This is a genomic window from Streptomyces winkii, assembly GCF_032248595.1.
GTDB classification, from domain to species: Bacteria; Actinomycetota; Actinomycetes; order Streptomycetales; family Streptomycetaceae; genus Streptomyces; species Streptomyces winkii.
The window spans coordinates 344916-401654 of record NZ_JASTTH010000005.1 but is presented as its reverse complement, the minus strand read 5'-3'; the positions used below and the strand labels follow the sequence as shown (position 1 = coordinate 401654).

General features: G+C 72.3%; 52 protein-coding genes (2 of these 52 running past the window's edge). 34 read left to right on the top strand and 18 right to left on the bottom strand.

Translation table 11 applies throughout. The features are described 5' to 3' along the window. The 6 genes from QQM67_RS17415 to QQM67_RS17390 form a co-directional block, all read right to left on the bottom strand. Nucleotides 1–965, bottom strand: partial view of an SLC13 family permease gene (locus QQM67_RS17415; protein ID WP_314174809.1) — the 5' portion only. 442 nt of this gene lie to the left of the window's left edge; 965 of the gene's 1407 nt are visible here — the first part of the coding sequence; it begins with the start codon at nt 963–965; its stop codon lies off the left edge, out of view. 128 nt (nt 966–1093) lie between these two features. After that, nucleotides 1094–1948 carry a class II aldolase/adducin family protein gene (locus QQM67_RS17410; protein ID WP_314174808.1) on the bottom strand — a complete coding sequence of 285 codons (855 nt, stop codon included), beginning with the start codon at nt 1946–1948 and terminating at the stop codon, nt 1094–1096. Then, nucleotides 1945–2742 (bottom strand): 3-(cis-5,6-dihydroxycyclohexa-1,3-dien-1-yl)propanoate dehydrogenase, encoded by a 798-nt coding sequence (gene hcaB / locus QQM67_RS17405; protein ID WP_314174807.1) that lies wholly within the window; start codon nt 2740–2742, stop codon nt 1945–1947. The genes QQM67_RS17410 and hcaB overlap by 4 nt, the downstream gene beginning before the upstream one ends. After that, nucleotides 2739–3005 carry a dihydrodiol dehydrogenase gene (locus tag QQM67_RS17400; RefSeq protein WP_314174806.1) on the bottom strand — a complete coding sequence of 89 codons (267 nt, stop codon included), beginning with the start codon at nt 3003–3005 and terminating at the stop codon, nt 2739–2741. The genes hcaB and QQM67_RS17400 overlap by 4 nt, the downstream gene beginning before the upstream one ends. Beyond that, nucleotides 3002–3661, bottom strand: coding sequence for a 3-phenylpropionate/cinnamic acid dioxygenase subunit beta (locus QQM67_RS17395; RefSeq protein ID WP_314174805.1), 660 nt, complete (start codon nt 3659–3661; stop codon nt 3002–3004). The genes QQM67_RS17400 and QQM67_RS17395 overlap by 4 nt, the downstream gene beginning before the upstream one ends. After that, nucleotides 3658–5115 carry a Rieske 2Fe-2S domain-containing protein gene (locus QQM67_RS17390; RefSeq protein WP_314174804.1) on the bottom strand — a complete coding sequence of 486 codons (1458 nt, stop codon included), beginning with the start codon at nt 5113–5115 and terminating at the stop codon, nt 3658–3660. Before QQM67_RS17390 ends, QQM67_RS17395 begins: the two co-directional genes overlap by 4 nt. 193 nt (nt 5116–5308) lie before the next feature. Here QQM67_RS17390 and QQM67_RS17385 point away from each other — a divergent pair, with 193 nt between their 5' ends. Both QQM67_RS17385 and QQM67_RS17380 read left to right on the top strand, forming a co-directional pair. Continuing rightward, nucleotides 5309–6796: an aldehyde dehydrogenase family protein gene (locus tag QQM67_RS17385; RefSeq protein WP_314174803.1), complete on the top strand. Its 1488-nt coding sequence runs from the start codon at nt 5309–5311 to the stop codon at nt 6794–6796. After that, complete coding sequence (locus QQM67_RS17380) at nt 6789–8564, top strand: thiamine pyrophosphate-binding protein (RefSeq protein WP_314174802.1); 1776 nt, start codon at nt 6789–6791, stop codon at nt 8562–8564. The genes QQM67_RS17385 and QQM67_RS17380 overlap by 8 nt, the downstream gene beginning before the upstream one ends. A gap of 90 nt (nt 8565–8654) precedes the next feature. On the opposite strand, the gene QQM67_RS17375 is transcribed toward QQM67_RS17380, so the two are convergent. Then, the gene (locus tag QQM67_RS17375; protein ID WP_314174801.1) at nt 8655–9053 is read right to left on the bottom strand and encodes a hypothetical protein; all 399 of its coding nucleotides are present in this window, start codon (nt 9051–9053) and stop codon (nt 8655–8657) included. 305 nt (nt 9054–9358) lie between these two features. Here QQM67_RS17375 and QQM67_RS17370 point away from each other — a divergent pair, with 305 nt between their 5' ends. The 4 genes from QQM67_RS17370 to QQM67_RS17355 all read left to right on the top strand — a co-directional run bounded on the left by QQM67_RS17370 (nt 9359) and on the right by QQM67_RS17355 (nt 13736). After that, a complete protein-coding gene (locus QQM67_RS17370) occupies nt 9359–10150 on the top strand; it encodes a hypothetical protein (RefSeq protein WP_314174800.1) in 792 nt (263 codons plus the stop codon). Further along, the gene (locus QQM67_RS17365; RefSeq protein ID WP_314174799.1) at nt 10147–10827 is read left to right on the top strand and encodes a DUF4166 domain-containing protein; all 681 of its coding nucleotides are present in this window, start codon (nt 10147–10149) and stop codon (nt 10825–10827) included. Before QQM67_RS17370 ends, QQM67_RS17365 begins: the two co-directional genes overlap by 4 nt. After that, nucleotides 10824–11462, top strand: a complete 639-nt coding sequence (locus QQM67_RS17360) for a TetR/AcrR family transcriptional regulator (protein WP_314174798.1) — start codon at nt 10824–10826, stop codon at nt 11460–11462. Before QQM67_RS17365 ends, QQM67_RS17360 begins: the two co-directional genes overlap by 4 nt. 162 nt (nt 11463–11624) lie before the next feature. Beyond that, entirely contained in the window at nt 11625–13736 is a 2112-nt protein-coding gene (locus QQM67_RS17355; protein ID WP_314174797.1) for an aconitate hydratase, read from the top strand. Nucleotides 13737–13780: 44 nt separating this feature from the next. On the opposite strand, the gene QQM67_RS17350 is transcribed toward QQM67_RS17355, so the two are convergent. Further along, nucleotides 13781–15025, bottom strand: a complete 1245-nt coding sequence (locus QQM67_RS17350) for an FUSC family protein (protein WP_314174796.1) — start codon at nt 15023–15025, stop codon at nt 13781–13783. A 114-nt stretch (nt 15026–15139) separates the two neighbouring features. Further along, on the bottom strand, nt 15140–15781 hold the full coding sequence (locus tag QQM67_RS17345; RefSeq protein WP_314174795.1) for a TetR/AcrR family transcriptional regulator: 642 nt from the start codon (nt 15779–15781) through the stop codon (nt 15140–15142). A gap of 439 nt (nt 15782–16220) precedes the next feature. Between QQM67_RS17345 and QQM67_RS17340 the strand changes: the two genes are divergently transcribed. Next, a complete protein-coding gene (locus tag QQM67_RS17340; protein WP_314175125.1) occupies nt 16221–17438 on the top strand; it encodes a YncE family protein in 1218 nt (405 codons plus the stop codon). Between the two features lie 105 nt (nt 17439–17543). Here the strand turns inward: QQM67_RS17340 and QQM67_RS17335 are convergent, their stop codons facing one another. Next, the gene (locus QQM67_RS17335) at nt 17544–18032 is read right to left on the bottom strand and encodes a GNAT family N-acetyltransferase (RefSeq protein ID WP_314174794.1); all 489 of its coding nucleotides are present in this window, start codon (nt 18030–18032) and stop codon (nt 17544–17546) included. Nucleotides 18033–18194: 162 nt separating this feature from the next. Here QQM67_RS17335 and QQM67_RS17330 point away from each other — a divergent pair, with 162 nt between their 5' ends. Both QQM67_RS17330 and QQM67_RS17325 read left to right on the top strand, forming a co-directional pair. Then, nucleotides 18195–19208: a pirin family protein gene (locus QQM67_RS17330; RefSeq protein WP_314174793.1), complete on the top strand. Its 1014-nt coding sequence runs from the start codon at nt 18195–18197 to the stop codon at nt 19206–19208. A gap of 183 nt (nt 19209–19391) precedes the next feature. Further along, on the top strand, nt 19392–20246 hold the full coding sequence (locus tag QQM67_RS17325; protein WP_314174792.1) for an NmrA family NAD(P)-binding protein: 855 nt from the start codon (nt 19392–19394) through the stop codon (nt 20244–20246). A 9-nt stretch (nt 20247–20255) separates the two neighbouring features. Here QQM67_RS17325 and QQM67_RS17320 read toward each other — a convergent pair whose 3' ends face one another. Together QQM67_RS17320 and QQM67_RS17315 are read right to left on the bottom strand one after the other, a co-directional pair. After that, entirely contained in the window at nt 20256–21653 is a 1398-nt protein-coding gene (locus tag QQM67_RS17320) for a sulfatase-like hydrolase/transferase (RefSeq protein WP_314174791.1), read from the bottom strand. Next, nucleotides 21650–22960, bottom strand: coding sequence for an MFS transporter (locus QQM67_RS17315; protein WP_314174790.1), 1311 nt, complete (start codon nt 22958–22960; stop codon nt 21650–21652). The genes QQM67_RS17320 and QQM67_RS17315 overlap by 4 nt, the downstream gene beginning before the upstream one ends. Nucleotides 22961–23232: 272 nt before the next feature. On the opposite strand from QQM67_RS17315, the gene QQM67_RS17310 reads away from it, so the two are divergent. Continuing rightward, complete coding sequence (locus QQM67_RS17310; protein ID WP_314174789.1) at nt 23233–24501, top strand: ROK family transcriptional regulator; 1269 nt, start codon at nt 23233–23235, stop codon at nt 24499–24501. Nucleotides 24502–24601: 100 nt separating this feature from the next. Here the strand turns inward: QQM67_RS17310 and QQM67_RS17305 are convergent, their stop codons facing one another. Continuing rightward, the gene (locus QQM67_RS17305) at nt 24602–25480 is read right to left on the bottom strand and encodes a LysR family transcriptional regulator (RefSeq protein WP_314174788.1); all 879 of its coding nucleotides are present in this window, start codon (nt 25478–25480) and stop codon (nt 24602–24604) included. An 88-nt stretch (nt 25481–25568) separates the two neighbouring features. On the opposite strand from QQM67_RS17305, the gene QQM67_RS17300 reads away from it, so the two are divergent. Beyond that, on the top strand, nt 25569–25928 hold the full coding sequence (locus tag QQM67_RS17300; RefSeq protein WP_314174787.1) for a YybH family protein: 360 nt from the start codon (nt 25569–25571) through the stop codon (nt 25926–25928). Between the two features lie 2 nt (nt 25929–25930). Continuing rightward, nucleotides 25931–27088 carry an FAD-dependent monooxygenase gene (locus tag QQM67_RS17295; RefSeq protein WP_314174786.1) on the top strand — a complete coding sequence of 386 codons (1158 nt, stop codon included), beginning with the start codon at nt 25931–25933 and terminating at the stop codon, nt 27086–27088. A 16-nt stretch (nt 27089–27104) separates the two neighbouring features. Here QQM67_RS17295 and QQM67_RS17290 read toward each other — a convergent pair whose 3' ends face one another. Then, nucleotides 27105–27461, bottom strand: coding sequence for a DoxX family protein (locus QQM67_RS17290; protein WP_314174785.1), 357 nt, complete (start codon nt 27459–27461; stop codon nt 27105–27107). 142 nt (nt 27462–27603) lie between these two features. On the opposite strand from QQM67_RS17290, the gene QQM67_RS17285 reads away from it, so the two are divergent. After that, complete coding sequence (locus QQM67_RS17285; RefSeq protein WP_314174784.1) at nt 27604–28416, top strand: arsenate reductase/protein-tyrosine-phosphatase family protein; 813 nt, start codon at nt 27604–27606, stop codon at nt 28414–28416. Between the two features lie 34 nt (nt 28417–28450). Beyond that, nucleotides 28451–28843 carry a VOC family protein gene (locus QQM67_RS17280; protein WP_314174783.1) on the top strand — a complete coding sequence of 131 codons (393 nt, stop codon included), beginning with the start codon at nt 28451–28453 and terminating at the stop codon, nt 28841–28843. 5 nt (nt 28844–28848) lie between these two features. Here the strand turns inward: QQM67_RS17280 and QQM67_RS17275 are convergent, their stop codons facing one another. Then, entirely contained in the window at nt 28849–29673 is an 825-nt protein-coding gene (locus QQM67_RS17275; protein ID WP_314174782.1) for a phytanoyl-CoA dioxygenase family protein, read from the bottom strand. A 124-nt stretch (nt 29674–29797) separates the two neighbouring features. Here QQM67_RS17275 and QQM67_RS17270 point away from each other — a divergent pair, with 124 nt between their 5' ends. Beyond that, entirely contained in the window at nt 29798–30646 is an 849-nt protein-coding gene (locus QQM67_RS17270; RefSeq protein WP_314174781.1) for an AraC family transcriptional regulator, read from the top strand. A 248-nt stretch (nt 30647–30894) separates the two neighbouring features. Here the strand turns inward: QQM67_RS17270 and QQM67_RS17265 are convergent, their stop codons facing one another. Then, nucleotides 30895–31524, bottom strand: a complete 630-nt coding sequence (locus tag QQM67_RS17265) for a hypothetical protein (protein ID WP_314174780.1) — start codon at nt 31522–31524, stop codon at nt 30895–30897. Nucleotides 31525–31665: 141 nt separating this feature from the next. Continuing rightward, nucleotides 31666–32520, bottom strand: coding sequence for an SDR family oxidoreductase (locus tag QQM67_RS17260; protein WP_314174779.1), 855 nt, complete (start codon nt 32518–32520; stop codon nt 31666–31668). Between the two features lie 96 nt (nt 32521–32616). On the opposite strand from QQM67_RS17260, the gene QQM67_RS17255 reads away from it, so the two are divergent. The 6 genes from QQM67_RS17255 (at nt 32617) to QQM67_RS17230 (ending at nt 37122) form a co-directional block, all read left to right on the top strand. Continuing rightward, on the top strand, nt 32617–33018 hold the full coding sequence (locus tag QQM67_RS17255; RefSeq protein ID WP_314174778.1) for a winged helix-turn-helix transcriptional regulator: 402 nt from the start codon (nt 32617–32619) through the stop codon (nt 33016–33018). Between the two features lie 150 nt (nt 33019–33168). Continuing rightward, on the top strand, nt 33169–33513 hold the full coding sequence (locus QQM67_RS17250) for an EthD domain-containing protein (RefSeq protein WP_314174777.1): 345 nt from the start codon (nt 33169–33171) through the stop codon (nt 33511–33513). Between the two features lie 70 nt (nt 33514–33583). Continuing rightward, nucleotides 33584–34033 (top strand): MarR family winged helix-turn-helix transcriptional regulator, encoded by a 450-nt coding sequence (locus QQM67_RS17245; protein ID WP_314174776.1) that lies wholly within the window; start codon nt 33584–33586, stop codon nt 34031–34033. After that, nucleotides 34030–35910, top strand: a complete 1881-nt coding sequence (locus QQM67_RS17240; protein ID WP_399066969.1) for an MFS transporter — start codon at nt 34030–34032, stop codon at nt 35908–35910. Before QQM67_RS17245 ends, QQM67_RS17240 begins: the two co-directional genes overlap by 4 nt. Then, entirely contained in the window at nt 35802–36335 is a 534-nt protein-coding gene (locus tag QQM67_RS17235) for a cysteine hydrolase family protein (RefSeq protein ID WP_314175123.1), read from the top strand. The genes QQM67_RS17240 and QQM67_RS17235 overlap by 109 nt, the downstream gene beginning before the upstream one ends. A gap of 238 nt (nt 36336–36573) precedes the next feature. Beyond that, a complete protein-coding gene (locus QQM67_RS17230; RefSeq protein ID WP_314174775.1) occupies nt 36574–37122 on the top strand; it encodes a GntR family transcriptional regulator in 549 nt (182 codons plus the stop codon). A 61-nt stretch (nt 37123–37183) separates the two neighbouring features. Here QQM67_RS17230 and QQM67_RS17225 read toward each other — a convergent pair whose 3' ends face one another. Next, nucleotides 37184–39919 carry an SAM-dependent methyltransferase gene (locus QQM67_RS17225; protein WP_314174774.1) on the bottom strand — a complete coding sequence of 912 codons (2736 nt, stop codon included), beginning with the start codon at nt 39917–39919 and terminating at the stop codon, nt 37184–37186. A 308-nt stretch (nt 39920–40227) separates the two neighbouring features. Here QQM67_RS17225 and QQM67_RS17220 point away from each other — a divergent pair, with 308 nt between their 5' ends. The 13 genes from QQM67_RS17220 to QQM67_RS17165 all read left to right on the top strand — a co-directional run. Then, on the top strand, nt 40228–41058 hold the full coding sequence (locus QQM67_RS17220; protein WP_314174773.1) for a hypothetical protein: 831 nt from the start codon (nt 40228–40230) through the stop codon (nt 41056–41058). Nucleotides 41059–41392: 334 nt separating this feature from the next. After that, nucleotides 41393–41527, top strand: a complete 135-nt coding sequence (locus tag QQM67_RS30660; protein ID WP_399066966.1) for a putative leader peptide — start codon at nt 41393–41395, stop codon at nt 41525–41527. 232 nt (nt 41528–41759) lie between these two features. Then, nucleotides 41760–42968, top strand: a complete 1209-nt coding sequence (locus QQM67_RS17215) for an LLM class flavin-dependent oxidoreductase (protein WP_314175122.1) — start codon at nt 41760–41762, stop codon at nt 42966–42968. A 19-nt stretch (nt 42969–42987) separates the two neighbouring features. Beyond that, nucleotides 42988–44424 carry an NtaA/DmoA family FMN-dependent monooxygenase gene (locus QQM67_RS17210; protein WP_314174772.1) on the top strand — a complete coding sequence of 479 codons (1437 nt, stop codon included), beginning with the start codon at nt 42988–42990 and terminating at the stop codon, nt 44422–44424. Continuing rightward, a complete protein-coding gene (locus QQM67_RS17205; protein ID WP_314174771.1) occupies nt 44421–44966 on the top strand; it encodes an LLM class flavin-dependent oxidoreductase in 546 nt (181 codons plus the stop codon). The genes QQM67_RS17210 and QQM67_RS17205 overlap by 4 nt, the downstream gene beginning before the upstream one ends. Continuing rightward, on the top strand, nt 44959–46167 hold the full coding sequence (locus tag QQM67_RS17200) for an LLM class flavin-dependent oxidoreductase (protein ID WP_314174770.1): 1209 nt from the start codon (nt 44959–44961) through the stop codon (nt 46165–46167). The genes QQM67_RS17205 and QQM67_RS17200 overlap by 8 nt, the downstream gene beginning before the upstream one ends. A gap of 241 nt (nt 46168–46408) precedes the next feature. Beyond that, nucleotides 46409–47020 (top strand): dihydrofolate reductase family protein, encoded by a 612-nt coding sequence (locus QQM67_RS17195; protein WP_314174769.1) that lies wholly within the window; start codon nt 46409–46411, stop codon nt 47018–47020. 158 nt (nt 47021–47178) lie between these two features. Further along, the gene (locus QQM67_RS17190) at nt 47179–48000 is read left to right on the top strand and encodes an ArsR/SmtB family transcription factor (RefSeq protein ID WP_314174768.1); all 822 of its coding nucleotides are present in this window, start codon (nt 47179–47181) and stop codon (nt 47998–48000) included. A gap of 155 nt (nt 48001–48155) precedes the next feature. Then, the gene (locus QQM67_RS17185) at nt 48156–50093 is read left to right on the top strand and encodes a helix-turn-helix domain-containing protein (protein ID WP_314174767.1); all 1938 of its coding nucleotides are present in this window, start codon (nt 48156–48158) and stop codon (nt 50091–50093) included. Nucleotides 50094–50591: 498 nt separating this feature from the next. After that, nucleotides 50592–51416, top strand: a complete 825-nt coding sequence (locus tag QQM67_RS17180; RefSeq protein ID WP_314174766.1) for a hypothetical protein — start codon at nt 50592–50594, stop codon at nt 51414–51416. Nucleotides 51417–51468: 52 nt separating this feature from the next. Beyond that, on the top strand, nt 51469–52206 hold the full coding sequence (locus QQM67_RS17175; RefSeq protein ID WP_314174765.1) for a Crp/Fnr family transcriptional regulator: 738 nt from the start codon (nt 51469–51471) through the stop codon (nt 52204–52206). 221 nt (nt 52207–52427) lie between these two features. Further along, a complete protein-coding gene (locus QQM67_RS17170) occupies nt 52428–55724 on the top strand; it encodes a hypothetical protein (RefSeq protein WP_314174764.1) in 3297 nt (1098 codons plus the stop codon). 16 nt (nt 55725–55740) lie between these two features. After that, nucleotides 55741–56739 carry the 5' portion of a CHAT domain-containing protein gene (locus QQM67_RS17165; RefSeq protein WP_314174763.1) on the top strand. The gene runs 1872 nt beyond the window's last position, so the window shows 999 of its 2871 coding nt (coding positions 1–999); the start codon lies at nt 55741–55743; its stop codon lies beyond the right edge, outside the window.

Sequence of the window (56739 nt, the reverse complement as noted above, 5' to 3'; positions counted from 1 at the left end):
ATGCGCTTGTCGGCCTGCTCGAAGCGGCCGGGGAAGACCACGTGCAGCAACGCGGCGGCGACGAGGGCGAGGAAGCCGATCTCGAGGTCGAAGACCAGCGCACCGACGGCCACGCCGACGATGGCGGCGAGCGTGATCACCTGGTCGACGCGCAGGGCCGACGCCGGACCGCCCCCGGCGCCGCCCGCGCCCGTACTCGTGCCCGCGCCCGCAACGGTGTGGTCCGGGACCGTGTCCTCGACGGGGGAGGCCGTGCCCGTGCCGCCCGCACTCGCACCCGCGGCGGCGGGCACCGCGGTCGTGGCCGCCGTGGTCGTGGTGGAAGCCGTGGCGGTCGCGAGCGCACCCGCACGGTGCTCCCTCCACAAGGTGCGGCCACCGAAGAAGAGGTAGATGACGACGGCGAGACCGATGTTGTAGGCCGCGTTGCCGAAGAACAGCTCTCCGCCGGAGATCTTGAGCCCGTTCGCCTCGGCCGCCTTGCGGACGATGATGGTCAGGCCGTTGAGCGGCGAGAAGTTCCCCAGGCACGAGCCGTGCATCACCATCAGTGCCGACATCCGCCGGTCGATGCCGTAGCGCGATCCGAGCCGCAGACACAGCGGCGCGAGCATGGCAACGCCCGCCGGGCCCAGGGCGCCGGCCGTGGTCGGAACGGCCGAGAAGACGAAGATCAGCCAGGGCACGAGCAACGGACGGTCGCCGAGCAGCCGTACGGCCCGGTCGATGAGCCACTCGATCGTGCCGTTCGCCGCCGCCAGCCCGAACAGATAGGTCACGCCGACGAGCAGCACGAACAGGTCGGGCGGGAAGCCGGAGAGGATCTTCTCCAGGCTCTCGTGTGCGGCGAGCGTGCCGATGAGGAACGTGCCGACGAGCGCCAGCGCGCCGATGTTGACCGGTCGCAGTGTGCCGACGATGAAGACGAGCGCGAGCGTCACGACTCCGATGACGTGGATGGACATGCCACTTCCTCCGGCCTCGTCGCTGGGCCGCCGGCGTGGTGCCCGCAGGGGGACGGGACGCGAGCCGGGCTATGTCGCAGATTGTTTCTGCATTGCAGAAGCACTTTCTTCACTCTGATCGTGCCCTGTCAAGACCCGTGCACCCGGTTAAGCGGAATCGTCGGTTCCCGTAGTCGTGCCAGTTCGTGCCGCCACGCCGTGGCCGTGTTGAACGCCCCGCCGAGGTCCGGCAGTTCGGCCATGTCGCGCTCCGCGAGGTCGCTCAGCTCGCCGCCCGCGCCGACGACGCGGAGCGAGAGCCGTGCGATGCGGTCGACGCTCAGGGCCTGGAGAACGGACTGCTCCACGCTCCCGGCGGCACTGGTCAGGCCGTGTGCGCGCAGCAGTACGACGGGGCGGTCGCCCATGGCCGCGACCATCTCGGCGGCCAGCCGCCGGTCCCGTACGAGCACGCCCCGCGGATAGACGGGAATCCCGCCGGCCGCGAGACGGGTGCCCGGGATGTCGAAGGCGCCGACGACCGGGCGGATCGCGATGCCCGCGAGGTCGGCGGCGACGACGTCGGGCGGATGGGCGTGCGCGACGGCGGAGACGTCCGAACGGGTGCGCAACACCTCGGTGTGCAGCGGGAGTTCGTTCGGCGGGGCGTAACCGCCGTCGAGTTCGTGCGGCGTGCCGGGCCCGCCGTCGAGGTCGACGAGGCGGACGTCGGCCCCGGTCGTGTACGCGAGGCCCCGTTCCTCCGGGCCGCGGCAGCGCACGAGCAGCCGGCGCGCGTCGACGCGGAGGCTGACGTGACCGAGGATGCCGTCGGCCAGGCCCCGCGCCGCCAGCACGCGGCACGCCTCGGCGATCGCCGTACGCAGCGGGGAGAGTTCGCGGCTCGGTGGCGGCTCCGGCTCCGGCTCCGGCCCCGGGTCCGGCCGCGGGGGCTCCGGGCCCGGGGCCCCCGAGGGTTGCGCGTCCGCCGGTGTTCCGCTCATGCCGAGACCCCCGCTCCGCCGTCGCTGTGCACGACCGAGCCGGTGACGCCGCGCGAGCGGTCGGAGGCCAGGAACACATAGCCCCACGCGTGGTCTTCGCCCGACAGGGCCACCCGCAGCGGGACACGGTTCGCGATCTCCGCCGCCCGGTCCGGGGCCGCCCCCAGGCTCCGTTCGCCGAGCCCGAGGCTGTCCGGCCCGCGCAGATCGGTGCCGACGGTGCCGCCCGGTGCGACGCCGTTGACCCGTACGTCCGGGGCGAGTTCGTGCGCGAGCGCGGTGACCAGCCCCCGCACGGCGAACTTCGACGACACGTACAGCACGCCGCCCCGCCCCGGACGGTACGAGGACGCGGACTCGGTCAGGACGACGGCCGCCGGTCCGCCGCTCTCGCGCAGCGCGGGGAGCGCCGCCTTCACCGAGTGGAGGTGCGACTTGACGTTGACGGCGAAGATCTCGGCGAACGCCTCGTCGATCCGTTCGGCGTCCAGGTCCGCGAGCCCCCGGTAGAAGTCGAAGACACCCACGCAGTTGACCAGGACGTCCAGCCCGCCGAACGCGGAGACGGCGGCCTCTACGGCCTCCTCGTTCGCCGTGCGCGTCGCTGCGTCACCGGCCACGACCGGCACTTCGGGCACGGCGGCGGCGAGCAACTCGCACTTGCCGGCGTCGCGTTCGAGCACGGCCACCCGCGCGCCCTCCGCGCGGAAGGCGTCGACCACGGCCCGGCCGATTCCCGAGCCCGCGCCGACGACGAGGGCCCGCTTGCCCTCCAGCCAGCGGGTGCCCGTCATGACTCCGCCCCCGGATGTTCGCCGTCCGCGTCGTCCTCGAAGAGCGGGCCGAAGGGGTTGCCGAGCATCCGCGAGAACGTCTGCGGGTTCTGCCAGGTCAGGGCCTCGGCCTCGAGCGGGCACAGCGTCACCCACCGGCCCGACTTGGGCGACTCGATCAGCAGCCGCGAACCGTTGCGGGTCTCGATCCGGCAGACGCGCACCTCGGCGAACTCGTTGCCGAGCACGATCGCCTCGCCCCGCTCTCCCGGCCGCGGCGTCACAGGAAGACCGCCAGGTTCTGGGTGCGCAGCACCGAGTCGTCGGCCAGGACCGTACGACGGGCCAGCAGCCATCCCTCGCCGTCGGGCGCGCGGCGCAGCAGGTCCTCGCGTCCGGCGGAGACGAGCGCGGGCTCTCGTACGTCTCCGCGGCTGCGGTAGAGCAACAGGGCCGAATCGACGACGAGATGGCGGGGATCGGCGGTGGCGAAGGTGCGCACGTTCGTCACGTAGTGCCGCAGCCGCGAGGGAGGGTCCTCGGTCCAGGCGTGTTCGGTGGCGAACCTGGCCACCCGGCGTGACAGCGAGTACTTGTTCTCGTCGAAGTGGGCCATGCCGGGCGAGGAGTCGTAGCCCGCGCCGCGCGCCGTGGTGACGCGCACGGGCATGATGTAGTGCACGTCCTCGGTCAGCAGGCCCAGCCACTCGTCGTAGTGCTGCGCGTCGAGTACGTACGCCTCCTCGACGAGCCAGTGGTGCGCCTGGAGATGGCGCTCGTCGGAGAACGGCAGCGACCGTCCGGTCCTCCGGAGCGTGGGCGCGTGCCCGCCCAGGGGTGAATCCGCCGAGTACGGACCGCCGTTGCCGTCCGCCGGGTCCGGCCCGTCCGTGCCGTGGGCCCCGTCCGTCCCTCCGGTCTGGGCGCGCGGAGTGCTCATGCCTTCACCGCCCCGGTGTTCCTGGTGCCGCCTGTGCCTTCGGGCGTAGTGCCTTCGGGCGTATCCGCGCCGGCTCGTGTGCCGCCGGCGCCGGGACGGCTGACCTGGACCCGGCGCACGGGAGCGCCCGGGGTCTCCATATGGTCCGCCCAACGCGCCAGCAGATGGCGCTGGTTGTACTCGCCGTACCCCACGTACGCCTCACCGGGACCGGCGAACTGCCCCTCGCCCAGTGGCGGAACGACGTTGCCGCCGTCCTCCAGCAGCCCCATCCGGCTGTTGAGCAGCAGCCGGCGGGCCATCGAGCCCCCGGCCGTGCTGGTCAGCGAGACCCAGTTCTCCACGTCGTCCTGCTCGAACATCCCGGTGCTGCCGAAGCACATCAGATACGCCTTGTACGACAGGGCCTTGTACTCCTCGGGCGCCTCGGCGTCGACGGCGAACCAGGACAGCACCTCTGTCTCGTCCGGCCCGACGGGCTGCCAGGTCCGCAGCGAGATGAACGGCAGCACGTCCTCGGAGTCCTCGACGCGCGGCCAGTTGTGCACGAGGCTCATGTTCGGGAACACCGAGGCCGCGGAGATCAGGAAGCCGTCGCGGCCGATCAGTTCGAGCTGCGCCGGCGACCAGGTCCGCTTCATCCGCTCGACCATGGCCTCGGGGTAGCCGACGTAGGCCAGCTTCTCCTCCAGCGTCCCGGGCGGCAGTTTGTACGTCGTGCCGCCTCCGTTGCCCGCCCAGTACGTGCAGCCGTCCTTGCGCTTCTCGGCCTTCGGCTCCCGGAACAGCCCGATCTCCACGACGCTCGTGTGGGTGTGCGGCGTGTGGTACATGTCGCCGGCGAAGTTCTCCGCGCCGATCTTCCAGTTGGCCTTGATCCGCCAGCGCTGCGGCCCGCGCAGTTCGATGCCGCTCTCCGACTGCCGGGTGTAGTAGTCGAGATAGAAGGCGAAGTCCCCCAAGTACTCCCGCAGCGGCGGCGCTTCGGGATCGAGGCTGACGAAGATCAGGCCGTTGTACGTGCCGAGGGACGGCGCGGGCAGCAGCGTCTGCCCCTTCCGGCGGAACCCCGCCTCGCCGCCGTATGCGTCGCGGTGGAAGGGCAGTCCCACCAGGCGGCCGTCGTTGCGGTAGGACCAGCCGTGGTAGGGGCACCGGAAGTGCGAGGCGTTGCCCATCTCGGCGCGGCACACCTGCATGCCGCGGTGCAGGCACATGTTGAACAGCGCCCGCACGGTGCCGTCTTCGCCGCGCGAGACGATGAACGAGTCCTCCAGTACGCGGCGCACCACGTAGTCGCCGGGCTGCGGGATCTCCGACTCGTGGCCCACGAAGACCCAGGCGCGGCTGAAGAGCCGCTCGCGTTCGAGCCGGAAGATCTCCTCGTCGTTGTAGATGTGCGCCGGGATCATGCCCCGCCGTACGTCCGCGAAGAGGGTGGCCAGTTCGGTCATGGGCGGTCTCACGCTCCAACCGCGGCGGCGCTCGGCCGCCTGCGCTCTGATCTCTGCTTTGCAGAATCACTCTCCGATAAGGAGAATCACCGTCCCCGTGCGCCGGTGTCAACCCCAGCCGCCCCGTTGACCGGCTCCGGTGGCCGCGGCTAGTTTCTGCTGACCAGAAGGTCCTTCCGCAGAGGGGGCGCACGTGTCGGCTTCGGAAGAGTCGGTGGCGACGGCGGTCGCGGCGGTGGCCGACCGCGAATGGCAGCTGTCCGTGGGCGGGCGCACCCGCGCGGCCGGCGGCGGCAGTTACGACGTCGAGTGCCCCGCCACCGAGGCCCCGATCGCCGCCGCGCCCGACGCGACGGACGCGGACGTCGACGCGGTGGTACGCGCCGCGGCCGACGCGGGCACGGCCTGGGCCTCCCTCGACGTACGAGAGCGGGGACGGCGCCTGCGGGCGCTCGCCGAAGCGGTGCGCGCCCACGCCGACGAGCTGGCCCTCCTCGACGCCCTCGACTCGGGCAACCCCGTGACCGCGATGCGCACCGACGTGGGCTGGGGCGCCGAACTCCTCGATCTCTTCGCGGACTTCGCCTCGCACCTGGGCGGCTCCACGATCCCCGCCACACCCGAGAACCTGCACTTCACGCGCCGCGCGCCGTTCGGAGTCGTCGCGCGGATCGTGCCGTTCAATCACCCCGCGCTCTTCGCCGCGGCCAAGGTGGCGGCCCCGCTGATGGCGGGCAACACGGTGGTGCTGAAACCCTCCGAGATCACACCGCTGTCGGCGCTGCGGCTGACCGAGATCGCCGCCGGGGTCCTGCCGCCCGGCGTGCTGTCCGTCGTCACCGGCGACGGCCCCGCCGCGAGCCGCGCACTCGTACGCCACCCGCTGGTGCGCCGCATCGGCTTCATCGGCAGCGAGCGGGTCGGCCGCCTCGTACAGCGCGACGCCGCCGATGCCGGAGTCAAGGAGGTCAGCCTCGAACTCGGCGGGAAGAACGCCCTCGTCGTCTGCCCCGACGCGGACCTGGAGGCGGCCGCGGCCGGCATCGTCGGCGGCATGAACTTCGCCTGGTCCGAGGGCCAGTCGTGCGGCTCGACCTCCCGGGTGCTGCTGCACGCCTCGGTCGCCGACGAGGTGCTGCGGCTGGTCCGCGACCGCGTCGCCGCGATCCGGATCGGCTCGCCCGTCGACCCCGCCACGCAGATGGGACCGCTGGCCTCGCGTGCGCAGTACGAGAAGTCGCGCCGCTACATCGACATCGCGCTCGGCGAGGGCGCCACGCTCTTCCACGGCGGAGACCGTCCGCGGGGCGAGACGTTCGAGCGCGGCCACTACCTCGAACCGACGGTCTTCACCGGCGTACGGCCCAGCATGCGCATCGCGCAGGAGGAGGTCTTCGGCCCGGTGATGTCCGTACTCACCTACACGGACATCGACGAGGCGGTCGAGATCGCCAACGGCGTGGACTACGGCCTCACCGCGAGCATCTGGACCCGCGACGTGTCCACCGCGCTCTCGCTCGCCGACCGGATCGAGGCCGGCTACGTGTGGGTCAACGGCTCCTCACGGCACTTCTGGGGAGTGCCCTTCGGCGGGACGAAGTCCTCCGGCGTCGGCCGTGAGGAGAGCGTCGAGGAACTGCTGAGCTACACGGAGCTCAAGGCGGTGAACGTCTTTGTCTGACCGGCCTTCGCCCGAGCGGCGACGCCTGGGTGCGGACCTCGTCGTCGAGTGCCTCGCCGCCGAAGGGATCACGCACGTCTTCGGGCTTCCCGGCACGACCGTGATGGACCTGATCGACGCGCTGGCCCGGCAGGACGCCGTTCGCTATCTCTCCACGCGGCACGAACAGGTCGCCGGGTTCATGGCCGACGGCTTCTCCCGCTCGCGCGAGGGACTCGGTGTCTGCCTCGCCTCGCGCGGCCCCGGAGCGGCCAACCTCTCCATCGCCGTGCAGAACGCCCACGACGAGTCGGTTCCGGTGCTCGTACTGATCGGGCAGGTCCCCGGAGGCCTGCGCGAGCGCGGGTCCTTCGAGGAGATGGACGTCGTCTCCGCGTTCCGCCCCTTCTGCAAGTGGGCCGTGGAGATCCAAGAGGCCGAGCGGGTACCGGAGTTGCTCCAGCGCGCCGTCCGTACGGCGGTCGGCGGGCGGCCGGGTCCGGTCGTGGTCTCTCTTCCGCTCGACGTGTTCCAGGCACCGGTCTCCGCGCGGCCCGGTCCACGCGTGCGCATCCACCCGCCGGCACCCGACCCCGACGGGATCGCGGAGGCGGCGGAGCTGCTGGCCGCCGCCGAGCGGCCGGTCATCGTCGTCGGCGGAGGCGCGTCGAGCGGAGGCGCGTCGAGCGGGGGCGGGCTCGGCGGAGGCGGCGAGGGCGTAGGCGGCGCGGGCGGAGCCGGCGCGCACCTGTCGCTCGCCGAGGCCGCGGGCGCTCCGCTCGTCACCACCTGGCTGCGCAAGAACGCCGTGCCCAACGCCCATCCGGCCTTTCTCGGCGCCCTCGGTTACGGCGCGCACGACGTGACGGACCGGATCGTGCGCGAGGCGGACGTCGTGGTGGCTCTCGGGTGCCGCTTCTCCGAGTTCACGACCAAGCGCTGGACGCTCCTGCCGTCCGAAGTCGCCCTCGTGCACGCCGACATCGACCCCGGCGAGCTCGGCCGCGTCCATCCGCCGCGGGTCGGCCTCGTCTCCGACGCGGTCGCGGCCTCCCGCGCGCTCACGGCGGCGCTCGCCGAGCGCACGGGCGGCGACTCCGCACGGGGCGAGCGGCGTGCGGCTCGGCGGCAGGCGCTGCGCAAGGAGTACGAGGAGGCGGTGGCGCTGCCCGGCGCCGCCGCGGCACACGTCGCGCCGGACGGTGCGGACGCCGCCGGAACCGTGACCTCCGCCGCGCTGACCCGCGCCGTGCGGTGGCTCGCGGAGCACGAGGGCGTCGTACTCGTCCAGGACGTCCACACCTTCGGGCCGTGGGTCCAGCGCCACGTCGCCTTCGACCGTCCGCGCAGCTACTACGGCTCCGCGGGCGGTGCGATGGCCTGGGGCTTCCCCGCGGCCATGGGAATGGCCACGGCCCGGCCGGGGGAGCGCGTGGTGGCACTGAGCGGGGACGGCAGCTTCTGGATGGTCGCCCAGGACTTCGAGACCTGCGTCCGCGAGAACATCCCCGTCGTGAACGTCGTCGTCAACAACTTCTCGTACGGCAACACCCGCGACCGTCAGCGCTTCGCCCACGGCGGGCGCTACTCCGGCGTGTTCCTCGGCAACCCCGACTTCGCCGCGTTCGCCCGGCTGCTGGGCGGCCACGGCGTCCGCGTCACCTCCGACGCGGAGTTGCTGCCCGCGCTGGAGGAGGCGCTGGCGCAGCCCGGGCCCGGCATCGTCGACGTCGTGCAGAGCGAGATGGAGGGACTGCCGGAGGGGCTGGAGCCGCCCAGGGCACGCTGAGCTGAACTTCCGTGCGTCAGCCGGGAGTTGGGGCGGCCGATCGACTGCGAGCGAGGCCCGCTCTGGGCTGCGTACGGACCGCGCGCGGCGTCAGCCGGTCGTACAGGCGATGAGGGCGTTCTGCCGCGTGTGCGCGTAGGCCATGGCCGCCTGGTTGTGATCGGACCATACGGCGGTGGCGCCCGCCAGCACGACGACGCCCGCGAACACCGCCGTCACCAGCCCGGCCCGTCCGGTCGCGGGTGCGGCGTCCGCGCCTCGCGAGCCGCGGACGCGGGCGGCGACGTAGAGGGCCAGGGCGGCGAGCGCCGCGCCCAACCCCGCGTAGGCCAGGGCGAAGTGGCTCCATGGCACCGCGGCACCCTCGCAGGCCGCGAGGAGGTGCCGACTGGCGAGCACGAGCGCCGCGGCCGCGCAGACCGCACCGGTCAGGGTGAGGGCGACGAGACCCCAGGGCACCGCCGCGCGCCCGCGCTCAGCCGTTGTCACCGTGTCCCGCCTCTCGTTCGCTGTGCGCAGTTCAGTGCATCGCGGTCAGTGCCGCGCATTCGTGTGCGTCCCGATCCCCACGCCGGACGCCGTACGGAAGCAGCCGTACTCCCGTACGCCGAACCGCCGTTGTGCGTACGCCCGGCGCGCGGCCGGTCGCCCTGTATATCAGCGGCCCGCCGCCCGGAAGAAGGCGGGCGGCACGCATCTTGAGCGAGTGCTCAAAAGCCGGGTATGGTCAACGGTGTTGAGCACTCGCTCAAACACTCACTCGCTCAAACACAGCCGGGAATCCGGGAGTTCACATGCGGCTCTACGTCGAGACGCGCATCCGTGCCGCCGTCGGCACGGTGTGGGAGCGCAGCCAGCAGCCCGACCAGCACCAGCGCTGGGACCTGCGGTTCGGCGAGATCGACTACCTGCCGTGCGCGCCGGGGGAGCCGCAGCGCTTCCGGTACGCCACGCGCCTCCTGCCGCTGCTGACGATCGGCGGCACAGGCGTGTCCGCCGGTGAGAGGCACCGTCCCGACGGCAGCCGGGTCTCCGCGCTCCGCTTCTCCTCGTCGCATCCGCTGTCGCTCATCGCGGCCGGCAGCGGCTACTGGCGGTACGTCCCGGACGGCGACGGGCTGCGCTTTCTCACCGGCTACGACTACCGGCCGCGCTGGGGCCGCTTCGGCCGGGCCGCCGACCGGTTCGTCTTCCGTCCCCTGATGGGCTGGGCGACGGCCTGGTCCTTCGACCGGCTGCGGCTGTGGTGCGAGCGGGGCATCTCCCCCGAGCGGGCCCTGCTGCACGCGCTCGCGGAGCTGTTCCTGCGCACGGGCGCGCTGCTCGGCGCGGTGGTGTGCGCTGCGATGGCCTTCGCCGCACCGGCCTCCGCTCCGGCTCCGGCCCTGAGCACGGTCGAGGCCGTCGCCGTGGCCGCCGCCGCGCTCGCGGCGGCGGCCACCGCCCTTCTCGCGCCGCCGCTGTCCGTCACGCCCGCGGCACGCCGCTGTCTGCGCCGTCCGCCTCAACGTACGTACCAAGGCGGCGAGTTCGTGGACGCCACGGCCGCCACCACCGCTCTTCTCAGGACCCTGGAGCAGCCATGACCTCGATCTTCCAGCGGGCGCTCGGCCCCGACTTCGACCGGCTCCATCCGCAGCTCCGGCGACGGTTCTCCGTCGGCCTCGCCGGCGGCGAGGCGTGCACCGGCCGCGGCCGGATGACCCGGATCTGGCACGGCCGCGGCTTCGTCCGCCCGTTTCTGGCGCTGGGCGGCAGCCGCAACATCCTCGTACCGAGGACGGGCCGGGACGTCCCCTTCACCATCGAGAACTTCCCGTACGAAGACACGTACGGACGCGAGACCGTCACCTTCGTGCGGACGTTCCTCTTCCCGCGCCGCGCCCGCCGCTTCGACGCCACCATGGTCTGGAGCCCGGAGCGCGGCTGCATCGTCGACTACCTCGGGACGCACCAACACCTCGCCACCGACCTGCACTTGGCGGCCGACGGCGACGGCGCCCTGGTCATACGCTCCGGGGAGCACCGCTTCCGCGAGGGGCGGGTGGACGCCCGGGTGCCCGAACTGATCGGTGGGGACGCCGTGGTGCGGGAGTCGTACGACGAGGCCGCGCGGCGGTTCCGCATCCAAGTGAGCGTCGAGAACCGGAGGTTCGGGCCGCTCTTCGGCTACGAGGGCTTCTTCTCCGCCGAGTTCACGGACGTGAGCGGGCGCGGGGTGCCCGCCGGGCTGCGCCCGGTGCGCGAGGAGGCCAGGCCGTGAGCGGCGACACGCGCACGAAGCTGCTGGCCGGGGCTCTGCGGACGGTGACCGAGCAGGGTTACGCCAAGACCTCGGCCCGTACCGTCGCCGCGGCGGCCGGGGTCAACCAGGCGCTGGTCTTCTATCACTTCGGCAGCGTCGACGAACTCCTCGCCGCGGCCTGCCGGTACGGCGCCGAGCAGCGCGTCGCGCGCTACCGCGAGCGTCTCGCCCGGGTGGGCAGCCTGGCCGAACTCCTCGCGCTCGGCCGGGAGTTGCACGCCGAGGAACGCGCGGGCGGCCATGTCGCCGTCCTCGCGCAGCTCCTGTCCGGCGCGCAGACCCAGCCGCGGCTCGCGCCCGCCACCGCCGCGGGACTCGCCCTGTGGATCGGCGAGATCGAGCAGGTGCTGGCCCGGGTGCTCGCGGGATCGCCGGTCGCCGAGTTCGTGGACGCCCCGGGTCTCGCCCGCGCACTGGCGGCGGGCTTCGTCGGCCTGGAGCTCTACGAGGGCGTCGACGAGCGGGGCGCACAGCGCGCCCTGGACGCGCTGGAGCAACTGGCCGGACTGGCCGCCGTGCTGGAGGAGCTGGGCCCCGTCACCCAGCGGGCCGTGCGGGCGCGGCTGCGCCGCGGCACGGGCCGGCGCGGCTAGGGGCTGCCCGAACCTGCCCGACGCCGGCCGGCACCCCTTTCCGGAAGGCGGGACGTACACCCCGTCAGCCGGGGTACCCGGCGCCTCCAGCACCGAGGCCTGCCCGGCGAACCCCCGTGCGCGGCAGGCGCGCACCAGCACCGCAGCAGGAGGGAGCGGGCCATGGCGGACCACGGCAGGGCGGACGGCGGCAGGGCGGACCAAGGCAGGGCGGACCACGGCCGGGTCACGACGGTCACGGGGCGCGGCGCACGGGGAACCGTGGCGCAGCGGCTCATCGACGACCACCTCGTGGAGGGCGAGGCCCAGCCCGGGCGGGAGATCGGTCTGCGCATCGACCAGACCCTGACGCAGGACGCCACCGGCACGCTGGTGATGCAGGAGCTGGAGTCGCTCGGCCTGGACCGGGTCCGTACGGAGGTCAGCGTCCAGTACGTGGACCACAACATCCTCCAGGCCGACGAGCGCAACGCCGAGGACCACGCCTTCCTGCGCTCGGCCGCCCGGCGCTTCGGCCTGTGGTACTCCAAGCCCGGCAACGGCGTCTCGCACCCCACGCACATGCAGCGCTTCGGCATCCCCGGCAGGACCCTCGCGGGCTCCGACTCCCATACGTGCGCGGCGGGTTCGCTCGGGATGCTCGCCATCGGCGTCGGCGGCCTCGAAGTGGCGCTGGCCATGGCGGGACGGCCGCTGTACGTGCGCATGCCGCAGATCTGGGGAGTGCGCCTGACGGGCGAACTGCGGCCGTGGGTGAGCGCCAAGGACGTCATCCTGGAGCTGCTGCGCAGGCACGGGGTCAAGGGCGCGATCGACCGCGTCCTCGAATACCACGGACCGGGGCTCGCCTCGCTGACCGCCATGGACCGCCATGTGATCGCCAACATGGGCGCGGAGCTGGGCGCCACCGCGAGCGTCTTCCCGTCCGACGACGCCGTACGCACCTTTCTGCGGGCCGAGGGGCGGGAGAGCGACTTCACCCCGCTCGCGGCGGAGCCCGGCGCGGTCTACGACCTCGACGAGGAGATCGACCTCTCCTCGCTCGAACCCCTCATCGCCCGCCCCTCGTCGCCGGGCAACGTGGTGCCCGTACGGAAGGTGGCGGGCCGGCCCGTGGACCAGTGCGTGATCGGCTCCTCCGCCAACCCCGGGCTGCGCGACTTCGCCGTCGCGGCGGCCATGGTCTCGGGGCGGCGCACGGCCGACGGCGTCAGCCTCGACATCAATCCGACGTCGCGCGAGATCCTTCAGGACCTCACCCGTGGGGGCGGCACGTTCGACCTGATCGCCGCCGGGGCTCGGCTCCACCAGAGCGGCTGCCTGGGCTGCATCGGCATGGGCCAGGCACCGGCGGTGGGACGGAACTCGCTGCGCACGTTCCCCCGCAACTTCCCCGGACGCTCCGGCACGGAGGAGGACTCGGTGTGGCTGTGCTCCCCGGAGACCGCCGCCGCCTCCGCGCTCACCGGCGTCATCACCGACCCCCGCGACTGGGCGGCCGACGCGGGCGCCGCACCGCCGCGGATCACCCTGCCGGAGCGGGCCAGCGTGAACAGGGAGATGCTGGAGGCGCCGCTTCCCGCGGAGGAGGCCCTCGCCGTGGAGCTGGAGCGCGGCCCCAACGTCTCGGCGCTGCCCGAATTCGACCCGCTGCCGGACGTGTTGGAGGGCCCGGTGCTGCTGAAGGCCGGTGACGACGTCTCCACGGACGAAATCTCCCCCGCGGGCGCCCGCGCCCTCCCGTACCGGTCGAACATCCCCCGGCTCGCCGAGTTCACCTTCACGCGCATCGACGCGGACTATCCGCGGCGCGCGGCGGAGGCGGCCGGACAGGACACGAACAACGGGCACTTCGTCGTCGGCGGCGACAACTACGGCCAGGGCTCGTCCCGTGAGCACGCGGCGATCACGCCGCGCCACCTGGGGCTGCGGGCCGTCGTCGCCAAGTCGTTCGCCCGTATCCACTGGCAGAACCTCGTCAACTTCGGTGTGCTGCCCCTGGAGTTCGAGAACCCCCACGACCTCGAACGCGTCGACACCGGCGACGTGCTGCGACTCGACGGCCTGCGCGACGCCCTCGGCGCGGGTACGACCGCGAGTACCGACGCGGACACGGGCGCCGCCGCGGACTCGTACGGGACGGCGCTGCGGCTGCGGAACGTCACCCGCGGCGAGGAGTACGCGGTGAGCCACCGCCTCTCCGCCCGCCAGCGCGAGGTCGTCCTCGCCGGAGGCATCATCCCCGCCCTGGCGGCGGCCAACACGGCACGGTAGAGGGCGAGTTCAGCCCGCCGGTTCTGCGCGCCGGTTCAGCCGGTTCAGCGCGCCGCGCCGCGGCGCCTCCGCGGCGAACTGGGCAGCGGCAGGCGTACGCGCCGGGTGAGGTCCTCCAGCCACTGATGGCCGGAGGAGGTCTCGCGGGTGTACCGGTCGAGCTCGTCCGCGAGCCGCGTCGCCCGCTTCTCCACGTCCAGCTCGTCGAGGATCCGGTCGACCTGGGCCAGCAGCGCCCCGTGCAGCTGCCACTGGCGGGGGTGGTTCTGCACTCCGGCGAGCAGCAGGTCCGCGATGCGGTCGCGGGCCTCGTGCGCCGCGGCGAGCTCCTCCATCAGCCGGGCCTCGGCCGTGTCGGCGTCGGAGGTCACGTCGCTGGTGACGAGGACGGTGAACGCCCTGACCGCTCCGGCCAGATGGGCGAAGAGGTCCTCCAGCGCCCTCGCCTCGTGCGGCGGGAAGAGCGGCTCGCCGACCCGGCTCCTGGCGAGGTCCGTGAGCGTACGGGCGGTGACGCGGAGCACCACCACGCAGATCTCCAGGGTGTCCAGACCCGTCCGCAGTACGACCCGGGAGAGCAGGCCCTCCTTGACCCGGGGGTTGAGCTTGAGGCTCTCCTCGGCCTGCACGAGAGAGGCGTCCACCTGCACGATGTCGTGGTCGAGACGGCGGGCCTCCTCCAGGCGCGCCGCCGCGTCCTCCACCGGCGTATGGCCGCCGAGCTCCTGGCCGAGCCGCCGGATGAGGTGACGCAGGCGGGCGGCCAGATCCTCGATGGACTCGGTCGCGGACCGCGTCCACACCGGCGGCACGAAGAACACGTTGAACAGCAGGCCCACCGCCGCGCCGATGAGGGTCTCCACCACGCGGTCCAGCGCCGTCTCGGCGACCCGGGTCACGCTCACGCCCAGCACGAGCATGGCGCTGATCGCGACCTCCGGCACGAATTCGTGGACCCGTACGAGGTGGCCCACGGTCAGTGCGGCGAGGATGAGCACACCCAGCGACCACCAGCTCAGCCCCACCAGATTGCTGAAGCCGACGGCGACCAGCACCCCCGCCACGACGGCGTTCACACGCCGGATGCCTCTGGTGAGCGTGGCGTAGAGCGTGACCTGGACGACGAGGAGCGTGGTCAGCGGGGCGAGCAGCGGATCCTGCGCGTTGCTCAGCCGGAGGGCGGCGAGGTAGCTGAGTACGGCTGCCGCGGTGGACCGCAGCACCTGGGCGACCGCGGGCTCGTTGCGCCGCCGGACGAGTTCGGCGAGGGGTTCGAGAACAGCGGGCACCCGGTGCCCATTCCCGCTCCCGGACGGAAGCGGTCGCGCGCCGGGCGTCTGCCACCCGAGTGGGCTGTGCCGCGAGCCGCGGCGGCGAGGCAACGGGCGGCGGCCGGGGCACCACTAGCCGAGCGGTCGCAGCAACGCCAGCAGCAGACGGACGAGTTCGTCCACGACCTCGTCGAGAGTGGCGTCCACCCACCCCGCGCCCCAGTCGTGCAGAAGCCCGTTCACGCTGCCGATGAAGGCGGCCGCGGCGATGCTGTAGTCCCGATCGGCCGCCTCCCCCCGCTGGACCGCGGCCGCCGCCTCGGTGCGTATCAGGTCCACCCACCGCGCGCGTCGGGCCAGCCGCTGCTCGTCCATGCGGGGGCTGACGCCGACGATCTCGGTGAAGGTGATCCGCATGCGGCGCGGGTCCTCGGCGAGGCTCGCCGCGTACGCGCGGAAGACGGAGCTGTAGCGCTCGGCGGCGGGCTGGCCCTCGGTACGGGCGAGAGCCTCGACGACGGCGCCCTCGGACCAGTCGTTGACCTGCAAGTGGAGCGCCGCGAGCACGTCTTCGAGGGAGCGGAACTCCTCGTAGAACTGGCGGGTGGACAGCCCGGCCGCCACGCAGAGGGCCGCGACCGTGGTCGATCCGTAGCCGGGGCCGGCGCCGAAGAGCTGGAGCGCCGCGTCGAGGAATCTCCGGCGCCGCTCCGCGTGCCGCTCGCTGGCCGCCTTGCCCGCGTAGCGGCCGGTCGACCGCCTGAGCTGTTCCACTCGCCGTTCTCCCTTGCTCGGGTGCGGGCCATCTTCTCCCGCCCGGGGGGTTGAAGAACCCCATGGCCGACGTTACCTTCGGTATTCCCAATGTGAAGACAGACGTTTTCAGATTGCACGGCAGGGTGTCTCGTAAGAAAGCGCCTGGTCAGCTGTTGCGTCGGACTTCACACTGTGGCGGTTTCCCCGTGCCGCCGCCCCACTCGGAGGGTGCCGCCGTTCCCTCCGGGTGGGGCTTGGCCCCTGCTCAGCTCTGCTCGCCTCAGTCCGCCCGCGGCCCTGCGGACACAGAGCCGCTATGCGAAGGAGTGCCATGCCCGTATCGAGGAAGAAGCGCGCGGACAGCCGGACGCGGACGCCCCGCCAGCGGGACGCGAGGCGCGCGGGACCCGCCCGTCGCCGGGGACTGCCGGTGGCCGTCGCCTCGGCGCTCGTGGCCATGGCCGCCACCACGGGCGCGGCAGCCGTCCCGCCCGGTCCGTCAGGGCAGGCCCGGGACGCCGCGGACCTTCAGCAGGTCATGTTCGTCGGCAACAACTGGGACGGCACCGCCGACGTCATCAAGCCCAGCGGCAGCTTCGAGAAGCTCGGGCGCATCAACGTGGTCCCCGACAAGCAGGAGCGCCTGAACGAGATCTACGCCGATCCCGTCAAGCTCCTGTACTTCCTCGGCATCCGCAACGGGCCGGGGGAGGGGCACGACCAGTTCGTCGACGACATGTACTCCACCCCCGACGGCAAGGCGATGGTCGTCTCCCGCCCGAGCTTCGCCGACGTCGTCTCCATCGACGTGGCGACCGGCGAGCTCAACTGGCGCTTCCCCGTGTCGGGTTACCGCTCCGACCACATGGCCGTCTCCCCGGACGGCGAGCGCGTGGCCGTCTCCGCCTCGACCTCCAACACCGTCCACGTTCTCGACATCGACACCGGCGAGGAGGCCGGTTCGTTCAAGACCGGCGACAAGCCCCACGAGAACGTCTTCACCGACGGCGGCAAGCACATCTGGAACATGGCCATCGGGGACGTGCAGACCGCGACCGACGACCCCTGGCTGGACTGGACGAAGGGCGACCGCAAGATCACCGTCGTGGACGCGGACACCTTCGAGCAGGTCAAGGTCATCGACATGCGCGAGAGGCTCGACGCCTTCGGTCGCAAGGACCTCTCCGACGCCGTACGTCCGGTCGCCTTCACCCCCGACGAGTCCAAGCTCTACTTCCAGGTCTCCTTCTTCAACGGCTTCCTCGAATACGACGTCGCCGCCGACAAGATCACCCGGGCCAAGACCCTGCCCAAGAACCCCGACACCAGCGAGGACCGCACGACCTGGGTCAACGACTCCCGCCACCACGGCATGTCGATGAGCCCGCGCGGCGACAAGCTCTGCATCGCCGGGACCATGGACGACTACGCCACCGTCGTCGACCGCGACACCCTGCGCGAAGGGCCGCTGGTCGCCGCCTCGAAGCCGTACTGGGCGACGGTCAGTGGCGACGGCCGGTCCTGCGTCATCTCGGAGAGCGGAAGCGACCGGGTCACGGCCATCGACTTCGCCACCGGGGAGAAGACGGCCTCGGTCTCCGTCGGGGACCACCCGCAGCGCGTCCGCATCGCCCATGTGCCGGCCGGCTGGACGAGCCCGCAGGCCCGCGGCTGAGCGGGCCGGGGCCGCCCCCGGGCGGCACCGGAGCCGCGTCGGGCCGCTCAAGTCCCGTACGGGATACGGGCGTTGGCCTGTGCTTCCGCCGGGGAACAGGGCGGCTCAGAGCGCGAGATACATGATGTGCAGGCCGACGTAGCCGTGCACCGGGTGCCGGAAACCTCCGGGCACCGTGCCGAGGATCTCGAAGCCGAGCGCCTCGTAGAGCCGCACGGCGTGCACGTTCGTCTCCACGACGGCGTTGAACTGCATGGCGCGGAAGCCCTCCGCGCGCGCCCACTCCAGGCTGTACTCGCACAGCGCCCGGCCGACGCCGCGCCCCGCCTGCGCGGGGTCGACCATGTAGCTGGCGTTGGCCACATGCGAGCCGTTGCCGCCCTGGTTGTTGCCCATCTTCGCGGAGCCCAGCACCGTTCCCGCGTCGTCGACGGCGACGACCGTACGGTTGGGCGCCCGCATCTCCCACAGGCCGCGGCCCTGCTCCTCGGTGAGATCGATCGGGAAGGTGAAGGTGTCGCCCGCGGCGACGATCTCCCGGAAGAAGGGCCACACGGCGGACCAGTCCTCCGTGGTCATTTCCCTGATCAGCATGGGCACAGGATGCCCGCGCGCACTGTGACCCGGCAATGTGGTTCCGTCCGGTACGGACGTACGTCAGGCGGGTCCGAGTCTCCTCGCCGCCCCGCGCGGAATAATTGAATCCTGAACTTCATTGACGGCGGTGCACTGTTCTCCGGCGTCCAGGAGGTCACCATGCCGGCCGTCACCGCAGACACCCTCACTCTGCCCCGCGTCCCGTCCCCCGCGCGTGAAGGCACTCGCTGGCGCGCGGTCACCAGGACCGTCACCGCCCGCCGGCAGCTCGAAGGCGAAGGCTTCGAGGTCCGCCGGCCGTTCCCCGGGGCGGACCTCGCCGCCGCCGATCCGTTCCTGCTGCTGGACCACCTCGGCGCCGTCGAGTACGGGCCGGGCGAGGCCAAGGGCGCGCCCTGGCATCCGCACCGCGGCTTCGAGACCGTGACGTACATGCTCGACGGAGCCTTCGAGCACACCGACTCCACCGGTGGCGGCGGCCTGATCACCGAGGGCGCGACCCAGTGGATGACCGCGGGCGCGGGCGTGCTCCACTCCGAGCTGCCCCCGCAGGACTTCGTCGCCAAGGGCGGCCTGTTCCACGGGATCCAGCTGTGGGTCAACCTTCCCAAGTCCCTGAAGTGGACGCCGGCCCAGTACCAGGACATCACCGCCGGGCAGACGGTGCTGCTCTCCAGCGACGACGGCGGCAGCCTGCTGCGCGTCATCGCCGGCGACCTTGCGGGTCACCGTGGGCCAGGCGTGACCCGTACTCCCATCACGTACGTACACGCGAGCGTCAGCCCCGGCGCCAGGCTCTCGCTGCCGTGGCCCGCTGACTTCAACGCGCTGGTGTACGTGCTGGCGGGGCGCGGCACCGTCGGCACGGAGCAGCGTCCGCTCGCGGAGGGGCAGCTGGCGGTCCTCGGCCCGGGCGAGGCCATGACCCTGCAGGCGGCGGAGAGCCAGGACTACAACGGCAGCCGCACCGGCTGGGAGGTCCTGCTGCTGGGCGGACTGCCGATCCGCGAACCGGTCGCGCGCTACGGCCCGTTCGTGATGAACACCAAGGCGGAGATCATCCAGGCCGTTGAGGACTTCCAGAACGGCCGGCTCGGCACCAGCGCGCCGCACCGCACCAGCGAGGACGCGGCACTGGACGGGCCCACGGCGGAGGACGAAGCGACCGGATGACGGCATCGGCACAGCGCCCGGCGCCTCCATGGGCGCCGGGCGCGCGTGCCGCTCGGGCCGCGCGTCCGGACGCCCTCGGGGGTACGGGTCCCCGCGCCGTTCCTCTCCTACGATCGCGATGGCCGGTTCCCGGGGCACCGCGCGGCGCACGCGCGGTCTCGGCGCGAGGAGGACGAGGGGCGCATGAAGGTCTTGATGATCGGGGCGACGGGCAGCAACGCAGGTGCCGTCCTGCCCGAACTGGTCAAGCGCGGGGTGACCGTGCGCGCGCTGGTGCGCGACGAGGATCGCGCGGCTCTCGCACGCCGTCGCGGCGCGGCCGAAACGGTGGTCGCGGACCTCGGCGATCCTGCGAATCTGCGGGCCGCCGTGGAGGGTGCCGACGCCGTCTTCCACGTCAATCCCGCGTTCGCTCCGCGCGAGGCGGAGATGGGCGTGGCCCTCGTCGAGGCCGCGCGGGCCGCGCGGGTGCGGAAGTTCGTCTTCTCCGGCGTCATCCATCCGTCGATCTCGGCGATGGTCAACCACGCGGCCAAGCAGCCGGTCGAGGAAGCGCTCTACACCTCCGGAATGGACTTCACCGTCCTGCAACCGGCGATGTTCATGCAGAACCTGGCGGCCCTGTGGCCCGAAGTGGCGGAGGAGGGGCGGCTGTCCATGCCCTACTCGGTCTCGGCCGAGGTCTGCTGGGTCGACTACCGGGACGTGGCGGAGGCGGCGGCGCTGGCCCTGACCGGCGACCGGCTCAGCCACGGCACGTTCGAGCTGTGTGCTCCGGGCATGGTCGACCGCGTACGGATGGCCCAGATGATCAGCGAGGAACTGGGCCGCCCGGTCGAAGCGGTCGAGACGCCCTTGCGGCAATGGGCGGAGCGACTGCCGCAGGGGCCGGAACGGGACGGACTGACCCGCATGTTCGCCCACTACGACGAACACGGATTCCCCGGCGGGAACGCTCTCGTGCTCCGCGCCGTCCTCGGCCGGGAACCGCGGTCGCTGAGCGCGTACTTCCACGAACTCGCCACGCGGGCGCCGTGAGGCGCGGGCTCACTCTCCGGCCGGGCTGTCCTCCTCGGTCCGCGTGCTCTCCGCGTCCTCCGCCGCAGGGGCGATGGAGGGACTGGCCTCGCCGGCCTGGGCGAGGCGTTCGGTGAGCCGGTCGCCGAGCGCCCGCCGGGCGGCGGCGCACGCGGGATCGCCGACGCGGTTGACCAGTTCGTCGGGGTCGGCTCGCAGATCGTAGAGATACGTCTCCACGTAGTGGTCGGCGGCCGGAACCTGCCAGGCGTCGGCGCCGGGTGCGACGACGCCGTACTTCCAGCGGTGCGTACGCACGGCCCGCCCCACTTCGGACTCGCTGATCTGGATGAGCACTTCGTCCGGCCAGCCGGTGTCCTCGCCGCGCAGCAGCGGCAGCAGCGAACGGCCCTGCATCTCGGCCGGTACGGCGAGACCCGCGGCGTCCAGGAGCGTGGGAGCCAGGTCGACGTGGCTGACCAGTTCCTCCAGGCGCCGTCCGCCGCGCAGCCCCGGCCCGCTCAGCACGGTCGGCACCCGCACCGACGCGTCGTGCAGGCTCCGCTTGTACTCGTCGTTGCGCGTCTTGAAGTGGCAGCCGTGGTCGGACGTGAACAGCACGACCGTGTTCTCCAGCTCCCCCTGCGCGGCGAGGGTGTCGAGAACCGTGCCCAGCACCTCGTCGAGGCGGCGCACCATCCCGTAGTAACCGGCAAGGTGCTCTTGGGAGTTGCCGCCGCCGAGCGCCCGGAGGTCGGGAGGCGTCCACGCGTCGGCGTAGCGCTCGCGGTAGCCGTGCGGGGCCGGATAGTCGTCGCGGGCGTTCTGGTGGTGGGGTTCCAGGAACGACAGGAACAGGAAGAACGGCTCCTCCCGCCGCTGGCGGAGGAAGCCGGCCGCGGCCGAGCCGAGGGCGTCGGCGCGGTAGCCGTCGAAGTGGTGGGGGCGGCCGTCCTTGTCGTAGAGCGTCGTCGTGTACGCGTCCGAGGTGAACTCCAGCAGGTTCGCCGCCAGCCAGTAGTCGTATCCGCCGCGGTACCGCTCCGGCACGGCACCGGTGTGCTCGTCCGGGGCCAGATGCCACTTGCCGATGTAGCCGGTGTCGTACCCGGCCGCGCGGAAGTGGTGGGCCAGCGTGGGGATGTCGGGCGGCAGGGCGATTCCGTTGCGGAAGACGCCCGTCGCGGTGGGGTAGCGGCCCGTCTGAAGGCTTGCTCTGGACGGAGCGCACACCGGCTGGCAGGTGTACGAGTGGTCGACGCTCACCCCCTGTTCCGCGAGGCGGTCGAGCACCGGGGTCAGGCCGAGCGGATTGCCGTGCAGTCCCGTCGTGTCCCAGCGCTGCTGGTCGGTGAAGAACACCAGGACGTTGGGGTGCCGTCCGGTGCCGGTGCCGGTGCCGGTGCGGGTGCCGGTGTCGGTGTTCACGCGGGACTCGTGGCCTTCCTGCCGGCGGACGGGGGTTCGTGGCGCGCTTCGAGCTCGGCGACGTCCTCCTTGCTGGTCTCGGCGAGCAGCAGAGTCGAGACGAGGGACGCCAGGGCCACGACGATCAGCAGGACCGCGGCCGGCCAGCTCGCGTGGAAGACCACGATCAGCGAGGTCGCCACCGCGGGCACGAAACCGGCCACGAGGGCGGACGCCTGTGTGGCGATCCCCAGCGCGGAGTAGCGCACCCGCGGCCCGAACAGCTCGGTGAAATACGAGCTTTGGACGCTGGACATGCCGACGGCGCCGCCGAGCGCCGCGAGGCACATCGCCGTCCAGGCCAGCGGGGCGGAGTGGCTGTCGACGAGCCAGAAGTAGGGGAACGCGGAGACGGCGACGAAGACGGCCCCGGCCACATACAGCGGCTTGCGGCCGATCCGGTCCGAGACGGCTCCGGCCACCGGCATCAGGCCCAGCCCGAGCACGTTGTAGAGGACGACGCCGATCAGCGCGACGTTCTTGCCGTACCCCAGGGTCGTCGTGGCGTAGGCGATGACGAACGGCTGGTAGATCTGCGAGCTGCACGCCTCTCCGATGCGGGCGCCGAACGCCAGCCCCACCGTCCGCGGGTACTTCCGCAGGGCGGCCACCAGCGGCATGCGCTCCCGGGTGCCCGAGTTCTTGACCTTCTGGAAGTCGGGTGTCTCCCGGATCGTGCGGCGTACGAGCACCCCGACGACCATCAGCACCGCGCTCAGCAGGAACGGCACGCGCCAGCCCCAGGCCAGGAAGTCCTCCTCGGGAAGCGCGGCGAACAAGCTGGTGACCCCCACCGCGATCAGATATCCGATCGGGGCCCCGGTCTGCGGCAGGCTCCCCCAGAAGCCCCGCCGGTGGCGGGGCGCGTGCTCCACGGTCAGCAGGGACGCCCCGGCCCACTCGCCGCCGAGCCCCAGGCCCTGTCCCAGACGCAGCACGACGAGCAGGACGGGAGCCCAGACGCCGATATGGCGGTAGTCGGGCAGCAGCCCGATCAGGAACGTCGCACCGCCGATGATGAGCATGGTCGCCACCAGCGACTTCTTGCGGCCCACGCGGTCGCCGAGGTGCCCGAACAGCAGGGCGCCGAGCGGCCGGAGGACGAAGCCGGCTCCGAAGGTGGCCAGCGCGGCGAGGGTTCCGATGGCCGGGTCGGCGTCGGGGAAGAAGATCTTGTTGAACACGAGGGCGGCGGATATGCCGTAGAGGTTGAAGTCGTACCACTCCAGGGCGGCCCCGGACAGGCTCGCCGCCAGGACCTGCCGCATGGACTGCGGGGCCGGCTCGGGTGTGGCAGTGGCAGAGGCAGACTCCGAGTGGGAGTCGGAGACAGGGAGCGGGGGCTCGTGGGGAGGCTCCGGCGGCGGTGCGGCAGTCACGTCATCGCCCTTCCGACTGGTGCGTGGGGTGGACGGTTCTTGTTCGCCGGTGTGGTGGCGGGGAGTGCCGGGGGCATCCGGGGTCGCGGTTCGCTTCCGGACGCCGGGCGGCACTTTAAATAAGACTCGTTTATTTAATGCGGGCGATACGCTGGCATGCCATGCCGAGCACGTCAAGAGATGTCGCGGACACCGCTTACGTCCGCCAGCTGAACGCCCTTCGCGTACTGCGAGCCCTGCGCGCGGGCGACGCGATGTCCGCCAGCGAACTCATCTCGGCCACCGGCATGTCACGGCCCACCGTGCACGCCGCGGCCCGGCATCTGATCGAGCTCGGCTGGGTCGCCGAGGCGCCCGGCGGTCACGAGGCGACCGCCCCGCGCCGCGGACGCCCCTCGCGCGTCTTCGTCTTCCGCGCCGACGCGGGCCATGTGCTGGGCATCGACATCGGTGCGCACACCGCGCGCACGGTCCTCGCGGATCTGCGCGGCGAGTCCGTCGCCGAGAGGCAGATCACCTTCGAGGACCCGGACGTCGCCCCGGAGCAGCGGATCGCTCTCGTACGGGAGCTCGCCGCGACGACCGTGCGCGACGCGGGCTTCGAACCGCGGCACGTGCTGTCGGTGTGCGTGGGGACCAGCGGCACCATCAGCGAGACGGGCGTCGTACGCGTACGCACCGGCATTCCCGGTTTCCTCGACCTCGACCTGCGGGCCGCGATCGAGAAGGACTTCGGCTGGCACGTCGCCGTCGAGAACGACTGCAACCTCGCGGCCGTGGCCGAGCGCTGGCGCGGCGTCGCCACCGGCACCGACGACGTGGTGTGCCTGCTGGCCGGTGAGCGGCTCGGCGTGGGCGTCTTCACCGGGGGGACGCTGCTGCGCGGCCACCACAACAGGGCCCGCGACCTGTCGTTCCTCAAACTCATGCCCGGCAGCACGCCCGACGGCATCGCCTTCCTCGCGCGCAGCCGCGGGGCGGAGGCGGTCGCGGAGCTGGCCCGGCGCCGGTCGTCCCCGGCCTCGCCGGGGAGTGCCGCACCGGCGGCCGCCCTCTACGACCTCGTCGAGGGCGACCCGGCGCGTGTCGACGCCGAGACGGTCTTCCGGGCCGTACGGGCCGGCGACGCGGCGGCGTCCCGGATCCTCGACGACGCCCTCGCCTCCACGGCACGGGCCGTAGCGACGCTCTCGATGATCCTCGCGCCCGAACTCGTCGTCATCAGCGGCGCCGTGGCCGCCGCGGGCGACGTGCTCCTCGAACCCCTGCGCCGCCAGGTCGAGGGCATCACCGGCGACGTGCCGAGACTCGCGGCCTCGCCGCTCACCCACCGGGCGGTCGTCACCGGGGCCCTCCACCACGCCTTGCAGCACACACAGGTGCGCTACCTCGACGCACTCGCTCAGGCCCCCGGTCCCGCCCCGGCGTGACGCCCGGACCGGCAGCAACGCCCGTGCCGGGCAACGGAGTTGGGCCGTACCGGCGCCGTGGCGGGAGCGGCCGCGGCCGCAACCGGTCGTCCCCCGGCCGTCACCGGCGGAGCATCCGGCGGGCGCGGTCGATCATGGCGCGGGCCGCGGGGCTGACCGTGCCCTCCGCGCGCCAGGCGAAGGCGAGGGACCCGCGCAGCGCGGGCCGGGTGATGGTGAGCGGATGCAGGTCGTCCCGTGACCCGGCGACGGACATGGGCACGATCGCGGCGCCGAGCCCCCGTGCCGCGAGATCCGCGAGCATCAGCGGGCTGCCGGCCTCGAAGGCGACGTGCGGTGTGAAGCCGGCCGCCGCGCAGGCCTCGTCGAGGACCGACCGGATTCCGGCGCCCGGGGGCAGGCAGATCAGCGGCCGCTCGCGCAGGGAGCCGAGCGGGATCGTCGTGCGCCTCGCCAGGGCGTCACGTCGGCCGACGGCCGCGGCGATCCGCTCCTCGGTGATGACGTGGGTGCCCAGGCCGTCCGGTGGTTCGGCGCCGTAGGCGATGATCGCCGCGTCCAGCCGTCCGGTCCGCAGCGCGTCGACGAGCCGGTCGGAGTCGTCCTCGGTGAGCGTGATCTCCACCTGGGGATGGTCCTCGTGGAAGGCGGCCAGCAGCGCGGGCAGATCCACGTCGTGCGAGGTCACGGTGCCGATCGCGACGTGCCCGCGCAGCAGACCGGTCAGCTCGTCGACGGCGAGGCGCGCGCCCTCGACCGCCGAGAGTGCCGCCCTCGCGTACGGGAGCACGGCGGCGCCCGCCTCCGTCAGCCGGACCGAGCGCCCCGAGCGGTCCAGCAGCTCCTGCCCGAGCTCGCGTTCGAGCCGCCGGATCTGGGCGCTCACCCCCGGCTGGGCCACGTGCACCCGCGCGGCGGCCCTCGTGAAGTTCGCCTCCTCGGCGACGGCCACGAAGTAGTGCAGCTGGCGAAGTTCCATAACGGATGAGTCTAACTACGAGAACGAACTGCTCTTTGAGTTCTGGCTCGAACCGACGCAGGCTGGACGTATGAACAGGGAGGCACCGATGAACACCGCATACGAACGCGCAGCCGAGCCCGAGGATCTGACCCGTCTCTTCGTCGAGCGGGCGGTCGCCCGCGACGCCGACGGCCTCGCCGCGCTCTACGAGGCCGACGCAGTGCTCGCGTACCCGCCCGGGTCGGTCACGGTCGGCCGTGACGCGATCCGGGCCGTCATGGAGCAGATGCTCGCGCACGTGCCCGACTTCCAGCCGGAACCGCCGCTGCCGACCGTCCGCAACGGCGACCTCGCGATCACCTCGACCCGCTCGGCGGACGACACCGGCGGCCGGGTCCAGGTCGTGCGGCGGCAAGCGGACGGAACCTGGCTGCGGGTCATCGACCGGCCCGAGGTCCGGGACTGAGCATGCGCATCGTCGTCGCCGGAGCCGGGATCGGCGGGCTGACCGCGGCGCTCAGCCTGCACGCCGAGGGCCTCGGAGCCGAGGTGTCGGTGATCGAGGCCGCCCGCGAGCTGCGGCCCCTGGGCGTCGGCATCAATCTTCTGCCCCATGCCGTACGGGAGTTGACCGAGCTCGGTCTCGGCGGCGATCTCGCCCGCGTCGGCGTCGCCACCGCCCGGAACGTCTACTGCGACCAGCACGGGAACACCCTCTTCACGGAGCCGCGGGGCCTCGCGGGCGGCTACGGCCACCCGCAGTACTCCGTGCACCGCGGCCGGCTCCAGATGCTGCTGCTCTCGGCGGTACGCGACCGGCTCGGCCCGCACGCCGTACGCACCGGAACCCGGCTGCTGGGTTTCGAGCAGGACGCCGGGACGGTCCGCGTACGGACCCCGGACGGAACCCTGGACGCGGCGGCCCTGATCGGTGCGGACGGTCTGCATTCGGCGGTCCGCGCCCGGCTGCACCCGGGCCCGGACCCGTTGCTCTGGTCCGGAGTACGGATGTGGCGCGGGGCGGCCGAAACGGGGCCGTTCCTCGACGGCCGCACGATGATCCTCGCGCGGGGCGAGGCAGGCGCCGAGTTGATCGCCTATCCGATCGGCCCGTCCCTGGTGAACTGGGTGGGCCTGGTGCGCGCGGGCGAGCCGGGGCCGCTGCCGGGCGACGCCGACTGGAACCGCCCCGGACGGACCGGCGACGTCCTCGGCCACTTCGGCGACTGGGACCTGCGAGGACTCGACGTGCAACGGCTGATCCGGAACAGCGGGCAGGTGCTCGAATACCCCATGGTCGACCGGGACCCCCTGCCGTCGTGGGGCGAGGGCCGGGTGACGCTGCTCGGCGACGCGGCGCACCCGATGTATCCCGTCGGGGCCAACGGCGCGTCGCAGGCGATCGTCGACGCCCGCGTGCTCGCCGCCGAACTGGCCCGCGACCGCGACCTGTTGGGAGGCCTCGCGCGCTACGAGTCGAAGCGGCGCGAGGCGACGACGGCGGTCGTCGCCGCCAACCGCGAGATGCAGCGCACCGGGGACGAGAAGTCCCCCGCGGCGCTCGCGCGCGTCACGCGGACCTACCGGCGCGACACCGGGGCCGACGCCATGTGCCGCGGACGGTGATCCGCGGCCGCCCGGTTCACACCTGGCCGTGGTGGACCAGGCTCAGGGCCAGGGAGGCCGCGGCCAGGCAGAAGAACAGGGCCCAGGCTCCCAACTGGCGGTCATGGACCCGCAGATGGGCGGCGAGCGCCGCGAGGAAGTAGACGACCAGACCGGTGGCGGCGAGCGTGCCCAGCGCGGGCACGACGAACCCCGCCAGCAGCCCCAGCGCGCCCGCGCCCAGGGCGGCGCCCAGCGGGCGCACCCAGGACCGGGGCACGCGCAGCCTGTCCGCCTCCCTCTTCGGGTAGTCGTGTCCGGTGAGATTCGCGACGGCCGCGAGGCCGTTCAGGGCCGCGGTGACGAGGGTGACCACGAGATAGGCGGCGAACACGCGGGTCTCCTTCTTCCTTGAACGGCTGCTGGGTCCACCCCTATGACGGCACCCGCGCCCCGGACGTGACATGCGCCGCGGCCCAAAGCGAATCCAGCAATTCAGATTGATTGAACTATCTGGATTGATGTATCTTCCGCGTGTGCCCTCCACCGTTTCCCGGAACACTCCGGACGCCCCGGCCACCTCGGACACCCCGACGGCCCCGCCCGGCTTCCTCCAGCTGACCGGGCACCCCGTGCGCTGGCAGCTGCTGAGCGAACTCGCCCGCAGTGACCGGCAGGTGCGCGAGCTGACGGCTCTGATCGGCCAGCGGCAGAGCCTCACGTCGTACCACCTCGGCCAGTTGCGCGGCGGCGGCCTGGTGACGACGCGGCGCAGCTCGGCGGACAAGCGCGACACGTACTACAGCCTCGATCTGGCCGCGTGCCGTGACCGGCTCACCGAGGCGGGTGCCGCGCTCCATCCGGGCCTGCGGCTGGTTCCGGCCGAGTTGAGCCCGGCCGCGGGCGGCTCCCGCCGGCGGCGGTCCGGGCCGCCTGTCCGCGTGCTGTTCCTGTGTACGGGCAACAGCTCCCGCTCCCAGATGGCCGAGGCGATCCTGGAGCGGCTGGGCGGCCCCTTGGTCGAGGCGGCCAGCGCCGGCAGCCACCCCAAGCCCCTGCACGCCGACGCCGTGCGCGTGATGCGCGAACGCGGCATCGACATGGGCGGCCGCCGCTCGAAGCATCTGGACGAGTTCGCCGAGCGGCGCTTCGACCACGTCATCAGCCTGTGCGACCGCGTGCGGGAGCGGTGCCCGGACTTCCCCGGGGCCCCGGCCGTGGCGCATTGGAGCATCCCCGATCCGGCGGCCGAGGCGGCGGCCGGAGAGGACGGCCACCCGGCGTTCGTCCGCACCGCGGACGAGCTGAACACGCGTATCCAGTTCCTGCTGTATGCGATCCGTGCGTGATCGAACGCACCCTGACGACTTCGGAGGGATCCAAGTGCCCGACAATCCAGCGGACTTGGTCAATGTCCGGTACATGGTCGACGACGTCGAGACGGCGATCGGCTTCTACACCGGGCATCTCGGCTTCACCCTCAGGATGAGCGCGGCCCCGGCGTTCGCCGACGTCGTACGCGGCAATCTGCGGCTCCTGCTCAGCGGGCCCGCCAGCTCGGCGGGCCGGCCCATGCCCGACGGCACCCGGCCGGTTCCGGGCGGCTGGAACCGCATCCACCTCATCGTGGGGGACATCGCCGCCGAGGTGGACCGGCTGCGTGCGGCGGGCCTCACGTTCCGCAACGACATCGTCTCCGGTCCCGGGGGACAGCAGATCCTGCTGGAGGACCCGTCCGGCAACGTGGTCGAGCTGTTCCAGCCCGCCGGCGCCTGAGCGCCCTACGCCGCCGAGCGGTCGTAGAGGACCGGGTTCAGGGGCGTCGACGGGATCTCGCCGACCGCGGTGCCCGGCATCCACGCGGTCAGATCGGCCCGCTGGTTGTCGTTGACCGGCTCGGCGACGGTGATGTTCGCGTCCATGTAGATGACCGTCATCACCCGGCGCGGCTCGCTCGCGCGGTTGGGCGAGGCGCGGTGGAAGGTCCAGCCGTTGTGGAAGCTGACGTCCCCCAGCTCGTACGGCGCTTCGAGCACGGGCAGCTTCCGCGCGGCGAGTGCGCGCTGGAGTTCGCGTTCGGACTTGTCGCTGATCGGGAGGTCGCGCCCGTGGACGAAGCGGTGGCTGCCGACGGCGAAGGTCAGCGGCCCCATCTCAACGGGCGTCTCCTGCAAGGGAATCCAGGCCGTGACGGTCCGGTCGCTGGACAGCGGCCAGTAGTACTGGTCCGCGTGCCACGGCGTGATGCCGCCGCCCGGCTCCTTGTACAGGGCCTGGTCGTGGTAGAGGCGGACGGCCCCCACGCCGAGCAGATCGGCGGCGATGCCCGCCAGCCGCGAGGAGAAGACGAGATCCCGTACGGCTTGGCTGTGCTGCCACAGGTTGGTGACCTGGAGGAAGGCCTTGCCGTAGGTGTCGCGCTCGGCGAGCGGCAGATGCTGGGTGTTCAACTCGATGACCCGAGACGTGATCTCCGGCTCGTAGCTCTCGACGACGCCGGGGGAGAGCACACCGGGAAGCCTGACGAAGCCCTGCTCGTCGAAGTGCCGCAGCGCTGATCTCTCAACGGCGCAGCGGCGGTGGAGGTCTGGATGCGTGGCCGTCATGCACGTCAGATTCCGCGGCTCCCGGCGATCCCTCCACGTCTACGATGGCCGGAACCGGTACTTTCTTGACCTCGCCCGCCAGGACCTGGTCACAGGAAGAAGGCAGGGATAAGGCAGGGATAGCGTGCGCGCCGCTTTCGAGCACGTCGGTTCCACACCACCGCTCTCCTGGAAGCTGTTCGTGCGCAGGGAGCGGCAGTTCGCGTTCCAGTGGCACTTCCACCACGAATTCGAGCTGACCCTCATCACCCGGGGCACCGGCACCCGGCTTGTCGGCGACTGCGTTCAGGACTACGGGCCCGGCGATCTCACCCTGATCGGCCCGGACTTGCCCCATACATACGTCTCGACTCCCGGGCAGGACGAACAGGAAGCCGTCGTGGCCCAGTTCCGCGGCGACTTCCTCGGCGACTTCCTCGACCGGCCCGAATTCGCCGCCGTCGCCGGGCTGTTGGAGCGCGCCGCACGCGGTCTGGTGTTCCCGCCGAGCCTCGTGGGGCTGGACGAGCTGAACGGACTGGGCCCGGCCGAGCGGACGTTGGAGCTGCTGAGGGTGCTGCTTCGGCTGTCCGGCTGCGCACACGCACGCCCGCTCGCCGGCGCCCGGCACGTTCCCGTACTGGACCGGGCGGCGAGCGAACGCATCGACGCGATGGTGGGGCTGATGCACGCCGCCTACCACCGGCCCCTGCGTCTCGAAGAGGTGGCCGACGCGGCGCACATGGCCCCGAGTTCGGCCAGCAGGTTCTTCCGGCGCACCACCGGAACCACGATCACCGACTACCTCAACTCGCTGCGTGTGAACGCCGCTTGCCACCTTCTGCGGGACTCCGGCCGGCGCGTCGCCGACATCGCCGCGGACTGCGGCTACGGGAATCTGTCGAACTTCAACAGACGCTTCCGGGAGCTGAAGGGGATGGCGCCCCGCGACTACCGGAACCGGTTCGAGGCGTCGCGCGGCGTCGGTGCGTGATTCCTCGGTTATCGCGTGCGCACGGACAGTGATCGCATCCGTACGGTGAGTGGCCGTGCGGAGTCACGGGCTGCCCGTCGCACGCGTGGCTTCTCCTCCGAGGAGTACCGCCGGAACCAGAGATTCTCCCGGGGTTGCGCGAGGGCGTCCCACTTCGCCGCTCACTACCACGACGCGTACGGGGTCAGCCCCGGCGACACCCTCGCAACGTGACGAAGGCGCCGCCGAGTTCGCCGCCGCCCGCCGGGTCAGTCGAGCTTCGCGACCGCGGTCCTGGTCGTCCGCTTGAAGTCGCGGACCGGTGCCTGGCCCAGATCGCCCATCTGGCCCCAGCGGACGACGGTCACGAGCTTGCCGTCGCGCCCGACGCCGAAGAGGTGCGCGCCCGGCTCGGACTCGGGGACGGAGGTGTGCACCCCGTAGACATGCGCGCCGTCCCCGGCGGCCAGGCCGCCGTAGTCCTCCCAGGAGGCGGTGCCGCCGGGAGTCTCACGCAGCCAGTCCGCGGCGCACGAGGCGACGGCCTCCCGCAGCGAGGCGGCCAGCCTCTTCGCCGCGGCGGTGCTCGGACTGGTGACGGCGACCTGGGTCGCGTTGGTGTCCAAGTCGGTCTGGAACTCCCGGTGATGGCTTCTCGCCGAGGGCAACGCGCCGTCCAGGCAGAAGGGTTCCGGATCGGGCAGCCCCGCCGTCACCGTGCCCGCCCACCAGGAGGAGGACGGGTGCGGCGGCAGGTCCGCGGGCGCCAGGAAGCCCGGCACCCGGGTCTTCGCGCCCGTGCTCGCCGCGGCGCCCGGCCCGGCCGCGACGAGCGTGAGCCCCAGCGCGGCGAGCGCCGCCGCACCCAGAGCGGCGGAACGGAAGGGATGTACGCGCATATTCGGAACCTTTCCCCCGTAACGGTTGCTGTCGTCACGACAGACCGTCAAGCGTGCCGAAAGGTTGTGCGCGGTGAGAGTCCCGTACCGGCCCGCTCCGGCCGGGCCTCAACGCCCTGCCACGAACCCCCGTTTGTGCGCTCAGCCTGCGAGCGCCGCCGCGACCGAGTCGGCGATCGGTGTCGTCGGGCGGCCGATCAGCCGCGACAAGTCACCGCTGGTGCCTGCCAGTTCGCCCTTCTCGATGGACGCGTCCACTCCGGCCAGGATCGCGGCGAGCCCCTCGGGCAGCCCGGCGCCGGTGAGGACACCGGTGTACGTCTCGGCGGAGACCGCGTTGTAGGCGATCTCCCTGCCGGTCTGCCTGCTCAACTCGGCGGCGTACTCGGCGAAGCTCCACGCCGTGTCCCCGCTCAGCTCGAACGTCCTGTTCTCGTACCCCTCGCCGGTCAGCACCGCCACGGCCGCCGCCGCGTAGTCGGCACGCGAGGCCGAGGCGACCCGGCCCTCGCCGGCGGCCTGGACGACGGCGCCGTGTTCCAGCACCGGCGCGAGCTGCTCGGTGTAGTTCTCGCTGTACCAGTTGTTCCGCAGCAGTACGTACGGCAGACCGGATCCCTCGATCACCTTCTCGGTGCCGCGGTGGTCGTCTCCGAGTGCGGCGGTCAGGCTCCCCGGGGCGCTGGTGTACGCGAGCAGCCCCACGTTCGCGGCCTTGGCCGCCTCGATCACGGCGGTGTGCTGGGCGACGCGGTCCTTGTCGACCTCGCTGCCCGAGATGAGCAGCACCCTGTCCCCGGCGGCGAAGAGGCCGCCGAGGGTGCTGGGGGTGCTGTAGTCGGCGATGTGCAGCCCGACGCCCTTCGCGGCTATCGGCGCGGCCTTCTCGCGGTCGCGGACGACGGCGACGATCTGGTCGGCCGGAACCTTCTCCAGCAGGCCGTCGACGACGTGGCGGCCCAGATTCCCGGTGGCTCCGGTGACGACGATGCGCATTGTCGAATCTCCTCTGCGGGTGTGCGTGCGTGCACACTCACCCTAGGAGCAGTACAGACGGTTTCGTTAGTACCCACCTTGAAGTAAGGTACTGGCATGGCTGTAAGTACCGCAGGCAGTACGCCGTCCGACAAGTACGTCGTCGGGGACGAGGGCATGTGTCCGTACCGCCTCGTCCTGGAGCACGTCACCAGCCGCTGGGGCGTCCTCGTCCTGATCCACCTCCAGGAGCGGCCGCACCGCTTCAACGAGCTGCGCCGCGCCATCGGCCGCGTCAGCGAGAAGATGCTCACCCAGACCCTCCAGACCCTGGAGCGCGACGGGTTGGTGCACCGGGACGCGAAGCCCGTGATCCCTCCGCGCGTCGACTACTCCCTCACGGAGCTGGGCCGCGAGGCCGCCGAGCAGGTGCGTTCCCTCGCGATGTGGACCGAGAAGCGGATGGAGTCGGTGCAGGAGGCGCGGCGGACGTACGACACCGCGAAGGGGCGGATCTGAGCGGGGCGTTCGTCCGCCATGGGCCGTCTGCCATGTGCCGTCCGCCGTGGGCCCGTCCGCCAGGCAGTGCGTGGACCTCGACGCCCGCGGTGGTACGTATCGTCGAGGTCCGGCATGCGCGCCGGCGGCACTGACGACGAGAGAGCCGAATTGATCACTGTCATCGCCTTGCTCAAGGCCCGGGACGGGCTCAGCCGGGAGCAGTTCGTCGACTACTACGAGAACCATCACGTACCGCTGATCCTCAGCCTCGCGCCGGCACCGGAGTACTACGCCCGGAACTATCTGCCGGATCCCGTGGACCGCCGGTTCGCCGCCGACTTCGACGTGGTGACCCATGTGAAGTTCCCCGACGAGGCGGCGTACCGGCACTGGCTCGCCGTGGTCCGCGCCGAGGACTCCGGAGTGGCCGAGGACGAGGCCCGCTTCCTCGACCCCGGACGGACCCGCTCGTGGGTCGTCGAGGAGCACACGTCGGCGGCTGCCGGGTCCTGACGACGGTCGCCGGCGCGGAGTTCCGGGCCGGGGTAGTTATCCTCGGTTGATCAACCTATTGTTAGTACCCATGGGGAAGGACAGCACACCGCCAGAAGACGCCGACGAGGTCGCCGCCGCGCTGCGGCTGGTCGTGGGCCGCATCGCCCGCCGCGTGAGACAGGCGCACAGCGTGGGGGAGTTGACGCTCTCGGAGGTCTCGGTGCTCGCGCGGCTCGACCGTGACGGCGCGGGATCGCCGGGGTCGCTCGCGGAGCTGGAGCGGGTGCGCCCGCAGGCCATGGCATCCACGCTCGCCGCGCTGGAGGAGCGAGGCCTGGTGACCCGGCGGCAGGATGCGGCGGACGGCCGCAGGGTGCTGATGGCGGTGACCGCGGCCGGGCGCGGCGTGCTGGCCGACCGCCGCTCCGAGTCCGTACGGCTGCTGACGGGCGTGCTGGAGGAGGAGTTCACCGCGTCCGAGCGCCGGAGGCTGGTGGCGGTGCTGCCGCTGCTCGACCGGCTCGCGGACCGGCTGTGAGCGCCGGCCCGCCGCCGAAGGAGGCGGCGGCCGGGGCGCCGGGGACGGACGGGCGCTACAAGTGGGTGGCGCTGTCCAACACGACGCTGGGCGTTCTGATCGCGACCATAGACGGCTCGATCGTGATCATCTCGCTGCCGGCGATCTTCCGCGGCATCGGTCTCGACCCGCTGCTCCCCGCCAACATCGGCTATCTGCTCTGGATGATCCTCGGCTATCTGCTGGTCTCCGCGGTGCTCGTCGTGGTGCTGGGGCGGCTCGGCGACATGTTCGGCCGGGTGCGGATGTACAACATGGGGTTCGCCGTGTTCGCGTGCGCCTCGCTCGCCCTCTCCCTCGATCCGCTGCGCGGCGGCGGGGGCGCCCTGTGGCTGATCGGGTTCCGCATCGTGCAGGCCGTCGGCGGGTCCATGCTGACGGCGAACTCGGCGGCCATCCTGACGGACGCCTTCCCGGCCGGACAGCGCGGCATGGCGCTCGGGGTCAACCAGATCACCGCGCTGGCCGGGCAGTTCCTCGGGCTGCTCGCGGGCGGCCTGCTCGCGACCATCCACTGGCGCGCGGTGTTCTGGGTGAGCGTGCCGATCGGGGTGATCGGCACGGTGTGGTCGTACCGCAGTCTGCGCGAGACCGGAGCGCGCACGCCGGGCCGCATCGACTGGATCGGCAACCTGACCTTCACCGCCGGGGCCGGCGGTCTCCTCGCCGCCATCACCTACGGAATCCAGCCGTACGGCGGGCACTCCACGGGATGGACCAACCCCTGGGTGCTGGGCGGCCTGGGCGCCGGGCTGGGGCTGCTCGTGCTGTTCTGCGTCGCGGAGACCCGGATCCGCGAACCGATGTTCCAGCTCGGCCTGTTCCGCGTGCGGGCCTTCGCCGCGGGGAATCTGGCGGCTCTGCTGACGGCCGTCGCACGGGGCGGCATGCAGTTCATGCTGATCATCTGGTTGCAGGGCGTCTGGCTGCCGCTGCACGGCTACGAGTTCGAGCGCACGCCCCTGTGGGCCGGGATCTTCATGCTGCCGCTGACGATCGGGTTCCTCGTGGCCGGTCCGGTCTCGGGGCATCTCTCCGACAGATTCGGGGCGCGGCTGTTCTCCACGGCCGGACTGCTGCTGGTGGCGGGCGCCTTCGTCGGGCTGCTCATGATCCCGGTCGACTTCCCGTACGCCGCGTTCGCGGGTCTGCTGCTGGTCAGCGGGCTGGGCCAGGGAATGTTCTCCGCCCCGAACACCTCCGCCATCATGGGCAGCGTCGCGCCCGAGCAGCGAGGAGTGGCGTCCGGCATGCGCTCGACGTTCCAGAACTCGGGGACGGCGCTGTCCATCGGGCTCTTCTTCTCCCTGATGATCTCCGGCCTGGCCGGGTCGCTTCCCGGAGCGCTGGAGGGCGGCCTGCGCGGGCAGGGCGTACCGGCGGACGCGGCGGCCCGGGTGGCCGAACTGCCCCCGGTGAGCACGCTGTTCGCCACGTTCCTCGGCGAGAACCCGATCGGCCACCTCCTCGGGCCCGGCGGCGTCCTGGAGAGGCTTCCGGAGCACAGCGTGCGGACCCTGACCGGGACCCGCTTCTTCCCCGAGCTCGTCTCGGGGCCCTTCCACCACGGGCTCGTCACGGTCTTCAGCATGGCCACGGCGATGGCACTCGTCGCCGCGCTCGCCTCGGGGCTGCGCGGCCGGCGCCGCCGGCCCGGCTCGTACGAGACGGCACTCGGGCCCGACGACACCGAGAAAGGACAGCGAACATGGCGAAAAGCGCCCTCCTCGTGCTGGACGTCCAGCAGGGCATCGTGGACCGCTTCCAGGACGACGGCGGATATCTGGCGCGGCTGCGCCGAGCCGTGGACGCGGCACGCGCGGCGGGCACGCCGGTGATCTACGTCGTCGTCGGCTTCCGTGCGGGCCACCCCGAAGTGAGCCCCCGGAACAAGTCGTTCGGCGCGCTGGCGCGGGGAGGGGGCGGCTTCGCCGAGAGCGACCCGGGGGCGGCGGTCCACCCGGACGTCGCACCGGAGCCCGGCGACGTCGTCGTCACCAAGAAGCGCGTCAGCGGCTTCGCGGGCAGCGATCTCGACATGGTGCTCAGGGCGGGCGGCGTCGAGGACCTCGTCCTCACCGGCATCGCCACCAGCGGTGTCGTGCTGTCCACTCTCCGCCAGGCCGCCGACCTGGACTTCGGCCTCACGGTCCTCTCGGACGGCTGCCTCGACGGCGATCCCGAGGTGCACCGGGTGCTGACCGAGAAGGTGTTCCCGCGCCAGGCCGAGGTCACGACCGTCGGCGAGTGGGTCTCCGCGTAAGCGGCCGGTCCCGGCGGCGGCTCCCCGCGCCCCGGCCGGAACTCTCCCGTCGCGGAAGGCGGTTCGCCCCGGAATGAACCTTCGCTGCGGTGCGGTAAGGAACTCATGCGTCACGGCAATGCCGGCCGGGGGCGGGTCACTCGTAGCGTCCGGCGTGTACGAGCCAGGACGGAGCGCGCCGTGGAAGGCCCCGGCGACCACCGGTCCGTCCTCCCCACACTCGGAGGCGAGCCACGCGATGCTCCGTGACACGACGGCAGATCCGGAGTCCCCCGCCGGCCAGGAAGAGAGCCGCACGGCCACGCGAACCCCGGCGAACGCGGAAGAGGCGGTGGAGCGGCTCGCCGCGAGGATTCGCCACGTCCTGCGTGGCGGCTTCTACCGCGTCGGTCAGGAGATCTCCGTCGAGCAGCTCAGCGCGGATGTGAACGCGTCTCCGGCCATCACGCGGTGCGCCGCGTTCCGTCTTCACGAGCGGGGTCTTGTCGAACTCCTCGGTTCCGCACCGGAGGTGACGCCTGTCGGGCCCGCCCATGTCACCGCGACGGCGCGTGTGACGCTGAGGCTGCGGGAGCGGATCGCTCTGGGCGTCTACCCGCCCGGCTCGGTGCTGCCGACGCAGACCGCGCTGGCACGGTCGGTGGGCACGTCGAAGGCCACCGTCGCGAACGCGCTGGAGGCCCTGGCCGGTGAGGGGTGGGTGGCTCGCGAACCCCGCCGTGCGTCCACGGCGGCACGTCCCGCACGCGAGATCCGCGCTGTGCGTGTCGTGTCTGTTCCGCTGTGACCGGCAACCGGTGACGGACGAGCGGGTCCGGCGACCGGTGACCGGGGGTGACGCGGAACCGTCACGGGCCTACCCGGGCGACGGCTACGTGCCAGCCCGCACTCCCCGGGACGGGCTCCACCGGCCGGTCAGGCGGGGCCAGTTCGGGGTGCCACGCGTCATCCCGTACGACGCCCGGCTCGACGAGGACAAGGCCCTCGACCAGCGCAGCCGTCTCCTCCTCGGTGCGTGGCTCACAGATCAAGCCGGCCTCCCGCAGGATCTTCATCCCCGCCGCGAAGCCGGGCGCATCGTCCTCCGCGAGTTCGCAGACGCTGACGAGACTGCCGGGCGCGAGACGGGAGACGGTCCGTGAGACCAGCAGCGGGTCGAGTACGGGGCCGGTCTCTCCGTATATGACGCCCAGCGGCCGGGAGAGGTCCATGCCGTGGTCGCGGCTCAGCGTCTCCAGGAGCCCCTCGGGGTCGCCCGGCGTCAGTGCCGTGCACCCGACTCGGTGTGCGGTCACGGACGGGGCCAGCTCCCCGAAGTACACCCGCGCGACGGGGTCCTGGTCGGCGTTCACCCATCTCGCGCCAGGCGGGGCCCACTCGTGCAGGTGCGGAGCCTGCGGCAGTCCGCAGCCCAGGTGCAGAAACTGCCGTACGCCCTGGCCGGCGGCCCAACGGACCACGCGCTCGCGGTGGTTGCGGGCGGAGCGCACCAGCCGGCCGAAGGGGAACTGGTCGTCCACGCGCCGGAGCAGCTCGCCCTCGTGCGGGTACCAGTAGTCCCCGTCCCGGCAGGCGTTGATCAGCCCGGACCAGCGCGGCGCGGGGCGGCGGACGCGCGGTGCGGGGCTCCAGGTGTCGCTGCCGCTCGGCTTCGGCGGCGCGGCGGTCACAGGCGAGGTCTGCGGTCCCGGATCGGGCAGCGTGAGCTCACCGGCGATGGCCAGGGCCAGGATCACCTCGTACGTATGCGCGGGCTTCCCGGTCAGCGTGCGGCCCAGAGCGTTGCCGATCTTCGCCAGACGGTTGCGGACGGTCCGCTGGCTCGTGCGCTCGGCCTCGGCGGTGGCCTCGGTCCCGTGGACCAGCCAGCTGACGAGCAGTGCTCGCTGCTCGCCGGTCAGCCCGCCGAGCAGTTCGCGCTGCCAGCTCACCGCCTCGGGAGAGTCGAGGACTTGCCGCAGGGTCGGCGGTGCGGACTCGGCCGGTACCGCACCGTCCGGCCCGGCGACTCCGTCGAGCCCGAGGGCGAGATACAGCACGGCGCGCTCCATCCGCGAGCCCGTGAGGCCGGCGTCGCGGCCGAGCCGCTGGAGCTTCTCGGTGACCTGGTTGCGGTCGCCCACCGACACGCGTCGCACCCAGCCGCCTCGCGCGGCGGCGGCGTCCTCCACGGTCCCCAGCAGATGGGCCGCCTGCACGGGACCGAGGCTCAGCGCCATGGTGGCGACGTGCACCAGCTCGCGGCGCTCCTCCACGGGGAGCCGCGAGAGGGGAGCGTGCAGCACGGACGCGGCCCAAGCCTGTGTCCAGGGCTTGAGCCGCTTGACCAGAGAGCCGGAGGTGTCCTTGGAGTCCCCGAAGGCCACGCGGCCGGGCTCCTGACGGGCGCGCGTCAGCGCCTGCATCCCGTTGCGGTACGCGAGGGTGGTGTGCCGCCAGGCCGCCGAGGCGCTGACGCCGAGTACGAGTCCCCGCTCCTCCAGTACGGGCCGCAGGGCGTCGCGCAGCCGGCGACCGTCTCCGGTGCCCTCGTCCGGCGTGAGCACGAGGACGTTGCGCGGCTCGCCCAGGCACAGCACCACCAGCGCGTCGCCGGCCATGATCCGCTCGCACTCCCCGCGCACCTGCTCGCGGTCCTGGCCGGGAGCGCACTGAAGGATGCCCATCCTCATCCACTCGCGGGTCAGCAGATCGGGCATCAGCGGCGCCAGCACCCGCCCGGCGACGGCCACGTTCCCGGTCATCAGCAACTGAAGGCCCGACTGGCGCACCGCCGACCAGCTGCGATGCAGCTCGGCGTGCTCCGTGCGCCAAGTCACCGGCAGCTGAAGCCGGTTCACCTCTGCCGCGGCCCGCTCCATCAGCTTCTTGTGCAGCGGGTGCCACGGGGCGTTGCGGGTGGAGACCAGCACGGGGCGCTTGTCGTTGCCTGCCAGCGCCACCGGGTCGATCCGTTCCAGGGCGTGCATCAGTACGTACGGGCCCTGCCCGTCCGGGCCGTCGTCGGCGCCCCACGTCGGAGAGCCGTTCCGGATTCGCCAGAACACGTCCAGCAGGCCCGGATCGACGCCCTCGACGCGCTCGGCTCCCTCTACGGGATCGAGAACGGCCAGGTGGGCGCCGGTCGTCTGCGAAAGCCACTTCACCAGCGCCTCCGGGCCCTTGCCTTCACGGAAGAAGCGCCCGGAACGGTCGAGCAGTTGCTGTAGAAGATGCGCCCACTGATCGGACGCCTCGGCCTTGCGGCGCAGCAGCTCCGACTGGATCTCCAGTGCCGTGCACGCCGTCGTGGGCCGGAAGACCGGCAGGCGAGGGGAGTCCGGCACGTCGACGTCGTCGAGCAGCACCGCGCCCACCGCGCCCGCCCGCTCCAGCTGGACCGTCAACTGCCGCAGATCACCGGCACCTTGAGCACCGTCGACGATCACCAGCGCGGCCGTGGCGGACGGGCGGGACGCCGTCGCCCGCTCCCACACCACGATCTCCTTCACGACGGAGTCGCGGAGGTGACGAGGTCGCGCCACCCACTGGAGCACCGGCGCGCGCCGGTGCGTCCCGTTGACCAGTTCCGTCAGGGTCAGCATGTGCCCCCACTCACCTCTCCCCCATGGCCGGAGACTATCGAACACCAGTAAGACCGGCTCCGCTCTTTTTCGGCGCCGGGTGCGGCGTGGGCGGAGGCGCCAGGAGCCGGCTGGATCGCCGCTCCGTGCGGCACGGCAAGAATCCCGTGCATCGCGGCAATGCGCGGCGGGCCCGGCGGGGCCGTAGCGTCCGAGCAGGTCCGAGAGCAGGTCCGAGAGCAGGTCCGAGAGCAGGTCCGAGCAGGTCCGAGACGGGCCGCGGACGGACTCACGCGTTCTGTCCGCGATGTGAGAGTAGTGAGTGGAACATGACCAGTCCTCCCCCGCCCGAGGGCGGATCCGGCTTCGGCCCGCCGCCCGGTGCCGACGGGCCTCCGCCGCCGCAGGCGCAGCCTCCCGTACCGCCGGTGCCGCAGCCCTATGGGCAGCCCTGTCCGCCGCAGTATCCGTACGGGGGGCCGCCGTTGGGGCCGCCCGGGTACGGGGTGCCGCCTCCGAGGAAGGGCAACGCCGGGAGGGTGCTCGCCGTGATCGCGGTGTGCGTGGCGGGTGTCCTCGGGCTCGCCCTCCTCTCCTGGTACGGCAACAACATTGCTGGAAAGGACTCGTCTTCACCGTCCGACGCGGGCGGGACCAAGTACCACGTGACCATGCCCAGGACCCTCGTGGACGGGAAGTACGAGCTGGCGAAGGACATGAGCGATGAATCGCGCGCCAAGAACCCCGACTTGGGCGCCGGCGACCAGCAGTACGTGGGCATGTACAACGGCAGTTCCGCACAGGAGCAGCTGCTGTACCTCGGTCTGAACTCGGACGCCGTCGGCGGTGGCGTCGGCCACGGTGACGAGATGCTCGACGGCATGGAGCAGGACCCGGCGGTCGATGTGGCGGTGCCCCGCCGGGAGATAACGCCTCCCGGCGCCGGCGATCCGCTCACCTGCGAGGTCGTGACCAAGACCCAGGGCGGCCGCGAGTTGTCCATCGCCACGTGTGCCTGGAGCGATCCCGGTTCGGGAGCAAGCGTGTCCGACAACAGCTACGAGACGCTGAGCCGCAAGCCGGAAGAGATCGATCTGAAGGCGTTCGCCGAGCAGGTGGACTCGGTGCGGAGCGAGGTGCGCAAGCCGGCGGCGGAGTGACGCGCCGGCCGCTCGTCGTGCGCCGGGTGCCCAACTCCTCACAGCGGCCCGGTACTTGGCGGCCGTGGGCCGGCTCGGCGTGGAATGCGCGCTTCGCGCGGAGCGTGTGCGGGAAGGGTCGGGGGAGGGCTGGTGAGCGGCGGGTCCGCGTCCTCAAGGGACGCACCGTGGTGCGCGATCCGGCCGTACGAGTCGCTCGGCTCCCCGCACCGCCGCCGGACCGCGCGCCTTCGGGCGCGTAGACGAGGAACAGACGGCGGTGCCGTGCCGTTGTGACTCACGACGAGGTACGCGTACGGCGCTCGTCCCGGCGCGACGGACGGAGGTGCGGCACATGCGACGGCATCCGCACCCCCTGCGCTCCCGCGCCCTGAGCCCGCGAGCCCTGCATCCGCGCCGCCGCATCCGTCTCTACTCCAGGCCGCACATCGATCTGCGGCGCGTTGCCGGCGCGCTCTGTCGCCCCTGACCTTCCCCCGGCCCTGGGCCGCAGCCCTCATCTCGTTGCGCCCGCCCGCCGCCGTGCCCTGCCCTGCCCTTCCCTCTTCGGGCGCGAGGCGGTGATCTCGTACGGACCTCAAGGAAGGCACCCGGCCGTGTCCTCACCACTCCCTGCCCAGCCCCCCGCTCAAGGCGTTTCCCAACTCCCGTCCCAACTCCCGTCAGTCCCGTCCTCACTCCCTTCGCCGCCCGCTTCCCAGCTGCACCTCGCCGTCGCCCTCGACGGCACCGGATGGCATCCCGCCTCCTGGCGCGAGGCCTCCGCCCGCCCCCGGGACCTGCTCACCGCCGGATACTGGGCCGGTCTGGTCGCCGAGGCCGAGCGCGGCCTGCTCGACTTCGTGACATTCGAGGACGGCCTCGGCCTCCAGTCCTCCCGCTTCCCCGACCTCGACGGCCGGACCGACCAGGTCCGCGGCCGTCTGGACGCCGTCCTCGTCGCCGCGCGCATCGCACCCCTCACCCGGCACATAGGACTGGTGCCGACAGCGGTCGTCACGCACACGGAGCCGTTCCACATCTCCAAGGCGATCGCCACCCTCGACTACGCGAGCACCGGTCGGGCGGGCCTGCGGGTGCAGATCGCCGCGCGCCCGAACGAGGCCGCGCACTTCGGCCGCCGCACGATCCCCCGCGTCGAGTCGTACGACGGCCCGGACGCGCGGGAGTCGGCGGCCGGGCTCCTGGACGAGGCCGCCGACTACGTGGAGGTCGTCCGCCGCCTGTGGGACAGCTGGGAGGACGACGCGGAGATCCGGGACGTGGCGACCGGCCGCTTCATCGACCGCGACAAGCTCCACTACATCGACTTCGAGGGCAGGCACTTCAGCGTGCGGGGCCCGTCCATCACTCCCCGTCCTCCCCAGGGCCAGCCCCCGGTCAGCGCGCTCGCACACCGGACCGCCCCATACCGGCTGGTGGCCCGCCAGGCCGACATCGGATACGTCACGCCGCACGACACGGGCCAGGCACGCGCGATCGTCGCGGAGATCCGCGCGGAGCAGGAGAAGGCCGGACGAGCGGAAGTGCCCTTGCACGTCTTCGGGGACCTGGTGGTCTTCCTCGACGACGACCAGGGCGCCGCGGCGGCCCGGCGCGAGCGGCTCGACGACCTCGCCGGGTCCCCGTACACCGGCGACGCCCGCGTCTTCACCGGCACGGCCGCCCAACTCGCCGACCTGCTCCAGGAGTTGCAGTCGGCCGGGCTGAGCGGATTCCGGCTGCGCCCGGCCGTCCTCGGCCACGACCTCCCGGCGATCACCGACGGCCTGGTCCCCGAGCTCCAGCGCCGGGGCGCCTTCCGCCGCTCCTACGAGGCCGGCACCCTGCGCGGGCTGCTGGGCCTTGCCCGTCCCGCCAACCGCTATTCCCCCGAGCTCTCCGAGCAGGGGGTACCCCCAACCGCCTGAGTCGGAGGGACCGCAGACCATGAGCAAGCCGTTGAAGCAGATCCACCTGGCTGCCCATTTCCCCGGCGTCAACAACACCACCGTGTGGAGCGATCCCGAGGCCGGCAGCCACATCGAGTTCAGCTCCTTCGCGCACTTCGCACGGACCGCCGAGCGCGCCAAGTTCGACTTCCTCTTCCTCGCCGAGGGGCTGAGGCTGCGCGAACAGGGCGGCGAGATCTACGACTTGGACGTCGTCGGGCGGCCCGACACCTTCACCGTCCTCGCCGCGCTCGCCGCCGTCACCGACCGCCTCGGCCTGACCGGGACCATCAACTCGACCTTCAACGAGCCCTACGAGGTCGCCCGCCAGTTCGCCAGCCTCGACCATCTCTCGGGCGGCCGCTCCGCGTGGAACGTCGTCACCTCGTGGGACGCCTTCACCGGCGAGAACTTCCGCCGTGGCGGCTTCCTCCCGCAGGAGGAGCGCTACTCGCGTGCCAGGGAGTTCCTGGCAACGGCGAACGAGCTCTTCGACTCCTGGCACGGCGACGAGATCCTCGCCGACCAGGCCACCGGCGTGTTCCTGCGGGACGCCAAGGCCGGGGCGTTCGTCCACACCGGCCCGCACTTCGACATCCGGGGCCAGTTCGACGTCCCGCGCCCGCCGCAGGGCCGTCCGGTGATCTTCCAGGCCGGGGACTCCGACGAGGGCCGCGAGTTCGCCGCCTCGGAGGCCGACGCGATCTTCAGCCGGTACGCGTCGCTGAACGAGGGGCGGGCCTTCTACGCGGACGTCAAGAAGCGGCTGGCCAAGTACGGCCGTACGCCTGACCAGTTGCTGATCCTGCCCGCCGCCACCTTCGTGCTCGGCGACACCGACGCCGAGGCCGCGGAGCTGGCCAGGGAGGTGCGCCGGAAGCAGGTCAGCGGGGCGACGGCCATCAAGCATCTGGAGTTCGTCTGGAACCGGGACCTGTCCGCGTACGACCCGGACGGCCCGCTCCCCGACGTCGACCCGGACCCGGGAGAGCACCACATCGCCCGCGGCCGGGCCCAAGTGCGCATGTACCGCGATCCGTTGGCCACCGCCCGCGAATGGCGGGAGCGCGCCGCCGCCAACAACTGGTCCATCCGCGACCTCGTCATCGAGACGGGCAACCGGCAGAGCTTCGTCGGCTCGCCGGCCACCGTCGCCAAGACCATCGACGACTTCGTACAGGCCGACGCGGCCGACGGGTTCATCCTCGTCCCGCACATCACCCCGGGCGGCCTCGACGTCTTCGCCGACAAGGTCGTGCCGCTGCTTCAGGAACAGGGCGTCTTCCGCACGGAGTACGAGGGCGAGACGCTGCGCGACCACCTCGGCCTCGCCCACCCGGACGTACGGCGCGACGGACGGAAGGACGCAGGCGCGGAGGTACGGCAGGTACGGCAGGTACGCAGCGAGGCACGCAGCGAGGAGGCCGCCTCGTGAAGTTCCTCGCCATCACGCTGATCGTGCACGCCCCGCACCCCGTGACCGGCGTACGGAAGACGACAGGCGACCGCTTCCGCGAGGTGCTCGACAACGCCCTGCTCGCCGAGGAGCTGGGCTTCGACGGGTTCGGGGTGGGGGAGCGGCACGAGCGGCCGTTCATCTCCTCCTCGCCGCCCGTCGTACTCAGCCATATCGCCGCCCTGACGAGGCACATCCGCCTGTTCACGGCGGTGACCACGCTCAGCCTGCTGGACCCCGTACGCGCCTACGAGGACTACGCGACCCTGGACCATCTCTCCGGCGGGCGCCTCGAGTTGATCGTCGGCAAAGTGCACCGCTACCCCGAGCAGTTCGGCCACACGGTGCTGCATCTGCACGCCGACGCAAGCGGACTGACGGAGAGACAGCACCGGGACTCGCTGGAGCTCTTCCAGTCCGAGGCCGCTCCGGTGCTGCGTCGCGAGATCCCCGAACCGCCGTTCGCCTGGGGCCCCGTGCTTCCGGCGTCACCGAACCCTGAGGAGCCCGCTCATGTCTGACATCCGCCTCGGCGTCCTCGACCTCGTCCCGATCCCGTCCGGCTCGACGGCGGCCGACGCCCTCCGGAACTCCGTCGACCTGGCAGGGCAGGCCGAGCGCCTCGGGTACGACCGGTACTGGTTCGCCGAGCACCATCTCAATCCCGGCGTGGCCGGCACGTCCCCGGCCGTCGTCCTGGCCCTCACGGCCTCCGCGACCTCCACCATCCGGCTCGGCTCCGGCGCCGTACAGCTCGGGCACCGCACGGCGCTGTCCACTGTCGAGGAGTTCGGCCTGCTCGACGCCGCGCACCCGGGGCGCTTCGACCTGGGCCTGGGCCGCTCGGGCGGCCGACCTCCGGGGCAACCGGCGACTCCGCCTGGGACTTCGGGTACGACGGCCGGCCCGGCCGCTCCGGACGATCCGGCAACTCCGGCCCCGCCTACGGTCGTCGACGGCAGGGCCCCGAACCGCCTTCTCATACCGCCCCGCTTCTCCTTCGAGCGCCTGCTCGGCTCGCCCCGGATCGCCCTGCAACGCAAGCTGCTCCAGCTGCCCGGCGCCGAACCGCAGGACTACACCGAGCAGATCGACGACATCCTCGCCCTGCTCGCGGGCACCTACCGCTCGCCGGAGGGCGTCGAGGCGCACGTCGTTCCGGGTGAGGGCGCCGATCTGGAGGTGTGGATCCTGGGCAGCAGCGGCGGCCAGAGCGCCGGGACCGCGGGGGCCCGGGGCCTGCGCTTCGCCGCGAACTACCACGTCAGCCCGGCCACCGTCCTGGAAGCGGTGGAGGGCTACCGGGCCTTCTTCCAGCCCTCCGAGTTCCTCGACAAGCCGTACGTCAGCGTGTCGGCGGACGTCGTCGCCGCCGAGGACGACGCGACGGCCCGCGAACTCGCCGCCGGATACGGCCCGTGGGTCCGCAGCATCCGCACCGCCGAGGGCGCCATCCAGTTCCCGACGCCGCAGGAGGCGCGCGCCCTTGCGTGGAGCGACGAGGACCGCGCCCTCGTCCAGGACCGCCTCGACACGCAGTTCGTGGGCTCCCCGGGCCGCGTGGCCGATCGGCTGGAGCAGCTCCAAGAGGCCACGGGCGCCGACGAGTTGCTGATCACGACCATTACCCACGACCACGCGGACCGCGTCCGCTCGTACGAACTGCTCGCGGAGGAGTGGCGGCGCAGGGGCCACAACCTCCGGCAGGCGCACGCACAGTGAGATCGCCGGGCGGCGTCCGGGCCCCGCGAATCCGGCGATCCGGGCCCCGTGCCTGGCGTTCAAGGTTCGGGAGTCCTGGCGTCCGGACCGATGAGTTTCCGCGCCCCACGGTGTCTACCGGGTGGTGGCGAGGCCCTGCCTCCCCACCGCGGAGGCCGGATCGGACCGGACGGGATCGAACCGGATCGGACCGGCAGCGAGGCGGACCGGTCACAGAGGTCGAAGAAAAAAGGGGTGCGTGATGAAGCTGGTCGTGCAGGAGTTCCTGAGTCTCGACGGTGTCTCCCAGGGACCGGGCTCCCCGGACGAGGACACCAGCGACGGGTTCACGCGGGGCGGCTGGTTCGTGCCGCATCTGGACGACGAGTTCGAGCAGTTGGCCGGGACGTGGCTCCGCGAGGCGGACGCGTTCCTGTTCGGCCGCCGCACCTATCAGAACTTCGCTCGGGACTGGCCGAAGATGCCCGACCACCCCTCCGCCGCGATCCTGAACGGTCTGCCGAAGTACGTGGCCTCCCACACCCTGACCGAGGCCGGGTGGGACCCGACCACGATCCTCTCCGGCGACGTCGCCGCCCAGGTCGCCGAGGTGAAGCGGCAGCCTGGCCGGGAGTTGCAGATCCACGGCAGCGCCAGGCTGGCGCAGTCGCTGCTGGCCGCCGGGCTGATCGACACGCTGCGGCTCGTGATCGCCCCGGTCGTGGTGGGCAGCGGCAGGCGCCTCTTTCCGGACGGCGGCGCCCCCGCCGGGCTGCGGCTCGCCGAGCACCGGACGACGCCGGGCGGCCTGTCGGTGCACGTCTTCGAGTCGACGGGGCTTCCCGAGTACGGGACGTACGGACCCGGCGCGTAGACCCGCCGCAGACCTGGTACGAGGCCCGCGAAGACTCCCGGAACCGACCCGCGAAAACGCAGGCGGCAGCGTCCGCCTCCTCCCGGCATTGACATGCAGCCGTGCGGCTGCCTATCTTTCATGCAGCCAATCGGCTGCATGTACTCGAGGAAGGCGAGATGGACGAGGTGTTCAAGGCGCTGGCCGACCCCAGCCGCCGGCTGCTGCTCGACAGCCTGAACTCGCGCGGCGGCCAGAGCCTGCGCGAGCTCTGCGCCGGTCTGGAGATGGCGCGGCAGTCCGTCAGCAAGCACCTGGCGGTGCTGGAGGCGGCGAACCTGGTGACGACCGCATGGCGCGGCCGGGAGAAGCTGCACTACCTCAACGCCGTGCCCATCAACGCCATCGCGGAACGCTGGATCAGCCGGTACGACCGCGGGCGCGTCGAGGCGCTCGCCGATCTGAAGCGAGCATTGGAGCAAGAACCCATGAGCGGAACAGAGTTCGTCTACACGACATACATCAGCACCACGCCCGAACGCCTCTGGCAGGCCCTGACCGAACCGTCCTTCACCCGCCGCTACTGGGAGACCGCCTTCGAGACCGACTGGAAGCCGGGATCGACGATGGTCTGGGACGGACACGGCTGCAGGACCGAGGACCCGGCCCAGGTCGTACTGGAATCCGAGCCGTGCCGCCGGCTGTCGTACACCTGGCACACGTTCACGCCGGAGTGGGCCGAGGCCGCGGGGGTCAGCCGGGAGGTCCTCGGCAAGATCGCCGAGGAGCGCCGGTCGAAGGTGACCTTCGAGATCGAGCCGCTCGGTGAGCTGGTCAAACTGACCGTGGTGCACGACGACTTCGAGCCGGGCAGCACCGTGCTGGAGATGATCCGGCAGGGCTGGCCGCACCTGCTCTCCAGCCTCAAGACCCTGCTGGAGACCGGCGAGACCCTGCCCGGACCCGACCCCGAGCCCGAACCCGCGAGCCGGGGCTCCTGACGGGCTGCCGCCGCGGCCGCGGCCCGGCCCCGTCCGGGCGGGCCCCGGAGATCCCGCGCCCGGCGGCCACTTGGGATCTGACCTGCGCACCTGAGGCTGGCACAGGTGACAGGGGTGCGGGAGGATGGCCGCTCGCCACGCCAGGCTGACAGGTGATGCCGATGATGAGCTTGTTCGACCTCATGCGCGCTCCGGTGGACGTCCTGTGCTACCACCCGGGTCCGGGCACGCTGCGGCGGGACTCCGTCGCCGTCGACCGGGTCGTGATCACCGATGCGGACTGGCAGTTGGCCGAGGCGGCGACGGGCCCCGGGACCGGCACGGGCGCGGTTACGGGCGCAGGCCCAGGCACAGGCACGTCGATCCTGGCCGTCGTGCCCGCCGAAGGCGGGAGCATCGGCGCCGCCGCCGTCCCGCGTGCCCTCTCCGGCCTGGTGGAGGCCGGAGTGACGGCCATCGCGCTCGCGGCCGGTCCGCAGACGTTCCCGGACGGCGTCGAGCGCGAGGCGGCCAGGCTCAACATCCCGGTCCTCGTCCCCGCGCGCCCGTCGGAGGCCGGCGCCGCCGGCATCCGCGCGGACGTGGTGGACGTCCAGGTCGCGGTGCTGGAGGCGCAGCGGGAACAGATCGCGCGGGGAACGCGGTTGGCCGCGGAGCTGGAACGCTCCCCGGAGGACGCCCCCGCCCGTCTGACCAAGTGGCTCGCGGAGGAGATGGCCCGCGAGGAGGTGACGGCGATGCTCGTGCCTCCTCCGGGGCCGCCCGACATCGTCGCGGGCAACGCGTCTGCCGAGCGGGAGTACGAGCGCGTACGGGACGGGCTCGCGCCCACCGCTCACATTCCGGGTCAGCCGGGCCAGGCGCACGTACTGCTCAACCCAGCGAGCGCGGTGCGCCCGTACGACGTGCTGGTGGCCGTCGGTCCGTGGCCGTGGACGCCCCATCACGTCGATCTGGCGCGGCAGACCGCCCGGCACATCGTCCACTCCCAGGGCCACGCGTACGGACGGCGGCTCAGGCAGACGGAGTTGGCCCTCCGCGTCGCGATACTCCAGCAGCTTCTGACGGGGGACGTCGCCAGCGCGCGGCGGGCGTCCCGCGGGCTGCCGTCGGGCAATCTCACGGGCCACGCAGCGCGCATGGCGGTCCTGGAGTGCGCGACGCCGGCCGACCGGGAGCTGGCCATGTACGCCGCCGAACGGGCCACCGAGGGCCGTGCGCTGGTGGCGGAGTGCCCGGCCGTGGCGAGGCATGTGCTGATCGTGCTGCCACAGCAGACCGCACGGGACGACCAGCATGTACGGGCGATGCTCTCGCCCCTGACCCGGGGCAGCGGTGCGGCGGTCGGCGTCTCCACCGCCATGCCGTACTACGCGACCGCCCACGCCTATACGGCGGCACGCGGGGCTCTGGCCGCGGCCCGCGGCGGCGAGGACCGCATCGCGGTGCACCCCGGGGGCACGACGCTGGGCGGCGAGCTGCCGCGGTCTCTCTATTCGGCGTGGGCGGCTGTGCTGCGGGAGCCCCTTGCCGTCTCACGCCGCGTACCGGAGGACCAGCGTGACGTCATGGTGCACACGACCGCGCTCGCCGTGGCGCTGGGCACCACGGCGGCCTCCCGGCTGCTGGGCATCGGCTCCACCACGGCCCGTCGCCACGTCGAGGGCGTCATGGGCGCCATGCGACTCGACCACCGGCAGGTCGCGCACCGGGCCGTGGCCCAACTCGCCCTCCAGGCACCGCCCGCCGGGCACGACGCAGCGACTCCCGTACGGCCGTTGACGGCGCTCCTCGCCCACGAGGGCCCCCGCAAGTGGGCCGAGGAGGTGCTGCGTCCCCTCAACGGGCAGCCGGAGGCGGTGGAGTTGCTGGCGACGTGGCTGCGCTGCAACACGGAGACGATCGCGACGGCCCGCACGGCCGTGCTCGGCCGGAACACCGTCGCGCGGCGGCTCGACAGGATGGCGCACGAGCTGGCGCTGCCGCTGACCGACCCCGGCGGGGGCGGGCACGAGACGCTGTGGGCGCTGACGATCCGCGGCGACCTGCGGGAGCCCCTCCCCGACCCCGCAAAAAAACCGGTCCTGCTCTGAGCCTCGATTCCCCGCGCTGACCAGCCAGTTCACCGAATGTGGACGGCTGTTTCTCCCGCGCGGTGCGAATGCACCAGCCGAATGGCGCCTGTGCACCAGGGGTTCGGGCCGGCTCTGCCCGTACGGTCTGGAAACCGTGAGTGGACCCCGGCCAGGATGACGGCGGCGAGGAGGGGTTCGCCGCGCGCCCGATCCGGGTGCCGAAGTGGGGGATTCGGCACCCGGCGACGGCGCCCCCGGCGAGCGGGGGAGAAAACGGGGGAGGGATACGGGGGAGCGGCCGGGGAGAACAGCCAGAGTTCTCTCCGGCCGCCTCCGAATTCGCGCTGCGGGCTCGGCTGCCAACTCCCGCCCCACGACCGGGCGTTACCCCGCCCGTTTGCCCCCTTGCCCCGCGCATCGGTGCGGCGCAGGGTGAATCCCGTACAAGTACGGGGTGATCGGATGTCCGGTGCGCGAAGCTGGTGGCGGTACCGGGACGGAGGGGGCGGCGAAGGCATGGCCGACGAAGAGCGCGTCGAGAGGCGGCTGTTGCTGTCGGTGGACGCGCGGGGCTACGGCAGCGCGCCCGACTGGATGCACGAGGAGATCCAGCGGGGCCTGCTGGGGGTGCTGGACGTGGCCGCGAAGGAGGCCGGGCTGCGGCGCGATGCGTGGGACACGCAGGGTGCGGGCGACGGGGAGCTGGCCGTGCTGCCGCTGGAGGAGCCGGAGGTCCGGGTCGTCGAGCGCTTCCCCCGGGAGCTGAAGAGGGCGCTGCTCAGGCACAACCGGGGCCGCAGCGACGAGACGCGGCTGCGGCTGCGGATGGCCGTGCACTTCGGCACGGCGAAGCCGGGGTCCAACGGCTACAAGCACGCGGGTCCCGTCGTCGTCAGCAGGCTCTGCGACATCGAACCGCTGAAGCGGACGCTCGTGGCGTCCGGCGCGGATCTGGCCGTCGTCTTCTCCCGCACGATCTACAACGACACCGTCAAGTCGGGTCTCGCGCTGCTGGATTCGCCGGAACTGCGCCAAGTGCGGGCCAGAAACAAGGAGTTCGACGAGGACGCGTGGATCTGGGTGCCCGGATACGACGTTCGTGCCCTGGACTTGGAGGACGCTCCGGAAGAGGGGACGCGCCCGTCCGCGCCCACTTCCGGACTGCCCGCTCCGGACGAGAGGGCGGCCAGGTCCGAGCCCTCTCCCGGCCGGACCCCGGGTCCCGAGGCGGAGCCTCCCCCTTCCGGCGGCCGTGCCCCGCTCGCCGTGAGCGAGCACGACGTGCTCGGTCCCGCTGTCCCGGCGGGCCGGTTGCGGGGCTTCCGTCTCGACGAGGACTGACCAGCCCAAGCGACAGCCGACCGGGGGGAGTTGACTGCTGAACGCGGATCCCATGGGCGAGTGGCCCCCGCACAGCCTGCTCGGCGGCCTCCCGCCGGACGAGCGGGAGGATCTGCTGCGCCTCGGCTCCGTGCAGCGGTTCGGGGCCGGGGAGACGATGCTCGTCGAGGGGGACCGCGATTCCCGCGATGTGTATGTGCTGCTCAAAGGGGCCGTGAAGGTCGTCGGCAACACCGAGGACGGCACCGCGGTGCTGCTGTCCATCCGTGCCGACGGCGATCTGCTCGGCGAGCTCGCCAGCCTGGACGGCAGCCCGCGGCTCGCCGGTGTCGTCACCATCCGCACGTGCACGGTACGGCGCATCGGGCAGCAGGCGTTCCTCGGCTTTCTGCGGACGCATCCGGGCGCCTCGCTCGCCGTCAGCCGCAGCGTCTCGGCGAAGCTGCGCAACGCGACATGGCATCGCGTCGAGTACGGCAGCGCACCCGTACCGGTCCGGCTGGCCCGGCTGCTGATCCAGCTCGCGACGCAGCACGGAGAACCGGCGGACGAGGGCACGGCCATTCGACTCCCGCTGACTCAGACCGAGTTGGCCGCGCTCGCCGGTGCCCGCGAGCCCACGGTGCAGAGGGCCCTGCGGGCGCTGCGCCAGGAGGGCGCCATCGGCATCGGCTACCGGCGCATCGTCGTACACGACTGGGCGGCGCTGCACGAGGCGGCGGGGATCAGCGAGATACCGCCCGCGTACGGCATCCCGCCCGCCCCGCCGCGGAACGTGCACGGGGACTGACCGCACGGGACGGGCAACGGGACTGACCGCCGCTGCCTCGGGCCTCAACACCCGGCATATTTCCGGACGTTGGGCATCCGATTGCAGGTGTCCTCTGGAAATCCGTAGCAGGACGGCTTCTGCCGTGCCGCCTGCTGGAACACTGAGAGCCCCGATTCGGAGGGATCGCCAAAGACCCCTGCATTTCGGGTAGTTGTCACCACCGCACATGAAGAGGCGACATGAGCATGCAGGCCCGCCGCGGACGCACTCCCGATCCGCTCTGGAAGCGGCGGGCGAGGGCGCTGCCCGTTCCGCTGGCCATCGTGCTGACGCTGACGCTCCTCATCGTGGGCGGGACCTACTGGTTCTCGGGGGACGACGAGGCGGGCGGGGCCGAACACGTCAACGGCCGGTCGTTCTCGGTCGGTTACGCGGGCAGCGCGAGCCGGCTCCAGGGCATGACGAAGCTGGAGACCACCGAGCAGTTGCGCGACTGGGCCCGCTACGGGCTGGCCGCCCGGCTGGGCATGGACACCGACGGCTACCGGGACTCCTCGTACGACACCCTGCCCGTCCGCGATCCCGGATTCGACGGCCTCGTGCGGCAGGTGAACGGGCCGGGGCGCTCCCTCTTCGACGGCGGCCGGGACACCCTGCATGTGCTGGTGCCGGTCGGCGACCGGCACAAGAAGCGCACGGTCGGCATGGAGATCGACCAGCACCGGACGGACGCGGGCTCCGACCCGCGGCGGGTGCAGGTGCACGAGTACGAGATCCGGCCGCACGACGAGTCGATCCGGATCGCGGCCGGCAAGGCCGAGCGGACCGCGAAGGTGCGTACGGCCTACGGCTATGTGACGGGGCGCGCCGACACCGCCGAGGGGCTGAAGACCTTCCTGGCCCGCGCCGACCGGCTCTCCTCGCTGGAGAAGCGGGGCTCGAAGATCTATGCACGGGGCTGGAGTTGGGCCGGGAAGTCGCTCGTGGACGCCGAGGACGTGTCGGTCCTTCAGCGCGGATACAGCTCGCGCCAGCGACCCGCCTTCTCGCTGGACCCGAAGAACGCGAGCAAGCCGGCGGACATCCGCGGGGCGCTGCCGGAGCTGAAGTCCGCCTGGGCGGACGACATCGCACACGGCAAGTCGCCGGCCGGGCTGCGCGGCAAGGTCGAGGACGCGCTCCTCCACGGCAAGAAGTACAAGGGACTCCCGGAGAACCGGGCGCAGTTGGAGGCCCTGAGGGGCCTGCTCGGCGGCGGCGGCGCCTACACGCAGGCGCGGTACGAGGGCGGTCTCGCCGGCACCGAGGTCGGGATGACCCTCTTCTACACCGACTACGTCGCCAAGCACTGGGTGGCCGGGGCAGGCGACGGCGTTCCGTCCAAGGCGGTCGAGGGCTTCGTTCCCGACACCCAGGCCGACATTCCGTGGGGCGAGTGCTCCAAGTCCCCCGAGGAAGGGAGCGAGGCGGGACGGATCTGGTTCGGTCCGGACTCCTCCGGATCCGCGAGCTCCGGCGACCGCGTCGACCTCGGTGCGCAGACGACGCGCCTCTTCGCCAGGGCGAAGAGCGGCGAGAGGGAAGTCGAGGCGAGCTACGCCCTCGGCCGGGGCACGCGCTGGTGGGACCGGCACTACCAGGACGTCGCCGACTATGAGCCGCAGTACGAACGTCTCGACCAGATCATGCGGTGGAGCAGTGCCCTGGACTGGCTGAGCAGCAAGGCCGGCGGCGCGGAACTTCCGCGGCCCGCGGACGGGCGCGTCACGTCCGGCCTGCGGTTCAAGGACTGGTACGCGGACCACGACGAGCTGCGTGAGCGCAGGCACATCGAGTTCGTCTCGCCGCCCTCCGCCGATACCGAAGCCCTCCAGAACGGTGTCTCCAAGGCGTTCGAGAGCTGCGGCTACGTAGGGGTCACGGGTGGGGTCTCGCTCGCCGACCGCGTCTCGTCGGGCAGGGACACGGACCGGCCGGACATCCCGCGGGACCTGCGGCGCGCGGGCGAGTTCGAGTCGGCGGCGCTGGACGGTCCGGACGGCACGGGCCGCATCGAGCAGGTCTGGAGGAACGACGTCGGCGACGTCACCGACCGGGTGGAGCGCACCCTCAGCCGCGGCGAGGGCGGCAGCGCCGTCGTACGCACCGAGGGCGAGGACCGGGACGGCGCACACGTCGGCGACCTGAAGCAGACTCAGGCCGACGGGCCCGCACGGCAGGTGAGTTCGGGGATCTCCGCAGGCGGAGAAGAGCTCCGGCAGAGCGTCGAGGTGAGCGGGAAGCCGGTCGGCGAGGAGCGGGCCACCCGCACCCCGGACGGGGTGGATCTGCGGTGGGAGCGCGGGGTGGTCGACCGCTTCCGCAGCGCGGCGCGCACCGTGCAGGAGCGGCTCGCGAAGGGGAAGGAGGGCACCCCGGCGGCCGACGACGTGCTGTACGAATACCGGGACGGCGACCGGGCCCAGTACAAGACGGGCGGCGAGGACGCACCCTGGTTCGCGCACACCAGGGGCGAAAAGGCCGACGGCGCGGTGCTGAGCGTGCGGCTGGGCGCGCCGTCCAAGGGCACGGGCGGCCCGGAGTTCTCCACGGCCGCGCTGGTGCCGGGCCCGGGCGGGAAGGGGCCGGGGGCTCCGCGCGGCCCGCCCGGCGGGGGCTGGATCGAGGCCGAACCCGCGGGTTCGGGCGGCGGGGGCCGTCCCGCCGTGGTGCGGCCCGTCGGCGAGCCGCGCGGGAAGGACTCCACGGCCACCGTGGAGACCTCCGACGGCGCTACCGCCACCGTCCACTACGCCGACGGCCGCGCCCGGGCCGAGGCGGACGACCCCGTACTCGGCCTCGACGGGACGGCCGCGGGTGCGGCGCTCATGACGCACTACTCCCAGGTCCATACGGCGATGAAGGACGCCGGGCGCAGCCGCGACGGGCTGTACCGCGCCGTCGAGTTGGGCCCGGACGGCGCCGACGGGATCGCGCTCGCGGGCGCCGGCAACAAGATCGTCCTCTTCGAGTCCGGATACGACTGGACGGCCAGGCTCCAGAGGGCGCTCGGCGTCGACACGTCGAAGGGCGGTCCGCTGATCCGCTACAAGGAGGACGGCCGGCCGCAGCACGTCTCGAAGAACAAGCTCAAGCCCGGCAAGGGCAAGGCGCACACGATGACCCTCGGCGACGCGCTCCGCGAGAACCCCGGAGTCGTCTACACGAGCCCCCGGCTCACCGCCCAACTCTCCGGCGGCAAGGGCGAGATGCCGCACCTCTCGCCGACGCGCAAGGACCTGAAGGTCGTGGTGGTGTCGGCGGGTGTCGCCGGGGTGAGCGCCCGGGCCGGTGAGAGCCGTAACGCCGGGCCCGACGTCTACCGCTACCGCGGCGAGGAGTGGATGCGGCTCGGGCCTCCCGGCGGGGGCGGCGCGGGGCCCGGCGGTTCCGCCGCCGGCCGGGGCGCGCTTCCCGCGAGGAACAGTGTGGTGATCGCCTGCACGGACGGTGAGAGCGACGACCCCGACTCCGCCTGCCACACCGGCGACGACTGACCGGGGCGCCGTTCACATGGAGATCAGTGCAGACCACCCCGCCCTGCCTGCCGTACGGCGGGCCGAGAAGCGGTACGAGCAGGGGGACGCCGCAGGCTGCGACGCGGAGTTCGCGAAGGCCGAGCAGCTGGCGCGGCGCGACCCCCGCCTGTGGGGCGAGCTCGCCGTGCACCATGTGTCGCGGCTCGTCGGTCTCCGCGATCTGCGGAGCGCGGGCTCCCGCTGCGACGCGTATCTCGGCCGTGTCGCCGTGGGCCCCGAACGGACGCGGCTGCGGGGCGAACTCCGGGTGCTGCGGGCCGAGATCCTGGCCGACGGCGGTCGATCGGCCGCCGCCGCACGGGAGTCGGAGGACGCACGGCACGAACTCCTCGTCCACGGAGGCTCGTTGAGTACGGACGACGAGGCCCGGCTGCTGCGCGTGCAGGGCGTGGCCGCGGGCGAGGAGGGCGACGGCGCACGGGCCCGGCTGCTTCTGGAGCGGTCACGGGAGCTGTTCGCGCGGCTCGGCGACGACGACGCCGCGGCCCGGATCGAGCGGGAGCTGGACCGGCTCGGGGTGCTGGACGGGGACCAGGACGCCGCGCGGAAGGTGGCGGACGCCGGCCGGGACGCCGATCCTGCCGACGAGTTCGTACGCGGCATGGCCCTGAAGCTGCTGTGCCGGTACGAGGAGGCCCTGCACACGATGGTCGGCTGTGCCCTGCGGGAGGACCTCTCCGCGGAGCGGCGCTGGCCCGTACTGAGGGAGATCGCGCTGCTGCTGAGGGCTCTGGGCCAGGACGAGACCGCCGACCGGCTCAAGGAGCAGCTCACCGAGACCGCCGCCCGCGCCGACGACCGGTCCAGGGCTGAGGCCGAACTCGCCCGGCTCCTCCACCGGGACGCCCCGTCGGACGGCACCTTCATGGGCGAACTTCAGCACGCCCTGCGTCTGCTCGCCCCCGCCGCACCCCGTCGGGAAAAGCTCAGGGCCGCCGAGCAGATCATCGTCGGCGTACGCGACCGGGCGGAC

Excerpts from the sequence above, each read along its gene's own strand:
- QQM67_RS17410 (WP_314174808.1), bottom strand. The coding sequence starts at position 1,948 with ATGAGCGGAACACCGGCGGACGCGCAACCCTCGGGGGCCCCGGGCCCG.
- hcaB (WP_314174807.1), bottom strand. The coding sequence starts at position 2,742 with ATGACGGGCACCCGCTGGCTGGAGGGCAAGCGGGCCCTCGTCGTCGGC.
- QQM67_RS17395 (WP_314174805.1), bottom strand. The coding sequence starts at position 3,661 with ATGAGCACTCCGCGCGCCCAGACCGGAGGGACGGACGGGGCCCACGGC.
- QQM67_RS17390 (WP_314174804.1), bottom strand. The coding sequence starts at position 5,115 with ATGACCGAACTGGCCACCCTCTTCGCGGACGTACGGCGGGGCATGATC.
- QQM67_RS17370 (WP_314174800.1), top strand. The coding sequence starts at position 9,359 with ATGCGGCTCTACGTCGAGACGCGCATCCGTGCCGCCGTCGGCACGGTG.
- QQM67_RS17365 (WP_314174799.1), top strand. The coding sequence starts at position 10,147 with ATGACCTCGATCTTCCAGCGGGCGCTCGGCCCCGACTTCGACCGGCTC.
- QQM67_RS17355 (WP_314174797.1), top strand. The coding sequence starts at position 11,625 with ATGGCGGACCACGGCAGGGCGGACGGCGGCAGGGCGGACCAAGGCAGG.
- QQM67_RS17340 (WP_314175125.1), top strand. The coding sequence starts at position 16,221 with ATGGCCGCCACCACGGGCGCGGCAGCCGTCCCGCCCGGTCCGTCAGGG.
- QQM67_RS17335 (WP_314174794.1), bottom strand. The coding sequence starts at position 18,032 with ATGCTGATCAGGGAAATGACCACGGAGGACTGGTCCGCCGTGTGGCCC.
- QQM67_RS17330 (WP_314174793.1), top strand. The coding sequence starts at position 18,195 with ATGCCGGCCGTCACCGCAGACACCCTCACTCTGCCCCGCGTCCCGTCC.
- QQM67_RS17325 (WP_314174792.1), top strand. The coding sequence starts at position 19,392 with ATGAAGGTCTTGATGATCGGGGCGACGGGCAGCAACGCAGGTGCCGTC.
- QQM67_RS17315 (WP_314174790.1), bottom strand. The coding sequence starts at position 22,960 with ATGCGGCAGGTCCTGGCGGCGAGCCTGTCCGGGGCCGCCCTGGAGTGG.
- QQM67_RS17310 (WP_314174789.1), top strand. The coding sequence starts at position 23,233 with ATGCCGAGCACGTCAAGAGATGTCGCGGACACCGCTTACGTCCGCCAG.
- QQM67_RS17305 (WP_314174788.1), bottom strand. The coding sequence starts at position 25,480 with ATGGAACTTCGCCAGCTGCACTACTTCGTGGCCGTCGCCGAGGAGGCG.
- QQM67_RS17300 (WP_314174787.1), top strand. The coding sequence starts at position 25,569 with ATGAACACCGCATACGAACGCGCAGCCGAGCCCGAGGATCTGACCCGT.
- QQM67_RS17295 (WP_314174786.1), top strand. The coding sequence starts at position 25,931 with ATGCGCATCGTCGTCGCCGGAGCCGGGATCGGCGGGCTGACCGCGGCG.
- QQM67_RS17275 (WP_314174782.1), bottom strand. The coding sequence starts at position 29,673 with ATGACGGCCACGCATCCAGACCTCCACCGCCGCTGCGCCGTTGAGAGA.
- QQM67_RS17265 (WP_314174780.1), bottom strand. The coding sequence starts at position 31,524 with ATGCGCGTACATCCCTTCCGTTCCGCCGCTCTGGGTGCGGCGGCGCTC.
- QQM67_RS17260 (WP_314174779.1), bottom strand. The coding sequence starts at position 32,520 with ATGCGCATCGTCGTCACCGGAGCCACCGGGAATCTGGGCCGCCACGTC.
- QQM67_RS17255 (WP_314174778.1), top strand. The coding sequence starts at position 32,617 with ATGGCTGTAAGTACCGCAGGCAGTACGCCGTCCGACAAGTACGTCGTC.
- QQM67_RS17245 (WP_314174776.1), top strand. The coding sequence starts at position 33,584 with ATGGGGAAGGACAGCACACCGCCAGAAGACGCCGACGAGGTCGCCGCC.
- QQM67_RS17230 (WP_314174775.1), top strand. The coding sequence starts at position 36,574 with ATGCTCCGTGACACGACGGCAGATCCGGAGTCCCCCGCCGGCCAGGAA.
- QQM67_RS17225 (WP_314174774.1), bottom strand. The coding sequence starts at position 39,919 with ATGCTGACCCTGACGGAACTGGTCAACGGGACGCACCGGCGCGCGCCG.
- QQM67_RS17220 (WP_314174773.1), top strand. The coding sequence starts at position 40,228 with ATGACCAGTCCTCCCCCGCCCGAGGGCGGATCCGGCTTCGGCCCGCCG.
- QQM67_RS30660 (WP_399066966.1), top strand. The coding sequence starts at position 41,393 with ATGCGACGGCATCCGCACCCCCTGCGCTCCCGCGCCCTGAGCCCGCGA.
- QQM67_RS17210 (WP_314174772.1), top strand. The coding sequence starts at position 42,988 with ATGAGCAAGCCGTTGAAGCAGATCCACCTGGCTGCCCATTTCCCCGGC.
- QQM67_RS17200 (WP_314174770.1), top strand. The coding sequence starts at position 44,959 with ATGTCTGACATCCGCCTCGGCGTCCTCGACCTCGTCCCGATCCCGTCC.
- QQM67_RS17195 (WP_314174769.1), top strand. The coding sequence starts at position 46,409 with ATGAAGCTGGTCGTGCAGGAGTTCCTGAGTCTCGACGGTGTCTCCCAG.
- QQM67_RS17190 (WP_314174768.1), top strand. The coding sequence starts at position 47,179 with ATGGACGAGGTGTTCAAGGCGCTGGCCGACCCCAGCCGCCGGCTGCTG.
- QQM67_RS17185 (WP_314174767.1), top strand. The coding sequence starts at position 48,156 with ATGCCGATGATGAGCTTGTTCGACCTCATGCGCGCTCCGGTGGACGTC.
- QQM67_RS17180 (WP_314174766.1), top strand. The coding sequence starts at position 50,592 with ATGGCCGACGAAGAGCGCGTCGAGAGGCGGCTGTTGCTGTCGGTGGAC.
- QQM67_RS17175 (WP_314174765.1), top strand. The coding sequence starts at position 51,469 with ATGGGCGAGTGGCCCCCGCACAGCCTGCTCGGCGGCCTCCCGCCGGAC.
- QQM67_RS17170 (WP_314174764.1), top strand. The coding sequence starts at position 52,428 with ATGAGCATGCAGGCCCGCCGCGGACGCACTCCCGATCCGCTCTGGAAG.